Source organism: Streptacidiphilus sp. MAP12-33, assembly GCF_041261265.1.
Classification (GTDB): Bacteria; Actinomycetota; Actinomycetes; order Streptomycetales; family Streptomycetaceae; genus Streptacidiphilus.
The window spans coordinates 1-56,690 of record NZ_JBGCCA010000018.1 but is presented as its reverse complement, the minus strand read 5'-3'; the positions used below and the strand labels follow the sequence as shown (position 1 = coordinate 56,690).

Genomic DNA, 56,690 nt, shown 5'->3' with positions numbered 1-56,690 from the left:
GCGGCCAGGTAGCCGAGCGTGGAGACCGGGTCGTACCAGGTCGCGCCCATCGGCCCGGCCAGGCGGCGCGGGATGGCGACGTGGTCGCAGCAGGCGACGTAGGCGTACCCGAGCCGGTCGGCGGCCTGCGCGACGGCGGCGAGCTCCGCCGGCCCGGCCTGCGTCTCCCAGGGCTCGACGAACATCGTGCTCTGCGCCTGGACGGGCAGCTGGATACCGAACTCAGCCACGGCCGCCCCCCGAGACACCCGGGACACCCGCAGCCCCGGCCCACAGGCCGCCCGGAGTCAGACCCAGGAGCTCGATCGCGTTGCCGCGCACCAACTGCTCGACCACCGGCGCGTCCAGGTGCCCCATCTGCTCCTCGGCGACCTCGCGGCTGCGCGGCCAGGTGGAGTCGGAGTGCGGGTAGTCCGTCTCGTACAGGACGTTGGCGGCGCCGATCGCGTCGAGGTTGCGCAGGCCGTGCGGATCGTCGAAGAAACAGCCGTAGATGTGCCGGGCGAACAGCTCGCTGGGCCGCGTCAGCACCTTGTCGGCGACGCCGCCCCAGGCGCGGTTCTCCTCCCACACCACGTCCGCGCGGGCCAGGATGTAGGGGATCCAGCCGATCTGGCCCTCCGCGTACATGATCCTCAGGCCCGGGAAGCGGTCGAACTTGCCGCTCATCAGCCAGTCGACCATCGAGAAGCAGCAGTTGGCGAAGGTGATCGTCGATCCGACCGCGGGCGGCGCGTCCGCCGAGGTCGACGGCATCCGCGAGGAGCTGCCGATGTGCATGGCGATGACCGTGCCGGTCTCCTCGCAGGCGCGCAGGAACGGGTCCCAGGCGTCGGTGTGGATGCTGGGCAGGCCCAGGTGCGGCGGGATCTCGCTGAAGCAGACGGCCCGCACGCCGCGTTCGGCGTTGCGCCGCACCTCGGCGGCGGCCAGCTCCGCGTCCCACAGCGGCACGATGGCGAGCGGGATCATCCGGCCGTGGGCGGCGGGACCGCACCACTCCTCGACCATCCAGTCGTTGTAGGCGCGGATGCAGAGCAGGCCCAGCTCGTGGTCCTTGGCCTCGGTGAAGGTCTGGCCGCAGAAGCGGGGGAAGGTCGGGAAGCAGAGCGCGGACTGGACATGGTTGATGTCCATGTCGGCGAGCCGCTCGGGTATGGAGAACGAGCCTGGGCGCATCTGCTCGTAGGTGATCGCCTCCAGCCGCACCTCCTCGCGCGGGTAGCCGACGGCGGTGTCGAGGCGGGTGAGCGGGCGGCGCAGGTCCTCGTAGACCCACCAGTCGGCGATCGGGCCCTCGCTGCCCGGCTCGCCCATCCTGGGCGCGAACCGCCCACCGACGAAGGTCATCTCGGCGAGCGGTGCCCGGACGATGCGGGGGCCGATCTCGCGGTACCGGGCAGGCAGCCGGTCCTGCCACACGTGCGGCGGCTCGACGGTGTGGTCGTCCACCGAAACGATCCAGGGGAAGCTCTCCATGCCGGTCAGGCTACGCGTAATCTGACGATCCGTCAGGACCCGTGTCAGGTCACGACTGCACAGCCTGGACCGGCCCGGTGGAGCGAGGCGCTACTGGAGCGTCCCCAGGGTCACGTTGGCCGTCTTGGTCGCGCCGTCGCGCAGGTAGGTGACCGGCACCTGCTGGCCCGGCTTGTCCGCGGCCAGTGCCTCCGAGAGCGCCTGGACGCTGTCGACCGTGGTGCCGCCGAGCTTGGTGATCACGTCGCCGGCCTTGAGTCCGGCCTTGTCCGCAGGGCCGCCACTGGTCACCGAGACGACGCCGGCGCCGGTGGTCTGACTGCCGTCACCACCCTGCGCGATCACCGTCCGAGTGGTGATGCCGAGCGCGGCCCGGCCGGAGTCGGTGACCTTGCCGTACTTGATCATCTGGTCGGCCAGGTTGGTCACCGTCGAGGCCGGGATCGCGAAGCCGATGCCGGGCGCCTGGGCGTTGCCCTCGTTGTTGTCCAGCGCCGCGAGCGTGTTGACGCCGATCACCTGGTTGGAGAGGTTGACCAGCGCGCCGCCGCTGTTCCCCGGGTTGATCGCGGCACTCGTCTGCACCATGTTCGGAATCGTGGCACCCTGCGGGTTCTCCTGGCTCTTGCCCTCGCTGACGGTGCGCCCGACGGCGGAGACGATGCCCTGCGTCACGCTGGAGGAGAGCCCCAGCGGGTTGCCCATCGCGAGCACGATCTGCCCGATCTCCACCTTGGAGCTGTCGCCGAAGGTGGCCGGCTTCAGCCCGGAGGGCGGGTTCGTCAGCTTGACCACGGCCAGGTCGTTCGCCGGGAAGCTGGCGACCAGGGTCGCGTTCAGCGGCTTGGACTGGTCCGAGAGCAGCACCTGGAAGGTGGTGGAGCTGCCGACCACGTGGGCGTTGGTGACGATGTCGCCCTTGGTGTCGTAGACGATGCCGGTGCCGAGGCTGTTCGACGCGTTGATCTGCACGATCGAGGGCAGCACGGCCTTGACGGTGTTCTCGTAGGCGGTCTGCAGGTCGTTGCTGACACTCGGCGCGGGAGCGGCGCTCCCCTGGTCCGAGGACTTCGAACTCCCACCGCCGCCGCTGCCACTGCTGGTGCACGCGGTGAGCGCGAGCAGGGCCGCAGCGGCGGCGGCGACGGCGGGGATCAGGCGACGGGCCGGGAACTCCATGACTGCGACCTTCACTGTGGACGACGATGATGATCTGTCCTTATTGTCGCGTTTGTCATCAAAGATTCCCGGAAGGCGCGCACGAAGTGCTAGCTCTTGGCCTTCGTCAGGTCATAGACCGTCACCCCGTCGACGGTCGTGGAGCTGTAGTTCTTGGCCACCCACGAGGAGATCCGCGACGAGTCGCTCGATCCGCCGGTGCTGCTCCCGCCCATGCCGCCCATGGTCAGCGCACCGCCGAGGAAGTAGTGGACCTTTCCGGCCCGGACCAGGCTCTCGAACTCGGCGAGGGTCGGCGCGGGGTCAGTGCCGTTGAAGCCCCCGATCGCCATCACCGGCGCGTCGCTCGCCAGCTGGTAGCCGGCCGCGTTCTGCGAGCCGACGGCCGCGGCCACCCAGGTGTAGCTGGAGACGCCCTGCTTGAGCAGCGCGGTCAGCGCGGTGCCCGGCTTGCTGCCGTCCAGCAGCCCGCCGGCGCCGCCGCCGCCCGTACCGCCGCCCGTACCGCCCCGCGTGGCGCCGCCCGCAACGCTGCCACCGGGGAAGCCGCCACCTTGGAAGCCGCCGAAGCCACCCGCGCGGCCGGTGCCACCTCCGCTCGACGTGCCGCCGGTGCCCCCGCCGGGGAAGCCGCCCTGCCCGCCCTGACCGCCCTGACCGCCCTGACCGCCCTGGCCGCCGGTGCCGCCGGTGCCCCCGCCCGGGAAGGCTCCGCGCGTCGCGCCTCCCGCCCGCATGCCACCGCCGAAGCCACGACCGGAACCGCCACCGAAGCCGCCGCCCTGCACGGCCGGACCCGCCGAGGGCAGCGAGCCACTGTGCGCGGTGCCCGCCGTCTCGACGCTGTACGCCGCCGGTCCCACCAGCGAGGCCAGCACCGCCGCAGCCGCGGCCGCCGCCCACAGCCGACGGCCGATCAGCGGGCCGAAGGCCAGCACCAGCGCCGCCGCCAGGGCGAGCAGCAGCACCGTCCAGCGCAGCCACGGCAGCCAGTCCGCGCTGCGGTCCAGCAGCACGTAGGCCCACACGCCCGTCACCGCGACGACCATCGCCGCGACGCCGGACGCCGCCCACCGCCCGCGCCGCTCCCACACCAGTTCGGCGCCGAGGCCGACCACCACCGCCAGGTACGGGGCCAGCGCCACGTTGTAGTACGGGTGGAAGATGCCCGCCATGAAGCTGAAGACCAGGAACGTGGTCACCAGCACGCCGCCCCACAGCAGCAGCGACGCCCGCAGCGCGTCCGTCCGCGCCGCCCGCCGGGTCCACCACAGGCCCGCCGCGAGCAGCAGGAACGCCGCCGGGAGCAGCCAGGCGATCTGACCGCCCATGTCGGAGCCGAACAACCGGGTGATGCCGGTCGCCCCCCACATCCCGGTACCGCCGCCACCGCCCCCGCCGCCGACGCTGCCGGTCTCCGAACCGGTGATCCGGCCGAAGCCGTTGTAGCCGAAGGTCAGCTCCAGGAAGTCGTTGTGCTGGCTGCCGCCGATGTACGGCCGGTACTGGGCCGGCGTCAGTTCCACGACCGCCACCCACCAGCCGGAGGAGACCACCAGCACCACCAGCGCGAGCAGCAGCTGCCGCACCCGCCGCCACAGCCCGGTCGGTGCGAACAGCAGGTAGACCGAGCCGAACGCGGGGAGCACCAGGAACGCCTGGAGCGTCTTGGTCAGGAAGGCGAGACCGATCAGCGCCGACGCCAGCACCAGCCAGCGTGTCCGCGCCTGCTCCTGGGCCCGCTGCACGGCGTAGCCGGCCAGCGCGAGGAGCAGCGCGAGCAGCGCGTCGGGGTTGTCGAAGCGGAACATCAACGCCGCGACGGGCGTCAGCGCGAGCGCCGCTCCCGCGATCAGCGCGGGCCCGGCCGAGAGGCGGCGCTTGACCGCCGCGTACACCACGGCGACGGCGGCGACCCCCTCGAGTGCCTGCGGCACCAGGACGGACCAGGAGTTGAGGCCGAAGATCCGGGCGGAGAGCTCCATCACCCACAGCGAGGCCGGGGGCTTGTCGACGGTGATGAAGTTCGCCGAGTCGGAGGAGCCGAAGAACATCGCCTTCCAACTGTGCGTGCCCGCCTGCACGGCGGCCGCGTAGAACTGGTTGGCCCAGCCGGACGCGCCCAGGTCCCACAGGTAGAGCAGCGCGGTCAGGGCGAGCAGTCCGAGGAAGGCCGGGCGCGCCCAGCGCGGGTCGCGGGGCCGTCGCTCCTCGGACGGAGGGGGGCCCGGCTGGTCGACGGTCGGTTCGGGGAGCGTAGCGGTCATGGCCTCACGCTCCCCGAGCACACTGTCGGGCGGGTGTGCCGTTCCTGTGCCCCCGCCGTCAGGCCGTCGCCAGGACGGAGGCGAGCGGCAGCCGCACGCTGAACACCGTCTCGCCCGGCTCGCTGGTCACCCAGACCTGCCCGCCGTGCGAGGCCACGACGGCGGCGACGATGGCCAGACCCAGCCCGGTACTGCCCGCCTTGCGCGAGCGTGACCCGTCGCCGCGCGCGAAGCGCTCGAAGACGGTGGGCAGCAGCTCCTGCGGAATGCCCGGCCCGTCGTCGGCGACGGCGAGGACGGCCGTGCCCGCGTCGACCGTGAGCGAGGCGGTGACGGTGGTCCCGGGCGGGGTGTGCTTGCCCGCGTTGGCCAGCAAGTTGACCAGCACCTGGTGCAGGCGGTTCTCGTCGCCGAGCACCTCCGGCGCGAGCTCGCCCTCGGGCAGCCGCACCTCCCACCGGTGGTCGGGCACGGCCGCGTGCGCGTCGCGCACCGCGTCCACGACGAGCGGCACGAGGTCCACGGGCTCCCGCTCCAGCGGACGCCCGGCGTCCAGCCGGGCGAGCAGCAGCAGGTCCTCGACGAGCGCGGTCATCCGCGTCGCCTCGGACTCGACGCGCCCCAGCGCGTAGGCCGCGTCCGGCGGCACGGTCTCCCGGCTGCGCCGGGTCAGCTCGGCGTAGCCCTTGATCGAGGCGAGGGGGGTACGCAGCTCGTGACTCGCGTCGGCGACGAACTGTCGCACCCGCGTCTCACTCGCGTGCCGCGCTTCGAGCGCGGCGGAGACGTGGTCGATCATCCGGTTCAGCGAGGCCCCGACGAGCCCGGACTCGGTCCGGGGATCGGTGTCGTCGGCGGGCACCCGCGTCAGCCTCCCGACCTCGCCCTCGTGCAGCGGCTGCATCGAGATCCGCGCGGCGGTCGCCGCCACGCGGTCCAGCGGCCGCAGCGAGACCCGGATCAGCCCGAACCCGACGAAGCCGACCAGTATCACGCCCGCGACCCCGAGCACCGCCTCGGTCGCGATGAGGCTGCCCATGGTGTCGTCGACCCCGGAGGCCGACACGCCCACGGTGATCGGACCGGCGTTCGCGGCCTGTCCCGGCGGCCCGCCAGGGCCGAACGCCGGGTCGGACTCGACCAGGTAGGTGCCGCGCCCCGGCAGGTCCACCGTGTGGGTGTTGCCGTCCGCGGGGACCGCGCTCAGTGCGTCGATCTGCGCCTGCGTCAGGCTCGCTCCGCGCTCGTTGACCCCGCTGAGCGTGACGTTGCCCTGGCGGTCCTTCGCCAGGCCCACGGCGTCACGCTGCATGCCCGGGCCCTGCATGAAGTTGAACCCGTGGTCGTCGCCTGCGCCCTGCTTGGCCAGGCCGAAGCGGGCGCCCTGGGCCGTGCTGGCCAGCTCGTCGCGGAGCGAGCCCTCCAGGTGGCCGCGCAGCTGGAGCGTCGTCAGCGCGGCCATGGCTGTGAACACAGTGGCCAGCAGCATGGTGACCACGACGACCAGCCGCACCCGCAGGGGCCAGGTCGACCAGCGGCGGATCATGACGCGGTGGCGGCGCTCTCCGCCACGGCGGGCTTGAGGACGTAGCCCGCGCCGCGCATGGTGTGGATCATCGGGGCGCGGCCGGCATCGATCTTGCGGCGCAGGTAGGAGATGTACAGCTCGACGACGTTGCCCTGGCCGCCGAAGTCGTAGTTCCAGACCCGGTCCAGGATCTGCGGCTTGCTCAGCACCCGGCGCGGGTTGCGCATCAGGAAGCGCAGCAGCTCGAACTCGGTCGCCGTCAGGCGGATGGAGGAGCCCGCGCGGTGGACCTCGCGGCTGTCCTCGTCCAGCGTCAGATCGCCGACGACCAGCAGCGACTCGCTGCGCGCCGCCGCCGCGCCGCTGCGGCGCAGCAGGCCGCGCAGGCGGGCGACGACCTCTTCGAGGCTGAACGGCTTGGTGACGTAGTCGTCGCCACCGGCCGTCAGTCCGGCGATGCGGTCCTCGACGGCGTCCTTGGCGGTCAGGAAGAGCACGGGGACGTCATGGCGCTCGGCGCGCAGCCGGCGCATGACCTCCAGCCCGTTCAGGTCGGGCAGCATCACGTCGAGGATCACCGCGTCGGGGCGGAAGTCGCGGGCGGCGCGGATCGCGGCCGCGCCGTCGCCGGCGGTGGTGGTCTGCCAGCCCTCGTAGCGCAGCGCCATGGAGAGCAGGTCGGCGAGAGGAGCCTCGTCGTCGACGACGAGCACCCGCACGGGGGTGCCGTCGGGACGGCGGAGCTCGGAGGAGGCATCGGCCGGAGTCGTGGTCATGTCGGACACGGTGCCGATGTTGAATGAGAAATCGATGAGGTATCGCTACGTCGGCCCTGTGAGTTCCCTGGGAGTTTTTCTCAGCGGGCCCACCGACAGCTCATGGACGGCTCATGGATGCCTCACAGCAGGCCGAGGTCGCCCAACTCCTTGTGCAGGTCCGAGCGCTCGCCCGCGGTGACGGGACCGGGCAGCGGACCGGACGCCGGACCGGGCACCGCGGGCACGCCCCCGGACGGTCCGGCCGCCACGGGGGTGACCGCCTTGGGCCGCCGGTCACGCAGCAGCCAGGCGCCCGCCATGCCGCCGACCAGGCCGCCGAGATGGGCCAGCCAGCTCACCCCCGGCGTGCCCGGCACGGCGATGGTGACCAGGTAGGCGAACGAGGCCGCCATGACCAACCCGATCAGGGTGTCGATCAGGTGCCGGTCGAAGATCCCGCGCAGCACCACGTAGCCGAAGTACCCGAAGATGACGCCGCTGGCGCCCACGCCCACCGTGTCGGTGCCCTGGAAGAACCAGACCGCGAGCCCACTGGTCAGCGTGACCAGCAGGGTCAGCCACAGGAACCGGCCGACGCCCCGGTACGCGGCCAGGAAGCCGAAGACGAACAGCGGGCCGGAGTTGGACTCGATGTGCTCCCAGCTGAAGTGCAGGAACGGCGCCGCGAAGACGTCCGGCAGCCGGCCCACGTCCCAGGGGCGGATGCCGTACTCCAGCGAGAGGTCCTGGTGGTCGACCCAGTTGACGATCTGCAGCGCCCAGATCACCACCATGAAGCCGAACATCACGAAGAACGCCTTGCGTGCCTCCGCGAGCATCAGCTCCGGGGTGTCCAGCTCCTTCGGCGCCCACAGAGATCGCTCGGCCATCGGACCCTCCCCCTCACGTGCCGTCGGGATCACTGTAGGGCGGGAGGGTCCGTCGGCGAGAGGCGTCAGAGCGCGCTGATACCGAATCGGTGCGCGACCCGCGCGCCCGGCTCGATCGCCAGCACGTCCTCGCCGGTCGCGAAGGCGTTCGGCGGGCAGCTCATCGGCTCCACCGCGATGCCCGCCCGGCGGTAGCCGCCGGGGAGGGTGTCACCCGTGTAGAGCTGCACCCAGTCCAGGCCCGCGCCCAGCCACAGCTCCACGCCGCGGCCGCTCTCCGGGTCGGTGAGCCGGACCCGGGCCAGCCCGTCGGCGTCGCGGGTCAGTCCGGTGCAGGCGGTGTCCAGCTCGGTCGCGCCCAGGACGCGCGGCTTGCGGAAGTCGTACGGCGTGCCGTCCACGGACTCGCGCGCGCCGGTGGGGATCTTGCGGTCGTCGACCGGCAGCCAGATGTCGGCCGGGACCTCCAGCCGCGCCTCGCCGACGCTGCCGGGGCCGCGGCCCAGCGTCAGGTACGGGTGGGCGCCGAGGCCGTAGGGGGCGACCTTGTCGCCGACGTTGCGGGCCGCGATCTCGACCGTCAGGCCGGCCTCGCTGAGCTCGTAGTGGGCGGTCAGTTCCAGGATGTGGGGGTAGCCGTGCATCGGGTAGAGCCGCAGCCCGTAGCGGACGTAGGCGGAGCCCTGCCCGGCGTCCTCGGCGACCACGCGCCAGGGCAGCCAGCGGGTGAAGCCGTGACTGGCGTTGCCGGTGGCCGGCTCGCTCAGGTCCAGCTGCCGGTCCTCGCCGTCGAAGCGGTAGCGCCCGTCGCGGACCCGGTTGGGCCAGGGGATCAGCAGTTGCCCGGCGCCGCCCGGCGGCTGGACCTCCTCCGGGTACTTGACCACCAGCGGACGCCCGCGGTGGCTCAGTCCGCGCAGGCCGGCGCCCACACCGCTGATCACCGCACGGTAGTCGCCGGCCTCGATCACCTGCTGCGGCCCGTTGGGGGAGAGATGCGCGTCAGCCATGCGGCCATCCTCGCATCCGCGCCGCCCGGCCGTCGGCCCGGTGGACCTCCGGTCTCACCCCCCGGACGGGACCTCTGGCCCGCCAGTGCTAACCTCACGCTCACTTGCGACCGATATTCCTCACGGACCATCAGGCACCCCCCGTACGGCGGTACGGGCAGACAGCAGAGGCACGCGTTGACGGCTCGACACGTCCGCAGACGGTCACGGCGCTGGATCGGCATGGGTGTGGTGCTCGCGGCCGGGGCGCTGGTGGTCGGCGCCGTCGCCGAGGCAGCCCCCAACCGGGGTCAGGCCAGGCAGGCGACCCCCACCGCCGCGCCCGCGTCCGGCTCGCTGGCCTGGCCGAGCGTCCCGGCGCAGCCCGCGACCACCCTTCAGCACGACTTCGACGCGGCGGCGGCCGAGTTCCACGTCCCGGCCCCGGTGCTGCTCGCCGTCTCCTACGAGGAGACGCAGTGGGAGTCCCACGGCGGCCGTCCGAGCGTGACCGGCAACTACAACGTGATGGGCCTGACCGAGGTCAACAGGGGCAACCTGACCGCGCAGGGGGGCTCCGGCATCCGCGGCTCCGCGGACGAGACCGCCTCGCACACCGCCTCCGCGCGGGCGCTCGCGGAACTGCACCGCGTCGACACCGCCTCGCCCGCTCTGCACACCCTGCAGACCGCCGCAGCCCTGGCCGGGGTCTCCGCCAAGCGGCTGCGGACCGACATGCGCCAGAGCGTGCGCGGCGGCGCCGCGCTGCTCGCCTCCTACGAGTCGCGGGTGCAGGCGACGCCCGGGGCGCTGCCCGCCGACGCGGCCCAGTGGTGGCCCGCGGTCGTCGCGTACGCGCAGGCCGAGACCCCGGAGGCGGGCCGGCAGTTCGCCGCCCGCGTCTACGCCCTGATCCAGGGGGGCGCGTCCCGGCTGACCGACGACAACCAGCAGGTCACCCTGGCCGCCTCACCCTCGGTTCGCCCGCCGCAGCTGGCCGGCGCGCTCGCCTCGCTCGCCTCCCCCGCCGGGAACACCGAGTGCCCCTCCGGCCTGGCCTGCACCTTCACGCCCGCCGCCTACCAGCGGGACACCACGCAGGACACCACCAAGGGCGCCACCCGGGACGCCGCCGAGGACGGCGGCTACGGGGACTACGCGAAGGCCGACCGTCCCACCGACGGCGACGGCGTCTCCTCGCTGGTACTGCACGAAACCGAGGGCTCGCGCGACGGCGCCCTCGCCTTCCTCCAGGACCCCACCTCCTACGCGAGCGTCCACTACCTGATCGGCCGCGACGGCTCGGTGACGCAGCTGGTCCCGACCCAGGACGTCGCCTGGCACGCGGGCAACACCAGCGTCGACGCGCACTCGATCGGCATCGCCCACGAGGGCTACGCGCTGCGGACCGGGAGCTGGTACACCGAGGCGGAGTACGAGTCCTCGGCCGCGCTGATCCGGTACCTGGCGGCCCGCTTCTCCGTCCCGCTGGACCGCGAGCACCTGCTCGGCGGCGACGACGTCCCCACGCAGGCCCCGGCCGCGGCCGAGGCCCCGGAGCCCTACTGGGACTGGAGCCACCTGCTGGACCTCGTCGGCGCGCCGCTGACCGGCCTGCGCACGCAGCCGGTGGTCGGCGCCACGGTCACCGTCGCCCCGCCGTACGACCGCACCACCCAGCCCCAGCTGACCGGCTGCGGCGCGACCGGCCAGGCCTGCCCCTCCCACCCGGCGAACTTCGTCTACCTGCGCGAGCTCCCGTCCGCGGACGCGCCCCTGCTCGGCGGCGGCACCACGGAGGCCAGCAACACGACGGCCAAGGCCGTCTACGGCCAGACCTTCGTCGTCGCGGGCCTCTCCGGCGACTGGGTCGGTGTCTGGTACGGCGGCCGTGAGGCCTGGTTCGAGGACCCGTCCTGGCGCGACACCCTCGTCCCCGATCCGGCGTCCGGCGCCGCGCTGACGCTGGTGGCCCCGATCGGCGACCAGCCGATCCCCGTGTACGGGCGCGCCTACCCGGAGTCCTCGGCGTATCCCGCGTCCCTGTCCGCGCTGGCCTCCTCGCCGGCCCAGCAGCTCACCCCGCTGGCGGACACCATCACCCCGGACCAGGCGTACCTGGCCGGAGCGCAGCTGAGCGGCGACTTCTACGCCGCGAGCTACGGCTGCGCGGGCCCGGCGGGCTGCACGGTGGTGATCGGGTCGACGCAGTACTACCCCATCCGGTTCGACCACCGGCTCGCCTACGTCCGCGCCTCGGACGTCCAGCTGATCACCCCGGCCCCGCTGCCGTCGCCGTCAGCCAGCTCTTCGTCGCACTGAGCGCTCGTTCAGTCCCGGTCGCGCCACAATGCGCGGCCGGGACTTCGGCATGCGCCCGATCTCTCCAAATAGCGTGCAGCCTCACATGGGGGCACTCTGGACAGAAGAGCTACTGCCGATTAACTTAACGTTCGTTCGACAAGCTTTCCAGGAGAGGAGCGCCGTCGTGCGCCGCACCGTTTTCACCGAGGACCACGAGGCGTTCCGGGAGACCATCCGCGACTTCATCGCCAAGGAGGTCGTCCCGGTCTACCCGGAGTGGGAGAAGGACGGGCACGCCCCCAAGGACTTCTACCTGAAGCTCGGCGAGCTGGGCGTCTTCGGCATCGAGGTGCCCGAGGAGTTCGGCGGCGCGGGCATGACCGGCTTCAAGTACCAGGCGATCGTGACCGAGGAGTGCGCCCGCGCGGGCGTCAGCTTCGGCTCCGCCGGGGTCCACACCGGCCTCTGCCTCCCGTACATCATGGAGTACGCCAACGAGGAGCAGAAGAAGCGCTGGCTCCCCAAGTTCGTCTCCGGCGAGATGATGACGGCCATCGCCATGACCGAGCCGGGCACCGGCTCCGACCTGGCCGGCATGACCACCACCGCCAAGCTCTCCGAGGACGGCACCCACTTCGTCCTCAACGGCGCCAAGACCTTCATCACCGGCGGCGTCCAGGCCGACCTGATGCTCGTCGTCTGCCGCACCTCCCCGGCCACGCCGGAGGACCGCCGCGGCGGCCTCTCCATCCTCTGCGTCGACACGACCCTTCCGGGCTACTCGGTCGGCCGCAAGCTCGACAAGATCGGCCTGCGGACCTCCGACACCGGCGAGCTCTCTTTCGTCGACGTCAAGGTCCCGGTCGAGGACCTGCTGGGCGAGGAGGGCAAGGCCTTCTCGTACCTGGCCCACAACCTCGTCCAGGAGCGCCTCGCCATCGCGGTCGGCGCGTACGCCGCGGCCCGCGCGGCGGTGGACCTGGCGGTCGCCTACACCAAGGACCGCAAGGTCTTCGGCCAGTCGGTGGCGTCCTTCCAGAACACCAAGTTCGAGCTGGCGGCCTGCGAGGCCGAGGTCGACGCGGCGCAGGCGGTCGTGGACCGCGCGCTGGAGTCCTTCGAGACCGGCGAGCTGACCCCGGCGGACGTCGCCAAGGCCAAGCTGTTCACGACGGAGGTCTGCAGCCGCGTCGTCGACCGCTGCCTCCAGCTGCACGGCGGTTACGGCTACATCCTCGAGTACCCGATCGCGCGGCTCTACGCCGACAACCGGGTGTTCCGCATCTACGGTGGCACCAGCGAGGTCATGAAGATGGTCATCGCCAAGTCGCTGGGCCTGTAAGGGGCAGCTGCACCATCCAGGGGCGCGGGGCTCTGCTCGCAGTTCATCGAGCAGAGCCCCGCGCCCCTCAGCGTGAGGTGCCTACTCGACGTCGCCGACCGCGGCGGCGATGTTGTCCGGGCCTCCCGCCCTGCGCGCCAGCGCGACCAGCTCACGCACCGCCGTCTCCGGGCTGTCCGCCGCGGCGAGCGCGGCGCGGATCTCCGGCTCCGGGACCACGGCCGAGAGACCGTCCGTGCAGAGCAGGTAGCGGTCCCCCGCCTGGACCTGACGCGTGATCGTGTCCACCCCGCTCTCCTCCCGCCCGTCCAGCGCGCGGGTGAGGAGGGAACGCTGGGGGTGGGCCACCGCCTCGTCCTCCGTCAGGCGGCCCTCCTCGACGAGGGTGCTGACGAGCGAGTGGTCCGTCGTCAGCCGGAACAGCTCGCCGCCGCGCAGCAGGTAGGCGCGCGAGTCGCCGACGTGGACCAGCGTGGCCGCCGAACCCGTCAACCGCAGCGCGGTGAGCGTCGTGCCCGAGTCGTCCAGTTCCGCGATCCGGCGGTTGATCTCGGTGAACGCCGCGTCCGCAGCGTCCGGCGGGCCCGTCCGGGACGTCGGGGACATCGGGGACGTCAGCGCGTCGACCGCCAGGGCGCTCGCCCTCGCTCCGTCCGGGCCGAAGCCGTCGGCGACGGCGAGGAGGCCGGGAGCGGCGAGGGCGGTGTCCTGGTTCGTGTCCCGGGCCAGGCCGGAATCGCTCGCCGAGGCGGAGCGCAGGGTGAACGTCGTGTCGGTCATCGTGGCGGGGCCTCTCCCGTTGAGGTGCTCCGCGAGGAGGCGGGCCAGCCGACGCCGGGACTCGGTGTCGTGCTCGACCTGGGCCCAGTACGCGTCGATCTCCGCCGCCGCGGTGGCCGGCGGCAGTCCGCAGACCACGCCGATCCGCGCCAGCGGCATGCCGAGCAGCCGCAGCCGGGCGACCAGCCAGGCCTGCTCCAACTGCTCGGCGGCGTAGTACCGGTAGCCGGACGCCGGGTCGACGTGGACCGGACACAGCAGGCCGAGCTCGTCGTAGAGCCGCAGCGCCTTGGGTGTCAGCTCCGCCCGGCGCGCGAACGCGCCGATCGTCAGCAGCTCCCCCATGGTCCGTCCTCCTCGCACCGGATCCCCTGTGGACCCGGTGCTCCCGATGCTGTGGCTTGTCCCAAGGGGAAGGTCAACCCGCGTCCGGGACGGGTTCCAGCAGCGTCTCGCGCAGCCGCTCGACGAACCCGGCGTCCAGCCCGAGCCGCTGCTCGGCGTAGCCCCGCACGGATCCGTAGTCGGCGGCGAGGCCGGCCAGGAAGCGCTCCAGCACCTCGGCCGGGGCGGTCCCGTAGTCGGGCCAGCTCGGCTCGCTGCCGTGGCGGGCGACGTGCGCGGCACGGAAGTACGCGGTGGCCCGGTTGGTGAGTTCGAAGTCCGCGAGGATGTCGGTCTCGGCGACGCCGAGCAGTGCGAGGATCGTCGCCGCCAGCTGGCCGGTGCGGTCCTTGCCCCCGGCGCAGTGGAAGACCAGCGGGCCGGACTCCGGGTCGGCGATGACCTCCAGGGCCCGGCGGATCTCCACCACACCGTCCTCGGCGACCTCGCGGAACCGCTCGGCCAGGTAGGGGCCGGCCTTGGTCTCGGGACCGAGCGCCTCCTGGTCGTACCAGCGGTGCTCGATGCTGAGGTGGTGCCAGTCCACGCCCGTCTGCTCGGGGATGCGGCCGCGCGCCTCGATCTCGAAGCCGTAGCGCAGGTCGATGACCGTGCGGACGCCGAGCCCGGCGAAGGCCGCCAGGTCGGCCTCGCTCGTGAGCTTGCCGAGCGAGTCGGAGCGGTACAGCCGCCCCCACCGCAGCGTCCGCCCGTCGGCGGCCCGATAGCCGCCCAGGTCACGAAAGTTGCAGAGGTCCTCAAACGCGATGTGCCGCGTGGGTGTCACCATGCCGCCCACCCTAGCGATCACCTCCACGCGTCAGCGCGGCATGTGCCGCGCCGCCTCGGTCAACGGCAGCCACTGCTCGTGCTGGGCGAGCGCGAGACAGATCCAGTCCTTCATCGGCCGCCCGCCCATCGGGTCGAAGAGGTGGCTGCCGGGGAGGGCGAGCGCGGCGGCGTGCTCGGGGGTGTCGCGGTTCAGCCGGACCACCAGCTCCTCGCCGTGCAGGCCCACGAAGGCCTTGCCGTTCGGATCCTTGAGGCAGGCCATGCCGAACATCTGCCCGCGCTTTGCACCCTGCGGCGCGAGCTCCTCCGCCAGCTCCCCGAAGAGCGCCTCCGCGGACGCCGGCATCAGCCGCGCCGCCCGGTGAAGGCGAGCAACCGCTCCAGCGCGGAGGCGTCGGGCGCGGCGGGCAGCTCCGGGCCGAACGCCCCACCGCCGCGCGCGCCCTCGCCGATCCGTGCGGCGACGGCGGCGGCCGTGGCCACCACGTCGTCCTCGGCCTTGAAGATCTGGCCGGTGGCGCGCGCGAGGTCCCAGCCGTGGACGGTCAGCTCCATGATGGTGATCGTTCCCACGAAGTGCGCCGGGTGAACCCGGCCCGCGAACGGCGCGTCGCCCTCCCACGCCTCGGGCTTGGACCAGGCGGCGACCAACCGGTCGACGACGGGCGGGTAGGCCCGCCAGGGGGCGTCCGTCAGCGTCACCGGAGCGTCCGGCGGCATCGGCTTCTTCGCGGCCGCGTAGGCGCCGGCGACCATCGTGCCGAGCAGGTGCTCGCACAGCTGGTGGACGTTGAACTCGGCGCAGGGGGTGCGCAGCTCGCGCTTGCCGGCGAGGTCCCGCTCGGTGGTGTGGGCCAGCAGGTTGCGGGCGGCGCGGGTGAGCTGGTCGGCCAGCTCGACGGGGGCGGGGGCGGTCATGGCGTTCGGCCTTCCTGGCTCGGGGAACGGGTCCTACTCGAAGAACGGGGCGGCCTCGCCGGTCTCGGCGTAGCCCTTCAGGGCGGCGAGCTTCGTCGCCCAGCCGTAGGTGAAGTTGCGGTAGGCGTCGTCCTGCGCGGGGAACCCGGCGTGGGTGAAGACCAGGGTGACCCCTGCCTCGCCCTCGGTCTGGCGCAGTTCGTAGGTCTGGGTGGTGCCGGTCCACGGGCCGTTCTGCCCCGCGAGGACCAGGCGGCGCGGCCCGGACTCGACGACGGTCAGCCGCCAGGGCTCCGGCACGTCGGGGAAGCCGAGGACGTGCTCGGCCCCGGCACCCTCACCCACCGTGGCGTCTGCCGTGAACCAGCCGCGCACGCCCGCCTCGGTGGCGACGGCGGCGCGCACGGTCTCGGCGTCGGCCTGGATGGTCAGCTGCATCGCGATGTCGGCCATCGGATGTCCCTTCTGGTGCGTGGTTCAGTCTGTCCGGATTGCTCCGGATCCGCTTGCTTTAGTCGACACTAAAATAAGACCCCTCGCGGCGCAAGCTACAGCGGTGACTAAAATAAGGAGGGTGGACCAGGTGAAGGCGATCAGTGAGCCCAGGCGCCGCGCGATACTGCGGCTGATCTGGGAGGACGAGATGTCCGCGGGAGAGATCGCGGACAGCTTCGAGGTCACCTTCGGGGCGGTCTCCCAGCACCTGAAGGTGCTGCGGGACGCCGGGCTGGTCGTCGTCCGAAAGGACGGCACCAAGCGGTACTACCGGGCGAACCGTGCTGGGATGGGAGCGCTGGCCTCCTACCTCGAGTCGATGTGGGTCTCCTCGCTGGACACCCTCGCCGTGCTCGCCGAGCAAGCCGAACGTGAGAAGGAGCGGGAGCCGTGACGATCACCCCCGAGGGCGCCGTCGTCGTCCGACGGCGGATCAAGGCCACACCCGAGACGATCTGGACCTTCTTCACCGACCACGACCGGTGGCTCTCCTGGCAGGGCGTCGAGGGCTTCTTCGACCCTCGCCCGGGCGGCCAGTACCGGATGCGGGTGGTCGGTGACGCCGTCGCCGCCGGTGCCTTCACCGACCTGCAGCCCTACCGGCGGATCGTCTTCACCTGGGGCTGGGAGAACGAGGGCGACCCGGTGCCGCCCGGCAGCAGCCGCGTGCAGATCGACCTCGCCCGCGAGGCCGACGGCACCACCCTCACCCTCACGCACACCCAGTTGCCCGATCCGGCCCGCGAGCCGCACCAGGCCGGCTGGGAGCACTACCTGGCCCGGCTCTCCGTCCGCGCCGAGGGTGGCGACCCCGGCCCCGACCTGTGGATGCAGGAGGCCGACGAGGCCGAGGAGAGCGACTAATTCGCTCGCGCACCACTCGCGCCTTCGCGGACACTTCGGGCATGGCCTCTCACTCGCAGACCTTCAGCGCGCAGTTCGACGCCCGCGGCTACCCCGTCGTGGACGTCCGCACCGGCTATGCCGGCTGGGTGGACCGGTACGAGGAGACCGTCGAGGACCTGATGGACGTGGACGTCCTCGCCTCACTGGCCGTCCCGCGCTGGAGCGAGGCGGCGAGCGCCGCCGACCTGGGCTGCGGCACCGGCCGCACCGGCGCCTGGCTGCGGGCCCAAGGCGTGGGCGCGGTGGACGGGGTGGACCTGACGCCCGAGATGCTGGAGCGGGCCCGTACCCGCGGCGCGCACGCGCGGCTCGTCGAGGCGGACCTGGCCCACACCGGCCTCCAGGGCGGCGCCTATCCGCTGGTGGTGACCTCGCTGGTGGACGAGCACCTGCCGGACCTGCGCCCGCTGTACCGGGAGGCGTTCCGGCTGGCCGCGCCGGACGGGCTGTTCGTGCTGGTCGGACTGCACCCGCAGTTCATCATGACCGCCGGGATGCCCACCCACTACACCGCCGCCGACGGCACCGAGACGGCCATCTCCACCCACCTGCACTACGTCAGCGACCATGCCGCGGCGGGTCTCTCCACGGGCTGGACGCTGGCCGAGCTGCGCGAGGTACCGGTCGGGGACGCCTGGGTGGCGCGCAAGCCCAAGTGGGAGCGGTTCCGCGGGGTCCCGGTCTCCGCGGCCTATGTCTGGCGCAAGATCAACTGACCGACCTGTTCGATCAAGCTGCGCGCACTTGTCTAATCAAGCCGCACGCACTTGTCTAATCAAGTTCGCCCCGCATTCTTCCGACCGACAACGGCAGCCTGTACTTATGTCCCGTCCATGATGCACAGCCAGCACCACCTCACGACGGGACGAGGTACACCATGCGACTGCGCCGAAGCGGCCTTGCCGGGCTGCTCACCCTCCTCGGCACAATGATCGTCGCCATCCCCGCCCCCGCCCAGGCGGCGGGGACCAGCGGCAACCTGATCGTCAACGGAGACGCGGAGGCCGGCGGCTTCTGCACCAGCGACTGGAGCGCGGCCACCACCGTGCCCGGCTGGACCACCCAGGCCGGTGGTGTCGACGTGATGTGCCAGTCCGTCGGCTCCTTCGGTTACCCGAGCGACGGCAACACCCCGGGCAAGGCCTTCTTCGGCCCCGGCAACTTCGGCGACGGCTCGATGAGCCAGACCGTCGACGTCTCCTCGGCGTCCACCGCGATCGACGGCGGCGGCGTGCACTACAACCTGGCCGGCTGGCTCGGCGGCTGGACCACCTACGGCGGCTACGTCGCGGTGAGCCTGCACTTCCACGACGCGAACGGCAACGTCGTCGGCTCCGCCGCCAAGCTGCCGACGGTCTCCGCCACCGACCGCGGGCTGCTCACCAAGTTCCTCTCCCGCAGCGCCACCGGCTCGGTCCCGGCCGGCACCCGGTCCATCCAGGTCGAGGTGCAGTTCCTCTCCACCACCAGCGAGACCGGCTACCTGGACAACCTGTCGCTGACCCTGGACACCCCCGTCACCGCCCCCGCCCCGGTGGCCCCGCCCGTCTCCAAGGTGCCCGGCTACGACCACGTGTTCACCGTGATGATGGAGAACACGGACTACTCCGAGGTCATGAACGACCCGACGGACACGCCGTTCATCCACAGCCTGATGGCGCAGGGCGCGACGCTGACGGACTCCCACGCCGTCTACCACCCCAGCGACGAGAACTACCTGGCCATCGCGGGCGGCGACACCTACACCAAGGGCGCCACCTACTGGCCCAACATCAACTCGCCCGAGAAGAACCTGGGCGACACCATCGAGGCCGCCGGCAAGACCTGGAAGGCCTACGAGCAGGGCATGGTCACGCCCTGCAACGCCAGCAAGGGTGGTAGCGACAGCTACTACGAGCCGGACGACGCGCCGTTCATCAACTACAGCGACATCGCGGGCAACCAGTCGCGCTGCGCGGCCCACCTGTTCGACACCACGCAGCTGACCACCGACCTCAAGTCGGCCGCGACCACCCCGAACTTCTCCTGGATCGCCGCCGACGACTACTACGACGGCGAGTCCTCCGGCAACGGCAGCTCCACCAGCCTGAAGACCCAGGACGGCTGGCTCCAGCAGACCCTCGCGCCGATCATGTCGTCCCCGGCCTGGACGCAGCAGCGCTCGCTGATCCTGCTGACCTGGGACGAGAGCGAGAACGAGAGCTACGACCACGTGGCCACCGTCGCGGTCGGCTCGCAGGGCACGGTCCAGGCCGGCACCAGCAGCCCGAGCCACTACGACCACTACAGCGTCGGCCGCACCATCGAGGCCGCGCTCGGCCTGCCGGGCCTGACGGCGAACGACACCTACGCGGCCCCGCTGAACGACGCCTTCGCGCCGTCCACCGCCACCTCGCCCACCCTGACCGGCGACCTGAACGCGGTGTCCAACGGCGGCAACGTGACCTTCCGGTACGCGCTGCCGAACACCTCCCAGGTCAGCGCGAAGAACTGGATCGGCATCTACCCGGCGGGCGTGAAGCCGGGCGCGCAGTCCGCGCTCACCTGGGCGTACACCCCCAACCAGAGCGGGGCGGCCACCTTCTCCACGAGCAAGCTCAGCGGGGCCGGCAGCTACGACGTGTACTACCTGGCCAACGACGGCTACGGCGTCCTGGCGGGCCCGTTCCGTCTGACCGTCGGCTGACCCACCGCCGGGAGCGGCGCTGATACTGCGTCAACTCTTGACGGCGCCATGTGGAGCCTGTGAAATGCCGGTGCGTTGAACTTCGTTTGGTCCTGTTGGCTTATGTCACGGAGGACGCACGATGCACCGGAGGGTCCGCACCTTACTGACCGGCACGGCCGTCATGGCATCGGCGCTGCTGGGACTCGTTCCCGGCAGCGCCGGCGCGGCGCATGCCGAGGCGAACGGCGTCGCGCTCACGCCGCCCATGGGATGGAGCAGTTGGAGCTTCATCCGGAAGAACCCCACCGAATCCAACATCGAGGCCCAGGCGCTGGCCCTGAAGAACAGCGGCCTGCTGTCCCACGGCTACCAGTACGTCAACGTGGACGACTTCTGGTACCTCGACCCGGCCACCACCGTGGACTCCTACGGCCGCTGGGCGACCGACCCGAGCCACTTCCCCGACGGCATGGGCGCGGTGGGCACCTACGTGCACAACCTCGGTGAGAAGTTCGGGATGTACCTCACCCCGGGCATCCCCGTCGCCGCGTACAACCAGAACACGCCGATCGCGGGCACCAGTTGGCACGCCCGCGACATCGTCTCCAACACCTCGTCGTACGAGACCAACTACAACTTCGGCTCCGGCTCGATGTACTACATCGACTACGCCAAGAACCCGGCCGCCGCGCAGGCGTTCCTCGACTCCTGGGCGGACCAGCTCGCCTCCTACGGCGTCGACTACCTGAAGATCGACGGCGTCGGCGACTGGGACAGCGCCGACATCCAGCACTGGTCCCAGGCCCTGAACCAGGCGGGCCGGCCGATCCACCTGGAGCTCTCCAACAACCTCGACCCGGCGAACGCCGCCACCTGGCGCCAGTACGCCAACGGCTGGCGGATCGAGGGCGACGTGGAGTGCTACTGCGGCTCCGGCTCCTACCCGCTCACCGACTGGAACAACGTCGCCTCGCGCTTCTCCGACGTGCCCAAGTGGATCCCCTTCGCCGGACCCGGCGGCTGGAACGACCTCGACTCGCTCGAGCTCGGCAACGGGAGCAACGACGGCCTCACCGTGGACGAGCGCCGCACCCAGCTCACCCTGTGGGCGATCGAGGGCGCGCCGCTGCTGCTCGGCACCGACCTGACCAACCTGGACCCGACCGACCTGTCGCTGCTCACCAACGACCGGGTCCTGGCCGTGGACCAGGCCGGCGTCCCCGCGCGCCCGGTGGACCAGGTGGCCCAGCAGCAGGTCTGGAGCGCCGCGAACGCCGACGGCAGCTACACCGTCGCCCTGTTCAACCTCGGCTCCGGCACCGCGACGGCCACCGCGCATTTCGCCGACCTCGGCTTCTCCGGCGCGGCCGACGTCCAGGACCTGTGGGCCGGAACCGACCTCGGCAGCTCCACCGGCTCCTTCTCGGCCTCACTGGCCGGTCACGCCTCGATGCTGCTGAAGATCACGCCCACCACCGGTGACGCGCTGAGCACGTTGCACTACGACGTGGTCAACGCGGCCACCGGCCAGTACCTCGACACCAGCGGCTCCGCCCTGGTCACCGCGGCCGCGAACGGCGGCACCGACCAGCAGTGGCAGCTGCCGCCCACCGGCGACCAGTCCTACCGGATCGCCAACGTCGGCAGCGGCCAGGCGGCCACCCTCGGCGGCAACACGCTGTGGACGTTCACCCCGAACGGCTCCGGCGCCTACACCGTCACCTCGCGCCTGGACGGCCAGGTGCTGGGCGTCAGCGGCTCCTCTGTCGTGGAGCAGTCCGCGAACGGCACGGCCGCGCAGACGTGGAAGCTGGCGCCGGTGCTCGTGCCCGGGCAGCGGTACCGGATCGTCAACGGCGCCACCGGCGGGCGGATCGACGTGAACAACGACTCCACCGCCGACAACGCCGCGATCCTCCAGTGGCAGGACAACGGCCGCACCGACCAGCTCTGGTCCTTCGTCGCGCAGTCCGGCGGGGCCGTCACGATCGTCAACGCGAACAGCGGCAAGCTGCTGAACATCCCCGGGCCGACCACCACCCAGGGCACGCAGCTGATCCAGTACCACGACGACGGCAACAGCAACTCCCGCTGGACCGTCCTGGACGCGGGCCCGAACCTGGTCTCGTTCCGCAGCTCCTACGACGGGCAGCTGATCGACCTGAACAACAGCGGCCGCTCGAACGGCACCTCGGTCCTGCAGTGGCCGTCCGACGGTGGCACCAACCAGACCTGGAGCCTGCTCGCACCCGAATAGGCCGCTCCAGGTGATTGCATGGGGGCCGTGACGATCGACGCCGGCATCCTCGCGGCCCTCCGTGCCCACACCACGCTGACCCTCGCCTACACCGACGCGGACGGCTCGCAGGCCTGCGCGGTCCTCTACGCCGTCACCGGCGGGGGCTCGCTGGTCTTCGTCACGGCCGCCACCACCCGCCACGGCCGCGCCCTGGCGGGTGACCCCCGGGCCGCCTTCACCGCACAGGCCGACGGCCAGCGGTGGACCGAACTCACCGGCGTCCAGGGCCGCGGCCTGGTCCACCGGCTGCCGCAGGGCGGCGAGGCCCGGCAGACCGCGTGGACCGCCTACACGGAGCGTTTCCCCTTCGTCACACAGGACGACCGCCTCGGCGCGGCCCTGGCCGCGACCGACCTGTGGGAGCTGCGGCCCAGCTGGCTGCGGCTGGTCGACAACGCCCGCGGCTTCGGCACCAAGATCGAGTGGCCGACTCCGCCCAAGGGTTGAATCCCGGGCCGCAGGGCACGACGATGGAAGCGGATGCGGTCGGGTGCCCCCGGTGTCCCCGGCTGCACGAGGACGCAGCGGTTGGGAGGCGGTGGGATGGCCACACCGTCGGTCGCACCACAACCCTCGGCGCCGGTACCGCGCCGCGGCAACCCCCTGCACCGACGCAGTGACTCACTGCGTTTCTGGGTGCGGGTGGTCTTCGCCGCGGCCCTCGCGGTCGCCGCCGCGCTGACGGTCCTGCTCGGCCTCCACCTCTACGCCGACGGCCGCGCCGAGGCCGCCCGGCAGGCCTCCGGACTGGAGCGGGTCGACGCCGTCGACGCCACCGCGCCCGTCGCGGCCGGGGTGGACACCTGGGTGGCGACACTCACCTGGCACGACGCCTCCGGCTCGCACCGCGCCCAGGCTCCCGTCCCACCGGCGACCGCTCCCGGCGACCACGTGCCGCTCTACGTGGACGCCAAGGGGATCCCGCAGCCGGACCCGATCCCCGCCGTGCAGAGCGCGGGCAGCGCCGCCACCTACTCGCTGGCGATCTTCTCGGGCGCGGTGCTGTTGCTCTCCGGCGGCTACGCCTTCAGCCGACACCGCATCGACGCCTCGGCCTGGAAGTCGTGGGAGAGCGAGTGGGCCAAGGTCGAACCGGAGTGGACCCACCGGCGCTGACCTCCATCGCGCGCCCCTACCCGAAGCGCCCGTTCACGTAGTCGGCGGTGCGCTGGTCCCTCGGAGCGCCGAAAACCTCCTGGGTCGGCCCCGCCTCCACGACCCGCCCGGGGGTGTCGTGCGTCGCGAGGAAGAACGCGCAGCGCTGCGAGACGCGCTGCGCCTGCTGCATGTTGTGGGTGACGATGACGATCGTCAGACGTCCGCGCAGCAGCTCGATGGTCTCCTCGACGCGGCGCGTCGACGTCGGGTCCAGCGCCGAGCAGGGCTCGTCCATCAGCAGCACGTCCGGGGAGACCGCGAGCGAGCGGGCGATGCACAGACGCTGCTGCTGACCGCCGGAGAGCGCCCCGCCGGGCGCCTTGAGCCGGTCGCGGACCTCCGTCCACAGCCCCGCCCGGATCAGGCTGGTCTCCACCAGCTCGTCGCGCTCCTGGTGGGTCACCCTGATCCCGGCGAGCTTGAGCCCGCTGGCGACGTTGTCGTAGACCGACATGGCGGGAAACGGGTTGGGCCGCTGGAAGACCATGCCGATCCGGCGCCGCACCGCGGCCGGCAGCCGGCCGGGCGCGTAGACGTCCTCGCCGTCCAGCAGCACCTCCCCCGCCAGGCCCGCGCCGCGGACCATCTCGTGCATCCGGTTGAGCAGCCGCAGGTACGTCGACTTGCCGCAGCCCGAGGGTCCGATCAGGGCGGTGACCTGCCCGGCGGGCATGGTCAGCGAGACCTTGTCGAGCACCTTGCGGGCGCCGAACCAGGCCGAGACGTCCCGCGTCTCCAGTCCGTGCGTGGTGGTCACGGGCGCCACGGGCATCTGGACCGTCTCGACGAGATCGGCGTCGGTCATCACAGCTCCTTCGTCGGTCAGTACAGGTTGGGCAGCAGCGCGGCGGCGTTCTCGTAGACCGCCCAGAGCAGTGCGAGCAGCACCGGGGTCAGCGACAGCCACGCGGCCGAGCGGCGCCAGCGGAAGGTGGCCACCACGGTCAGCACCACGGCCCCGCACAGCGTCAGCGTCCACAGCTGGAGCGGCGCGACCGCGTCCGGCTGGCCGGCCAGCGCCTTGTCGGCCGGGACGACGGCCGGGCGCCCGCCGGGGTTCGGCACGGGCGTGCCGTCCAGGTGGGCGCTGACCAGCACGGTGTCCGTGGGAATCCAGGACGCGTCCGCCGTGGCGAGCACCAGCAGGTTCGTCGACGCGTCCCGGTACGGGTGGCTGCCGGTGCCGAGACCGTCGACGACGTAGACGAAGCGGCCCTGCCCGGTCGCGACCTGGACGTGGTCGCCGGGCCGCAGCGCGTCGATGTGCGCGAACGGCCCGCCGAAGGTGGTGCGCCGCCCGAACAGCACGGCCGCGCCCGTCTGGCCGGGCAGCGCGGAGTCCCGGCGGTGGCCGGGGCCGCGCATCAGGTCGCGGGCGGTGGTGCCCTCGACCACGATCGCGTCGCGCAGGCCGATCGCGGGGATGTCCAGCACCGCGACCGGGTCACCGTCCGGGGCGCTGCCGGTGGGCGCGGTGGCCTGGCCGAGGTCGTAGGCGAAGGAGCGGTGCACGGTGGACTGGTAGTGCTCCTCCTGGAAGGCGCTGAGCGTGAACAGGAACGCGCCGAAGCCCAGCAGCAGCGTGCCGAGCAGGCTGGCGCCGTAGGCGACGCCGAGCGTGGTCCGCCGCCCGCGCGAGGAGCGCCGCGGCGGCGCGGGCGCGGCGGGTGCGGCGGGCGCGGGACGGGGCGGTGGCAGGGCCTCCGGCCGCTTCTCGCCGACCGCGGCCGGCCCCGACCCGGCCGCCGCGGACTCGCCCGCCGACTCCGTCGTCACCGCGCTCATCGGGCACCGCCCGAACCGCCCGAACCACCCGAGTCGGCAGCACCGTCCGTACGGCGCCGGCGCCGCAGCCACCCGCCCAGCAGCGGCGGCACGGCCACCACCGCGAGCAGCTCGACGGCCGTCAACGAAGTGAGTGTCCAGTCGTCCTGGCGGCCCGCCAGCTCGACGACCGTGCTCGCCCTCCATCAGCGCGAGGAAGACCCCGAGCGCCTTGCGGCAGGTCGCGTACCGCTCGTACGCACGCGGGGAGCGGGCCAGGGTGCGGCCCTCCCCCTTGGTGACCGCCCAGACCCAGCCGACGCCCTCGTGCACGTGTGCGATGCGGGCGTGCCGGCCCACCTCCTCGCCCGATAAGCGACGGCAGGCCGCCAGCGCGGCCTCCTCCGTCCCGTACTGGGCCGGGGAGACGCCGACCACCCGCCCGTTGACGGCCTTCAGCCGCCAGCCGTAGAGGCCGTTGGCCGCTCTGCCGGCCGTGCAACGTCCCTTGCCGACCAGCAGTTCCGCCACTGCCGGCACCCCCCTCAGTGTGCTTCGGCTGACCCGCCTGCCGGTCCAGTGTGTGGTGGGAGGAACCCTTCCTGTTCGTGCGCGAGCCGTTGTTCGCCCGGCGGTGGCGCCTCGTTCAGCCCAGAACGCTCACAAACGGACAGAAGCCCTCAGCGTCCTTGCTCAACCGAACCGTCGCTCACGTCGAACCGTCGAACCGCGCGCGATAGCCCGGCAGCCCCTCCCCACCCAGATCCGCCAGATGCGCGGAGCGGCCCGTCATCGTCATCACCAGCGCGAGCATGGGCCCGCGGACCTCCGGGCCCTCGCCGTGCGACCAGTCGACATCGTCGGCCTTGAGCCGCAGTCCGGCGATCCGGTTCTTCGCCCCGATCAGCAGGTTCGAGCCCTTGAAGAAGTCCGCGGTGCGCACCAGCGCCTCCTCCGGGTAGACCCGCCGCAGGCCCAGCGGCCGCCGGATGTCCTCGGGGTGCACCACCGCCTCCCCGAGCATCGCCTCGACCGGCCCGGGCGGCGCCGTCGTCCGGGCCTGCACGGCCCGGAACGCGGCGATGGTCTCCTGCGGTGTCCCCTTGGTCCACGCCGCCACTCCGGCCTCGGCGAACCTCGGGAACCTGAAGCCGGCCTTCGCCATCTCCATGAGGAACCGGGGCGGCGTCATCATCGCGGTCGACAGCATGTGCCCGAGCACCTGGTGCACGTCCCAGGCTGTGCAGAGCGACGTGGTCCCCCACACGCCGGGCGTCAGCCCGACCCCCTCCAGGTCGTCCAGCAGCGCCTTGCGCTCCGCGTGGATCAGCGGCCACGGACTTCCGGCTGCACCCATGACGATCACCCCATCCGGGCCGGCCACGGTGTTCATCCCAGAAGTAGCACCGCACGGCCCCCCTCGCGAGTCGGACCGTCCGGATGGTGGGAAACGCCGTTGGCAGGCCGCTCCCCGCGCCCTAGGGTCGGCGGCGACAGAAGACGATCTTCGCCGGTTCGGCGCTTCGGCACTTCGCCGCTTCAGTGCTTCGGCACTTCGGCACTTCGGCACTTCGGCACTTCGGCACTTCGACGGGAGCAGGCCCATGACCGGACGGACGACCGTCCCCCGCACCGGCCTGGTAGACGGCCTGCTGCTGCTCGTCGCGGTCGTCTGGGGCTCCACCTACCTCGCGGCCAAGCACCTGGTCACCGGGCACACGGTGGTCGCGGTGCTGGGGCTGCGGTTCCTGATCACCTCCGTCGTGCTGGCGCCGGTCTGCGCAGGAAGGCTGCGGCGCGCGACGCGTGCGGAGATCGGCACCGGCCTGCTGCTGGGCGTGATCCTGGCGACGATCATGACGCTGGAGACCTACGGCATCGCCGGCACCTCCGCCACCAACGCGGGCCTGATCATCAGCCTGACCATCGTGATGACCCCGCTGCTGGAGAACCTGGTGGCCCGCTCGTGGCTGCCGCCGGCCTTCTTCGCCGCCGCGACCGTCGCGGTCGTCGGCGTGGCCCTGCTCGCGACGGGCTCCTCCCTCCGGTCCCCGTCGCTCGGCGACCTCCTCGTCCTGGCCGCCGCCGCGGTCCGCGCGGTGCACGTCACCGTGATGCACCGCCGTTCGGCGGGACGGCAGTTCGACTCCCTCACCCTCACCTGGCTGCAACTGAGCGTCGGCGCGGTCGTCTTCTGTGCGGCGGCCCCTCTCACCGGCGCCTCCGCCATCGCGGTGGCCGCGCATCTGGACGCGGCCCAATGGGCCGATCTCCTCTACCTGGCACTCGTCTGCACGGTCTTCGCGTTCTTCGTGCAGATGTGGGCGGTGCGGACCACCTCCCCCTCCAGGGTCAGCCTCCTGCTCGGCACGGAACCGCTCTGGGCCCTCGCCGTCGGCGTCCTCCTCGGCGGCGACCACATCGGGCTCACCGGCCTCCTCGGCGCTGCGCTCGTCCTCGCGGGCACCAACTGGGGCCGCCGCACCGAACGCACCCACCGCGAACGGGCCGCCGCGCGTCGTGCGACACTCTCCTCCCGCCGATCGGCGGTCCGCGCAGGAGGAGTGAGCGAGTGAGTCGCTGGGACGGTGTCTCCCTCAGAGGCGGCCGCGCCGACGGAACGGTGGAACGGATCCGCTTCCGGGTCGGGCCACTCCAGAGCCTGCAGTTCGGTGCGGCGTTCGCGATCCCGTTCTGGGGCGGCTTCGTCGTCTCGCACCTGAGCCTGGGCGACCCGTACCCGCACGGCCTCTGGACGGCGGCGATCTTCTACGCACTGTTCATGTCCCTGCTGCAGACGGACAACAGCGTCGAACTCACCGAACCGTGCCTGGTGCTGCGCAACGGCCTGGGCCGGCGCGAGGCCCCCTGGACGGCGATCCGCGCGATGGAGACCCGCTCCCTCCTCGGAACCCGCTCGGTGAGAGTCCACCTCACCAACGGCGAGAGGCTCCGCCTCCGCACACCACTCACCGGCTTCCCCTACGACCCGGACTTCGACCGCAAGGTCGCCACCCTCCAGGTCTGGTGGGCCATCCGCCGGGGCTGGTGAGCAGACAGCGCCTGCTGCCGTGCAACCGAATGGCTCCCGGCTGCATGAGGGCGCGTGAAAGGAGGTGACCGTGAGACAGACGGACACCGACGCCGACGCCGAGTTCGCCGCGTCGCGGGCGCCGTGGCTGCGCCGGACCGCCTACGTCACGGAGAACGTGCCGCCCGGCTCGGGCTTGACCGCGGTCGTCGGCTTCAGTGTGCACGGCTACGAGGTCGACCTCAGTGCGGATACCTACAGCCGGTCGACGGACGCGCTGCTGCGTAAGCCCGACCCTTCCGTGAGCACGGCGTGCACCGTCACCGACGGCATCGAGGCCTGCCTCCAGCACGAAGGACGGGACGAACCGCCCGCCGCCCTCACGGCGGTCGGCGGCTTGAAGGGCCTGCTGAAGCACGTCCACGTGTACGGACTCGACCCCGCGAACTGGACGACCGACGTGCTGCCCTGAGCGAAGCTGCACACGAGAGGCCGTTGCCGTCACCCACTACCGTCGAACGCCCCGGACCGTGATCGGTCCGGGGCGTTCGCGCTCGTGCCCCATGCAGGATTCGAACCTGCGACACCGGCTTTAGGAGAGCCGTGCTCTATCCCCTGAGCTAATGAGGCATCGTGGCCACGCAGGGGCTTGGAGCCCCCGGCCACCGGCTCAGTGTACCGGGTCTGTGGATCAGCGAGAGGGCTTCGGCGATTGCCCGCCGCACGCCAGGGTACGGGCGAGGGCGGCGTGAGGGGGGATGGACGTCGTGGTGCCGCACTGGATGTCGCCGTCGCGCGGAAGGTCCCAGGTCGTCACGGTGCCGTAGGCCGTGATCGCCGGGCTCGGGCCGCAGGTGCGGCTGAACTGGGCCGTGAAGACGTCAGCCGCCCGGTACAGGGCGTAGGTGCCAGGGGCGGACGGGGAGACGACCTGGTCCTGGGCCGGCGGCACGGCGGTGTCCACCGCCGGGGTGTCCGTTCCGCCCAGCTGCCTGACGAAGACCGCGTACGCCCGGTCCGCGTCCGCCGTGCCGGAGCTGGAGGAGGCGCTCGAGACGACCTTTCCCACCGGGACCATGTCCTCGGGGAGCGCCGCGCCGCCCGTCGCGACCGTGTGAGGGGGCGACAGGAAGGCGAGGACCGTCGTGCGCGCCGTCGGTGTGAAGTGGTAGACGGCTCCCGCGCAGGAGTCGGCCGTGGCCACCGACGCGGAGGCGGACGGCTTGGCGGTGGGCTTCGGCTGCTGCGCCGAGCAGGCGGCGGTGAGGCTGCTCGCCGCGAGGAGGAGGGCGGCGGTGCCGACGGCGTGGCGGTGCATGGGGTTCCTTGCGGGCGAGGTGCGGAGCGGCCGGGTCGGCACATCCCCGCGGTAGGCATCAGCGCAGGTCAGCGCAGCGCACTGGGCACGCACGCTAGGCCGCCCACGGGCCTCGGACAAGAGCTGCCACGAAGAGCAGCCGATTGACGGGGGTGGCTTTGCGGACAATCGACCGAGCCTGGCCGGAAGGCGACACTCCTACCCCGAACAGCCCAAACAGCGCGGATCAGTGGGTGGCGCCCAGGTCGGCGAGCTTGGCTTCCAGGGTGGCGGCCAGGGGGTTGTCGCGGCCCGTGAGGGCGGTGAGGGCCTCGGACCAGGCGGCGTGGGCGGCGGCCGGGCGGGAGGCGGTGGCGTGGAGGTCGCCGAGGCGGTCGAGGGTGGCGGCCTGGCCGTCGAGGTCGTGGAGGGAGGCGCGGAGGGTCGCCGCCTGGCGGAAGGCGAGCGCGGCCTCGGCCGTACGGCCCAGGCGCAGGCGGGTCTGCGCGAGGCTGTCCAGGACGGCGGCCTCGACGTACGGGACGGGGTCCGGCGCGGAGCGCAGGACGTCGAGGGCGGCGGCGTAGCAGCCCGCCGCGTCCTCGTAGCGTTCCAGGGCGTGGAAGGCGAAACCGCGGTTGTTGAGCGTGGCCGCGTGCAGGCCCGGCTTCTCGGTCATGCGGCCGTCCGCCACGGCCAGGCCGTGCCAGTGCGCCGCCTCCTCGTAGCGCTTCAGGTGGTGCATCACCAGGCCGACGTGGGACATGGTCGAGGTCTGCGCGTTCCGGTCGCCCGACAGCCGGGCCTGCTCCAGTGCCTCCTGCGCTCGGCGCTCGGCGAGCACCAGATCGCCGAAGCCGATGTAGGAGATGCTGAGGCCGAGCAGCATCCAGGCCTGGCCGAGCGGGTCGTGCAACCGTCGCGCCGAGGCGAGGCCGACCAGGTTGACCGAGCGGATGGACTGCCAGTTGCCGCTCTGCACCGCGAAGATGTGCATCGCCATGGCCAGCCGCCAGGTCACCGGCGTCGGTTCGCCCTGGGCGCTGAGCAGCACCGCCTCCGTCAGGTTGGCCCGCTCGTCCTGGTACCAGGCGAGCGCCGTGACGCGGTCGGTGAAGCCGGGCAGGCCGCCCGGGCAGGGGCCGGTCTCCGGGCGGCACAGCAGCGTGCGCTCACGCTGCAGCAGCTTGGCGGCGTGGTCGGTCGCGTGCGCGTACCAGGCCGCCAACCGCTCGGCGGCCGGGGCGCGCTCGGCGGCGAAGAGGTCGCGGGCGCACTCCTCGGCGTAGACGCGGACCAGGTCGTGGTACGCGTAGCGTTCGTCGCCGCGTGCCTCGACGAGATGGGTGCGGGCGAGCGCCTCCAGCAGTCGGCGCGCCTCGGCGAGCGGCACCCGCAGCATCGCGGCGGCGGAGTCGGGCGTGAAGTCCGGGCCGTTCCACGCGCTGAGCAGCGCGAAGGCGCGGGCCTCGGCCGGGTCGAGGGCGTCGTAGCCGACGGCGAAGCAGCCGCGCACGGCGCGGTCCTCGACGTGGAGCTCGTCCAGACGGCCGTCCTGGCCGCGAAGCCGGGCGGCGAGGGTGGCGATCTTCCAGCCCGGCTGGCAGGCGAGGCGGCTGGCGGCGATGCGGATCGCCAACGGCAGTCCCGCGCACAGGCGGGTCACCTCGACGACCGCCTCCGGCTCGGCGGCGACGAGCGCGGGCTCGACGATCCGGCCGAACAGCCGGGCCGCCTCATCGTCGGGCAGGAGGCCGACCGTGAACCGCCGGGCGCCGTCCAGGCCGGGGAGGGTGCTGCGACTGGTGACCAGGACCGCGCAGCCGCCGGTGGCGGGCAGCAGCGGGCGGACCTGGGCTGCGTCGCGCGCGTTGTCGAGCAGCACCAGGATCCGGCGACCGGCCAGGGTGCTGCGGTAGAGCGACTCGCGCTCCTCCAGGTCCTCGGGGATGCGCTGCTGGGGGACGCCCAGGCCGCGCAGGAAGCGGGCCAGGACCTCGCCGGGCTCGGCCGCCGTGCCACCGAAGCCGTGGAGGTCGGCCTGGAGCTGCCCGTCGGGGAAGCGGTCGACCGCCTGGTGGGCGACGTGCAGCGCGAGTGAGGTCTTGCCGGCGCCGCCCGCCCCGGCGAGGACCGCGACGGTGGCCACGCCGCTGTGCTCGTCCCGGTCGGCCAGCGCCTCGCGCAGCCGCGCCAGGAGCAGTTGGCGGCCGGTGAAGTCCCGCAGGTCCGGCCGGAGCTGACGCGGGATAAAGACGTCGGCGGCGGAAGGGACGGTGGAAGGCGCCTTGGAAGCGGCAGCGGCAGCGGAAGAAGCGGCCCCGGCGGCGCCGGGAGACGCGGCGGCCGGCGCCGGGCCCGGCCGCGGGGCGGCGAGCGCCGGGGAGGCGTCGAGCAGGCCCTGGTGGACGGCGCGCAGCGCGGGCGCCGGGTCGACGCCGAGCTCCTCGACGAGCAGCCGCCGCACCCGGTGGTACACCTCCAGCGCCTCGCCGCGACGCCCACAGCGGTACAGGGCCAGCAGGCGCAGCTCCGCGACGCGTTCGTCGAGCGGCTGCTCCGCGTGCAGCGACGCCAGCTCCTCGACCACGTCCTGGTGGCGGCCGAGGGCGAGCTCACCCTCGAGGCACTGCTTGTGGACGGCGACGCGCAGCGCGTCCAGCCGGGCCGCCTCGGCCCGCAGGGTGCGGCCGGTGAGCCCGCCGAGCGCGGGGCCGCGCCAACAGGCGAGGGCCCGGCGCAGCGCCGGGACGGCGCGCGCCGGATCGTCGCCCGCCCGACGGGCCTGCTCCCGCGCCTGTTCGAAGGCGAGCAGGTCGAACTGGTCCACCGTCAGCTCCAGCCGATAGCCGCCGGATCGGGTGGCCACCAGGCCGAGGGCGCCCGCGGCGCCCAGCGCCCGGCGCAGCCCGGAGACGGCGTCCTGCACCTGCCGCACGGCGGTGGTGGGACCGCCGTCGTCCCACATCACGTCGACCAGCCGGTCCATCGGGACGGTGCGGCCCGCGTCGAGCAGCAGTGCGGCCAGCACCCTGGCGACGCGCGGACCGCCGAGCGCCACCTCCCGGCCGTCGAGCTCCGCGCGCAGGGGCCCGAGGACACCCATGGCGATGTCCGGCTGTCTCGTGCCCACCACTGGTACTCGTTGCCCCTTCCGTGGCGCCGTGACGGCGCAGGACGAACCTAGGACGGATGCAGGACCGATGTCCATATCGTCATGGTTACAGGCCTGAGCCGGGTGGAACGGGGGATCACCCAGCTCAGGCCCTTCGCGTGCGTCCCACGCGCTGCGGCCTTCCCGGCGCACCATGGACACATGAGCGACATGAGCGAAGAGACCGCGGCCGGTTTCGAGGGGCTGCCGCCGAGCGACCGAGCGAAGGTCTACGCGGCCCCCGGCGTCCAGGTGCGCTTCGACGCGGCGCGGTGCCGGCACAGCGAGCGCTGCGTCCACGGCGCGCCGGAGGTGTTCGACGCGAGTGCGCGGCCCTGGATCCAGCCCGGCAACGCCGATCCCGAGCACGTCGCCGAGGTCGTCCGGCGCTGCCCGACGGGTGCGCTGCACTACCTGCTGACGCAGGGCCCGGCCGAGGAGCCGGAGCGGCCCACCACGGTCACACCGCTGCCCGACGGCCCGCTGGCGATCCGGGGCGACCTGCGCCTCACGGGCCCCTGGGGCACCGCGCGGGAGACGCGCGCCGAGCTGTGCCGGTGCGGCGCCAGTGCCAACAAGCCGTTCTGCGACGGATCGCACGAACGCCTCGGATGGCACGACGGCTCTCCCGGAGAGCCCCTCGCTTAAATATGCATCTTGGGTGCATGTTAACTTGGTCCGGTCGGGCCGGGACGTCATCGGGGCGCCCGCGGCCGAGCACCGAGCCAGGAGTCACCCATGCTCTCCGAGAAGTCGACCCCCGTCGTCCGCGCCACCCTGCCCGTCGTGGGCGCGGCCATCGGCGAGATCACCGAACTCTTCTACGCGAAGCTGTTCGAGGCCCATCCGGAGCTGCTGCGGGACCTGTTCAACCGGGGCAACCAGGCCGCCGGCGCCCAGCGCCAGGCCCTGGCCGGCTCGATCGCCGCCTTCGCGACCCGTCTGGTGGAGCAGCCCGGCACCCGCCCCGACGCCATGCTCCGCCGCATCGCCCACAAGCACGCCTCCCTCGGCGTCGCGCCCGCCCAGTACGACGTCGTGCACCGGCACCTGTTCGCCGCCATCGTCGACGTGCTCGGCGAGGCGGTCACCCCCGAGGTCGCCGCCGCCTGGGACGAGGTCTACTGGCTGATGGCCAACGCACTGATCGCGATCGAGCAGGGCCTCTACGCCGAGCAGGGCTGCCTGAGCGGCGGGACCTGGCGCGACTGGGAGGTCGTCGGCCGCACCGAGGAGACGGCGGACGTCGTCTCCCTGCTGCTGCGACCGGTCGGCGAGGGCGCGCGGCCGCTGCCGTTCCGCGCCGGTCAGTACGTCTCGGTACAGGTGGAGCTCGCCGACGGCGCACGCCAGATCCGCCAGTACAGCCTGGTCGGCGCGGCCGACGCCACGGTCCGGCAGATCGGCGTCAAGCGCGAGCGCGCCGGGGCGACCACCCCGGCGGGCGAGGTCTCGAACCACCTGCACGACCACGTCCGGGTCGGCGACACGCTGCGCGTCTCCGCGCCCTTCGGGGACCTGACCCTCGCCGAGGACCCGGCGGACCGCCCGATGCTGCTGGCCTCCGCCGGGATCGGTGTCACCCCGATGCTGTCGCTGCTGCACGAGCTGGTCGCCCGCGGCCACCGGCAGCCCGTGCTGGCCGTCCACGGCGACCGCTCCCCCGCCGACCACGCGCTCCGTGCCGAGCAGGACACCCTCACCGGCAAGCTCACCGCCGGGGCCACCGCCTTCTGGTACGAGCGGGACGCCACGAGCGGGGACCGGACCGGCCTGGTCGACCTCGGCGAGATCGAGGTGCCGGCCGGCACCGTCGCCTACCTGTGCGGCCCGCTGCCGTTCATGCGCGCCGTCCGCGCCCAACTGCTGGCCAAGGGCGTGGCCGCCGCCGACGTCCACTACGAGGTCTTCGGCCCCGACCTGTGGATCGCGGGCTGACCCTGCCCCTCACGCCGCGTCGCCGGGCCGCCTGCTGATCGCCAGCAGCAGCGGCCCGGTCGGCGCGGCGACCACGTCCGTCACCGAGACGCCGTCGAGCGAGGCGTAGAACGCCTCCTGCGCCTGCCGCAGCGCCCCACGCAACCGGCACGCCGCGTTGAGCGGACAGGACTCCTCGTCCCCCACGCAGGCAGCCATGTCGCCCGAGCCCTCGAAGGTGCGCACGACCGCGCCGACCGAGGCCGCCCGGCCCGCGAGCGTCAGCTCCAGCCCGCCGCCACGCCCGCGCCGGGCCGTCACCAGGCCGAGGTGCTGCAGCCGGGCGACCACCTTGGCCATGTGCGTGTACGCGGCCCCGAGCGCGTCGGCGACCTCCCGCGTGGTCGGCGCGGGGCCGGGCACCTCGGGCGACTCGACCGCGAGCCGCATCAGCAGCCGCAGGGCGAGGTCGGTGGACTTCATCAGGTGCATGCCCCGAGCCTACGGTGCCCCCGGAGAAAACACGCATCCCCGATGCCTCTTCACCTCGACAGGGGTTCGCGGGCGTGTCCGTTCGCACGAGCACCGTCCACATGAACGAGACTGCTGGAGGGGACGCGAGGGCCGCAGGCGGGCCGGACGAGGAGGCGACGGGCATGAGCACGAGCGAGGCGGAGGTCGCGGTCGCCGACGCGCCGCAGGCGCACCGGTTCGAGGCGCGGATCGAGGGCGAGCTGGTCGGCTTCGCCTCCTACGTCCGCGACGACGAGCGCGTGATCTACCAGCACACCGTCGTCGGTCCCGCCTACGAGGGCCTCGGCATCGGCGGGCTGCTGGCCAGGGCGGCCGTCGAGGACGGCATCGCGCGGGGCATCAAGGTCAAGGCGACCTGCCCGTTCATCAAGGCCTGGCTGACACGACACCCGGAGTACCAGGACAAACTGTCCGGCACTCCGGGTGCGTGAGGAGAGGATCAAGCAGGGCTGCGTCAGCCGATACGGCCGGCGAAGTCCGGGGTGTAGTTGGAGATGGTCTCCCACTTGACGCCCGCGCTCGGGTTGGCGGCCTCGACGAAGCGGCCACCGCCGACGTAGAGGGCGACGTGGTAGGTGCCCGAGGCGCTGCCGTCGTTGGACCAGAACAGCAGGTCGCCCGGCTGGACCTGGTCGACGGAGATGCGGGTGACGCTGGACGCCATCTCCTCGCTGGTGCGCGGGAGCGAGACGCCGGCCTGCGCGTACGCGGCCTGGACCAGACCCGAGCAGTCCCACGAGTTGGGGCCGGTGCCGCCGTAGACGTAGGAGTCGCCCACGTGCGACTCGGCGAAAGCGATCGCCGTGGCGGCCGCGGAGGACGAGGCCTGCGGCGCCGGGGTGGAGGCCGAGGCGTTGGTCGCCGCCGTGGTCGTGGTGGACGCCGAGGAGTCCGACGACGAGGAGGAGCTCGTCGACGCGGACGCGTCCGAGGACGAGCCGGTCGAGGAGGAGGCGGTCGAGGAGGAGGCGCTGCCGCCGAGGACCAGCTGCTGACCCGGGAAGATCAGGTTCGGCCCCTGGGTCAGGGTGGCCTTGTTCAGCTGGTAGAGGCGCTGCCAGCCACCGGAGACCTTCTCCTTCGCCGCGATGCTGGAGAGCCAGTCACCCGACTGCACCGTGTACTTGGCGGAGCCGGCGGTGGTGGACGGCGCCGGGGACGCGGCCGGGGCCGCAGCGGTGGAGCCGGACTCCGAGCCCTCGTCGTCCGAGGACGAGGACGAGGACGAGGCGGAGGAGCTGCTCGCGGCGCTGCTGCTCGACGAGGTCGAGGCGGCGGAGCCGGAGGTGTTCAGGGACGGAGCGCCGCCGCCCTGGGTCAGACCGGCCTGCGGGCCGCAGACGGGCCAGGCGCCGGGGCCCTGGTTGGCCAGGACCTTCTCGGCGGTGGCGATCTGCTGGTCCTTGGTGGCCAGGTCGGCGCGGGAGGCGTACTGCTGACCGCCGTAGGCGTCCCAGGTGGACTGGTCGAACTGCAGGCCGCCGTAGTAGCCGTTGCCGGTGTTGATCGACCAGTCGCCGGTGGACTCGCACTGGGCGACAGCGTCCCAGGTGGAGACGGTGGCGGCGTGGGCACCGGTCGCGGTGACCAGCGGAAGGGCCATGCCGGCGCCGGTCAGGCCGACGGTGGCGACGAGGCGCTTGGAGATGCGTCGGGCGGCGGAGGGCGCGCGGTGGCGACCCGTGCTGTTGGACAGCATTGAGGTGATCCTCTCCCACGCCTGCGAGGTGAGCTGTCGGGTTCGGGCCGGAGTAGCCCGGCCGTGCGGTGGCACGGCTTCACCCCGAGCCGCGGCTCTGACGAGCGCGCGGCGACTTACCTGGGTCCCCCGCTCCTGCCGTGGTGTGCGTCGCGTGACGTCTGACGTCTCCCCGGCGGCAGGACTCGGCGTTCCGGAGATGTCAGTTCCGCTTAAGTGCGGATGGCCGTGACGGTAGGCAGATCGGCCCTCAAACCTCAAGCTGAGGGAGGGGCTTTGAGAGGTCCGTCACGTCCCCGGCGCAGGATTCACAGAAACGCCCTGACCATATGCCCGTTTTGTCACCCAGGGTTGCCAGGGTTCCTACGACTATGTCCGCTTGATACACCTTCGGCAGGACGTAAGAAGCGCGCCCGCCCCGGACGGGACGAGCGCGCTTCCTGCTGAACGGGCGTCAGGTGGTCTCAGGCGGTCCGGGTCAGCTTGGCCCCGAAGCCCGGAGCGGCCAGGTCCGACTGCAGCGCGACCGGCACGGTCCGCGCGGTCGCCCCGCTGCCCACCACCAGCTCGCCGACGACCGTGCCCGCCGTCGCGCTGTGCGGGATCCCCTTGCCGTCCAGCGGCCGCAGCGCGACGTCGACCGACAGCCCGCTCCAGCCGGCCACCTGGACGTCCTGGGTGGCCACCACCGGCACCTTGCCGCCCAGCCCGTCGTCCACGTAGCCGACCACGTCGCCCTTGTGCGCGATCGTGTGCTCCTGAAGCGCGTGCTCGGCGCTGAGGATCAGCTTCTTGCTGTTGGCCAGCACCTGGTCGAGGATGCCCTGCCCCGGCCCCGAGCCCACCGCCGGCTGGCTCAGGGTCACCCCGACGATCAACTGCTTGACGCCGTCGACGCTCTGCTCCGCGGCCCAGACCAGGTTGCCCAGTGCCGCCGTGCTGCTGCCGGTCTTGATGCCGATCACGCCGTTCTTGCCGACCAGCGTGTTGGTGTTCGGCGTCAGCCCGTTGAGCGGCGAGTCGAACTGCTGCGTGCCCACGACCTCACGGAAGACCGGGTCGGCCATCGCCGCGGCCGCCAGCTTCAGCTGGTCGGCGGCAGTGCTGCGGGTCGTCGCGTCCAGACCGCTGGGGTCCGTGTACGTCGACTGCGTCATGCCCAGCTGGCCCGCCGTGGCCTGCATCTTCTGCACGAACGCGGCGTCCGTCCCGGCGTCCCAGCGCCCGAGCAGCCGGGCGATGTTGTTGGCCGAGGGGATCATCAGCATCTGCAGCGCCTGGTACTGCGTGAGCTTCTCGCCCACCGCGACCTTCTGCACCGACTCACCACCCGGCTTGCCGGTGTTGTAGTCGTTGACGGCCTGCTGGTCGACGGTGATGGTCGGGCCGGTCTCGCCCTTCTTCAGCGGGTGGTCGTGCAGCACGATGTAGGCGGTCATCATCTTCGTGACGCTCGCCAGCGGCACCGGATTGCCGCTGCCGCTCTGCCCCATCAGCCCGAGCCCCGGCACCTCGACGGCGGCCTGGCCCTTGACCGGCCAGTCCAGCGCGAGCTTCCCGCCGCCGAAGGAGTAGCCGGTCGCGGCGGACTGCGTCAGCTTCGGCGACGGCAGCGGCCGCAGCACCTGCACGGTGCCGAGCACCAGCACGAGCAGCACCAGCAGCGTTCCCCACAGCCGGACGCGCCGCAGGGCGATCCGCATCGGGGTCATCGGCCTGGCGCTGAGCCCCGCCAGCACCTCCATCGCCTCGACGGTCGTCTCCGGCGACTCGGCGACGGCCGTCGCCCCCGCCGGCACGCCCCGCGCGGGCGCGCTCCCGCCGCCTCCCGGCGCGGGCACCACGCCACCCGGCCGCGGCACGGCCCCGCCGGAGGACGGGGGCAGCGGCGGGAACACGGCCATCGCGCGCGTCTCGGCATCCGCGATGGCGCGGGCCGCCGCGCCACCGTCGTCCGGCTCCTCGTCGTCGTCCGCGTCGGCCTCGTCGTCGGCGGTGGTGGCCTCGGGCTCGTCGGCCTCGGGCTCGTCGGCCTCCGGCTCCTCCTCGTCGTCCGCGTCGGCACTGTCGTCCGCGTCGGCGGTGTCGGCGGCCCCGGCCGAGGCGGGCGCCGCAGATGCCCGCTCCCGCTCGGCCCGGATCGCTTCGCTGTCGGAGGCGTCCGCGGCCTCGTCCTCGGCAGCGGCCGCATCCGCCGGCTCGTCGTCGACGCCCGCCTTCGGCGCGGCGGTCGGTGCGAGAGTGCGCAGCACGCGCGTGGCAGACGCCTCCAGCGCGGGCTCCGCAGCGTCGGCGTCACGCTCGTCCTCGGCCTCGGCCGCCGGGCCCGCCTTCGACGCGGCAGGCGCCGCGTCGGCGTGGCGCTCGGCCGGCTCCGGTGCGTCGCCCGTGGCCGCCGCCTTCGGCGCGGCGGTGGGCGGAAGCGTGCGCAGCACGCGCGTGGCGCTGTCGACCGCAGGCGCGGGCTCCGCCGCGTCCGAGTCGTCGGCGTCCGTCTCGCCCTCGGCCGCAGGGGCCGCCTTCGGCGCGGCAGCCGCCGCGTCGGCGTCACACTCGTCCTCGCCCTCGGCCGCGGGGCCCGCCTTCGGCGCCGCAGGCGCCGCGTCGGCGTGGCGCTCGGCCGGCTCCGGTGCGTCGCCCGTGGCCGCCGCCTTCGGCGCGGCGGTCGGTGCGAGAGTGCGCAGCACGCGCGTGGCGCTGTCGACCGCAGGCGCGGGCTCCGCCGCGTCCGGGCCGTCGGCGTCCGGCTCGCCCTCGGCGTCCGCCTCCGGCACCGCGGGCTTCGCCTGCTCCTTGCGGAGGGTGCGGGTGGGGACGTCCGTCGGGGTCGGCGCGGAGGGCTGCGCAGGCTCGGCCGACGGGGGAGCGTCGACCACCTCCTCCTGCGTGCGTTCCGCGTCCTGCTCCTCCGCTCCCGCGGTCCGGTTCGACCTGTCGGGGGACTCACCCACGTAACCCAGCCTCCTCAAGCCAGCTCTTGCTCGGGCTCCAGTCTCCTGCACCCGAGCGGGTAACTCGCGCGCGCCGGGCCGCTGACCGGCCCCAACCTGGCACTCGACCAGACGTGGCCACCCCGTCGCCCGGTTCCGAAAGATCACGGCGAGGTGTCACATTCGAGGCCCTCTCGACAGCGGGGTGTGGGCTGCGTCACTCTGTTGTGCATCCACGCGGGGAGGCTTGGATGGGCAGGAGCCGCAGAACAATTCCCGAGGAGCTGCTGTTGCTCGCTCTGGACCCGGCCACGGGTACCACCGCGCAACCGCAGACGCTCGACCTCGGACTGGCCGGAGCACAGCTCGTCGAGCTGGCCATGGCCGGACGCATAGTCCCGGACGGAGACCGGATCACCGTGGTGAATCCGCGACCGACCGGCGACCCGACCCTCGATCACGCGCTCGAACTGCTGCGCAGACGTGGCAGTGCGGTGCGCGCCGTACAGTGGATCGGCGGCCCGCGACTGGGGCTGCGCCAGACCTATCTCGCACACCTGGAGCGGTGCGAGATGGTGAAGGCCGTGCCGGGCCAGGTGTGCGGAGTGCTGCCGACGACGAGGTACCAGGCGTCGGACGACTGCACGAACAGCGCCATCAAGGAACGCCTCGACACGGCGATCCGCACCGGGGTGCCCCCGGACCCGCGTACCGCCGCGCTGGCCGCCCTGGCCCACGCGGTGGGACTGGGCAAGCATCTCTACCCGGGTAACGAGGGACGGTCCTGCAGGTCCCGCCTGCGCGACCTGATCCGTTACGACCCACTCGGCGGCATGGTCGCGCACGCGGTCATGGACGTACAGAACGGCATGCCGACCGCGCAGGTGCGCACCCCGGGCGTCCGCCCGGTCGCGCGCCCCGCGGCCCGACCCGCCGTGGTCACCGGGATGGTCCGCGCCGGCATCCGGTAACGGGCCCCGGAGCACCGCACCACTCGCACCACTCGCACCACTCGCACCAGCACGACACCGCACCAGCAGAGCGGGAGCGGCGGCGAACCACCCTTCGCCGCCGCTCTCTCACATTGATGGGCGCAGAATCGTTCCTCCTTCGGACCGATTCGTCAAGAAGCGGGGCGATTGCGCTACATGAGGGCGTGTCGGGATGGCATCCTGGCTGGCTATAGGGGCGTGCCAGACCTTCGATGCCCAGGAGAGACCGTGTCGACCGCCAGCGTCAATCCCACCGTCCGCCGTCGCCGCCTCGGGGCCGAGCTCCGTCGGCTGCGCGAGCAGAAAGGCCTGACCGCGGAGGAGGTCGCGCAGCAGCTGCTGGTCTCCCAGTCGAAGATCAGCCGCCTGGAGAACGGCCGCCGCAGCATCAGCCAGCGCGACGTCCGGGACCTGTGCGAGGTCTACGGGGTCACCGACCCGGCGATGATCGAGGGCCTGATGACCATGGCCCGCGAGTCCCGCCAGCGCGGCTGGTGGCACGCTTTCGGTGACGTCCCGTACAGCGTGTACATCGGCCTGGAGGCCGAGGCCGTCGCGATCCGCACCTACGAGTCGCTGTTCATCCCGGGCCTGCTGCAGACCCGGGAGTACGCGCACGCCGTCGTCGCGGGCATCCAGCCGGAGGCGCAGCCCACCCAGATCGAGAAGCGGACGGACGTCCGCATGGTCCGGCAGGACCTGCTGCGCAAGGGCGACGAGCCGCTGCGCCTGTGGGCGGTCGTGGACGAGGCCGCACTGCACCGGGTCGTGGGCACCGCTCAGACGATGCGGGCACAGCTGGAGTTCCTCATCGAGACCAGCCTGCTGCCGCACGTGACGGTGCAGGTGCTGCCGTTCGAGGTCGGCGCGCACCCGGGAATGACTGCCAACTTCTCCATCCTGGAGTACCAGGACCAGTCGGACGCCACCGTCGTCTACCTGGAGGGCGTGACGAGCGACCTGTACCTGGAGAAGGAGTCGGACGTCCGCGCCTACGCCAACCTCTACGAGCACCTGCGGGCGCAGGCGCTGGGTCCGGAGCAGACGCGCGAACTGGTGGACAAGGTCGCCAAACGGCACACGCATTGACCGTGGACGGACTTGCGGGCGCGGAAGCATACAGCACGGACCGCCGCCCCCAGGGCCCTGATCGCCAATTCCTGTCCTACGAGTGAACACGAAAGGTCGACAGTTCCCAGCAGCCGGACGGTGTGGGCAGACTGGCACCCGTAATCGCGATCAGCGGATCGTCACCCCACCCCGGGAACTGGAGATGGAAATGATCACTGAGGACCACCGCGAGGGCGCCCTCGACTGGCGCAAGTCCAGCTACTCCGGTGCCAACGCCTGCGTCGAGGTCGCCCGCCCCGGCGGCGCCGTCTTCGTGCGCGATTCCAAGGACCTGGCCGGGCCCTCGCTCGGCTTCTCCAAGGAGGCCTGGCAGTCCTTCCTGTCCGAGGTCGCCACCGGGTCGCTCGACCAGGTGTGATGAGGGTGCCCGGCGGGGGCCACGCCCCCTCCGGGCACCGACGACGCCGCGCCGGTCGGCGTCAGCGCCCTTGCCACCGGCGCTCTTGCGGTCAGCGCTGTTACCGTCAGCGCCCTTACTGTCAGCGCTCTTACGGTCAGCGCAGTTCGTCCACATAGGCGTCGGTCCCCGGCAGGGTCGGCAGGAACGGCGCCACCAGCTCCACCCGTGCCCCCGGCACCGCCCCGGCCACCTCCCCGTCCAGGCCGGTGAACGCGTCCCAGCAGGTGCGCGGGTCCTGCTGCAGGAACCAGAGCAGCGTCAGCCGGGTGTCCGTGCCGTCCACCGGCTTCACGTACGACATGCGGTCCACCGGCAGCGGCAGCGGCTCGAAGATCGTGCACATCGCCGCCGGCGAGCCGGTCCGCAGCCGGGACGGCAGGTGCCGGTCCATCAGCCAGTCGCTCAACTGGCGCCGCTGCTCCGGCGTCTCGGTGTCGATGACCTCCAGCACCAGCCCCTGGTAGGGGTGGTCCAGCGCGTGGATGTCGCGCGGGCCCGCGGCGCCGTCCCGGTAGTAGGTGCTGACGTGCTGCTGGAAGGCGGTGAAGACGTGGGTGCGGTCCCGGTAGACGCGGCCGTCCCGGTTGAGCCGCTTGTTGATCTGCACCGTCCAGCGCATGTGCGCGTCGTGGCGGCCCTGGGTGACCCAGTAGACCGACAGGTAGCACCCGGCGGTGATGGGCAGGCCCGCCGCCTCGGCCACCGCCGACTTCTCGGGATAGCGCAGCAGCTGCAGCTCTCGGGTGGCCACGAAGCGGCGCCCGGCGAACATCCAGGGCATGGCCATGGCGCCGGCGTAAAAGTGATCGTCCTCGTACCAGCGGTTGTAGGCGTACTCGTGGCCCGGCAGGGGCTCGACCATGGTGATCAGGGCGCTGCCGATGGCGACGCCGTAGGGGCCGTTCGCGGCCAGCTCCGTGTACTGCTCCAGCTCGTCCGTCATGGAGCTGACGGTAAGTCAGATCATGGCAAGTGCCCAGAGGAAGCTCCAGACCATCCGCCCCGGATCGGCCGCCACCTTGTGTGATAGGTGCCTGGGCGCGCCCGGCTTGTCCGCCTAGCCTCCGCTTCATGCCGAGACGCTCGCACGCCTCCCCCGCCGCCCCGGTGCCTTTCGAGCCGGGAGCGGCCCGTGCCGTGCGCTCGGCACTCGGCCTCAGCCCCGCCATGGTGGCCCGGGCCCTGGCCGACTCCTACGCGATGCCCGTCCCTCCCCAGCAGGTCATCGCCTGGGAGGTCGGCGCCGCCCACCCCTCCGAGCGTGAGCTCATCGCGCTGGCGCGCGTCCTGTGGTGCCTGCCCGGCCAGCTGATGGGCGGACGGGCGGTCTCGCTGCGGGACCACCGCCTCGCCCTCGACCTGCCGCAGGAGGAGGTGGCCCGGCGGATCCGGGTCACCCGGCGCGACTACACGCGGATGGAGGAGCGCTGGGACGGCGACCGCACCCAGACCCGCGACCTGGCCGTGGCGCTCCAGCTTTCCCCGCCCGTCCTGATCCGCGCCTGCGGGCGTGAGGAGCAACTGGAGGAGCTGCTGCGGCGGGCGATCGACGGCCGCTGGCAGGCGCAGGTCCAACCGGTCCGCGACCTGGTGCCGATGCTCGCAGAGGGGCCGGTCACCCACGCGCTCCAGTCGCTGGCGGCGGAGAAGGCCACCTCGGGTGCACTCTGGGGCGGCGGCGGCGCCCCCGCGCCCGCCGAGACACCGGAGGTGGAGCCGCTGGAGCGGTTCTGGGCGCTCATCGGGGAGTGACCCTCGCCCCCAGCCCCGATCCCGGCCTCGCAACCCTGCCCCCCAACCCGGCCTCGCAAACCCGGGCCCCCAACCCCGGCCTCGCAACCCCAGCCCTCCCCAGCTCTGGCACCCTGCGCCCGGACGGCTTACTCTGACGCATCGTCAGATACTCGTCCCGGGAGGATCGCCATGCTGCTCGAAGGACGCACCGTCGTGGTCTCCGGCGTCGGACCGGGCCTCGGGCAGCGGGTCGCGCTGGCCGCCGCCCGGGACGGCGCCAACGTCGTGCTCGGCGCGCGCACCCAGGAGAACCTGGTGAAGGCCGCGGAGCAGACCGAGGCCACCCGCCCCGGCGGCACCGCCTGGCTGCGCACCGACATCGCCGACGCCGACCGCTGCGACGCGCTGGCCGCGCTGGCGGTGGAGCGCTTCGGACGGATCGACGCGGTGATCCACGTCGCCGCCATGGACCAGTCCTTCGGCGGTCTCGCCGACGCCGACTTCGACGAGTGGCGCCGGGTCCTCGACGTGAACCTCATCGGCACGCTGCAGCTGACGCGCTCCTGCCTCCCCGCACTGCGCGCCCGCGGCGGCTCCGTCGTCATCATCGGGACCCAGTCCTCCGTCGCCGCGCCGACCCAGGTCCGCCAGGCCGCCTACGCGGCCTCCAAGGGCGCGCTGACCAGCGCCATGTACAGCCTGGCCCGCGAGCTCGGCCCGGACCGGATCCGGGTCAACACCGTGCAGCCGGGCTGGATGTGGGGCCCGATGGTCGAGGCCTACGTCACCTGGACCGCCGCGACCGAGAACGTCCCGCAGGAGGAGGTCGCCAAGCGGCTCTCGGAGCGGATGGCCCTGCCCGAGCTCGCCACCGACGGCGACGTCGCCGAGGCCGCGGTCTTCCTCGCCTCCGACCGGGCGCGCGCGATCACCGGCCAGTGCCTGCTCGTCAACGCCGGCGAGGTCATGCGCTGACCCGCGCCCGGCACCGACGTCGCCGCCTCGTAAGGTCGTCCCCATGACAACCGATACGGGGACGACCGATACGGGGACGACCAAGACGGGGACCGGCACCACACTCTTCGACGCGCTCCACGCCGACGCCCTCACCACCGTCGACGAGTTGCGCACGCTCTACGCACCGCCGAACGAGGGCGCGGTGCGCAAGGAGATGGACCGCCTGACCGCGCAGACCCGCGCGCTGATCGCCTGCTCCTCCCTGGTCCTGGTCGGCAGCGCCGACGCCGCGGGCCGCGCCGACGTAACGCCGCGCGGCGGCCCGGCCGGGTTCGTCTCGGTCCTGGACGACCGCACCCTGGTGATCCCCGACGCGACCGGCAACAAGCGCCTGGACACGATGCAGAACGTCCTGGCGACCGGCCGGGTCGGGCTGCTCTTCCTGATCCCCGGCCGCCCGACGACGCTGCGCGTCAACGGCCGCGCCTGCGTCTCGGCGCAGCCGGAGCTGCTCACGCAGCTGACCCCCGTCGGCAAGCCTCCGGTCACCGCGCTGGTGGTGGAGGTCGAGGAGGTCTACCCGCACTGCCCCAAGTCGCTGATGCGCGCCCACGCCTGGCAACCCGGGCAGTGGCTGCCCGCCGACGCCCAGCCGACCAGCGCCGAGGTGACGCTGGCCCAGCTGAACCTGCCCGATCTGACCATCGAGCAGGTCGAGGCGTACGAGCAGGAGTCGCTGCGGCTGCGCTTCGAGTAGCCGCGGCGCACGGACCGGCGCCGGCGGCCGGGGGCGCCGCGGTCCGCTACTCCAGCACCGGCAGCAGTTCGGGCAGGTGCCCGTCCGAGGCCAGCCCCGCGGCACGGCGCTCCGCCGGGACGGGCCCGTACAGCGTGGTGCGCTGCGCGGCCGGACGCCCGGCCGCGGCGGCCACGGCCTCCAGGTCGCGGATGGACTTGTAGCTGCCGTAGGCGGAGCCGGCCATCCGGGAGATGGTCTCCTCCATCAGCGTGCCACCCAGGTCGTTGGCGCCGCCGCGCAGCATCTCCGCGGCGCCCTCGGTGCCGAGCTTGACCCAGCTGGTCTGGATGTTGGGGATGCGGCCGTGCAGCAGCAGCCGGGCCATGGCGGTGACCGCCCGGTTGTCGCGCATGGTCGGGCCGGGCCGGGAGATGCCGGCCAGGTAGACGGGCGCGTTGGTGTGCACGAACGGCAGCGTCACGAACTCGGTGAAACCGCCCCGGCCGGCCTCCAGCGAGCGGTCCTGGATCTCGGCGAGCAGCCGCAGGTGGCCGAGCCAGTGCCGGGGCTGGTCGACGTGCCCGTACATCATCGTGGACGAGGAGCGGATGCCCAGCTCGTGCGCGGCGGTGACCACCTCGACCCAGGTGGCCGCGGGCAGCTTGCCCTTGGTGAGCACCCAGCGGACCTCGTCGTCGAGGATCTCGGCGGCGGTGCCGGGGATGGTGTCGAGCCCGGCCTCCTGTGCCCGCGCCAGCCAGTCCTTGATCGAGAGCCCGGTCCGCGTCGCGCCGTTGACGACCTCCATCGGCGAGAAGGCGTGCACGTGCATGCCGGGCACCCGCTCCTTCACCGCACGGGCGATGTCGAAGTAGGCGGTGCCGGGCAGGTCCGGGTGGATGCCGCCCTGCATGCAGACCTCGGTCGCCCCCACCGCCCAGGCCTGCTCGGCGCGGTCGGCGACCTGCGCCAGGGAGAGCGTGTAGGCGTCGGCGTCGGTACGGCGCTGCGCGAACGCACAGAAGCGGCAGCCGGTGTAGCAGACGTTGGTGAAGTTGATGTTCCGCGTCACGCAGTAGGTGACGGTGTCGCCGACCGTGTCGCGGCGCACCGCGTCCGCGACCGAGCAGAGCGCGTCGAGCGCGGGGCCGTCGGCGTGGAACAGCGCCAGCGCCTGGGCGTCCGTCAGCCGGCGCGGGTCGTCGGCGGCCACGGCGAGCGCCTCGCGCACGTCGCCGTCCAGCCGCGGTCCGCTCGAACGGTCCGGCGCACCGGTGACGGCCGCGACCTCGCGCAGCGCCTCCCAGTCCCCGTACACCTCGTCGAAGTCGCCGCGCCGGTCCTCGCTGCGCCCGCCGCCCGGTCCGGCGGCGTCGATCTCGGTGTGCAGCTCGGTGCGCCCGCTCGCGGTGAACACCTCCTCCGGCTCCTGCCACGGCAGGCCGACCGGGAGGGCGTCCTGGCGGGCCAGGCCCGTCTCCGGGTCGGCCAGCGCCCGCACGTGCGGCAGCACCCGCGGGTCGAGCCACGGCTCGCCCTGCCGGACGTACTCGGGGTAGACGGTGAGACGCTCGCGCAGCGTGAAGCCGGACTCGGCGGTGCGCGCCGCCAGGTCCTCGATGTGCGGCCAGGGCGCCTCGGGGTTGACGTGGTCGGGTGTGAGCGGCGAGACGCCACCCCAGTCGTCGATGCCCGCGCCGATGACCAGCGCGTACTCGGCCGCGACCAGGTTCGGCGGTGCCTGGATCCGGGCGGCGGGGCCGAGCACCAGGCGGGCGACGGCGATGGTCGCGGCCAGCTCCTCCAGCTCGGCGTCGGGCATGGCCCGCATCGCGGTGTCGGGCTTGGCCCGGAAGTTCTGCACGATCACCTCCTGGAGGCCGTGGTACTGCCGGGCCACCCGGCGCAGCGCGAACAGCGCGTCGGCGCGCTCCTCGAAGTCCTCCCCGATGCCGATCAGGACGCCGCTGGTGAACGGGACGGCGGAGCGGCCCGCGTCCTCCAGCACCCGCAGCCGGACGGCCGGCTCCTTGTCCGGGGAGCCGTGGTGGGGACCACCGGGCTCGGACCACAGGCGGGTCGCGGTGGTCTCCAGCATCATCCCCATGGACGGCGCGACGGGCTTGAGCCGCTGGAAGTCGGTCCACGACAGCACACCGGGGTTGAGGTGCGGCAGCAGGCCGGTCTCCTCCAGCACGCGGATCGACATGGCCCGGACGTAGGCGAGGGTGTCGTCGTAGCCGTGCGCGTCGAGCCACTCGCGGGCCTCCGGCCAGCGGTCCTCGGGGCGGTCGCCGAGGGTGAACAGCGCCTCCTTGCAGCCGAGCGCCGCGCCCTGACGGGCGATCGCCAGCACCTCGTCGGGCGAGAGGTAGAGGCCGTGGCCCTCGCGGCGCAGCTTGCCGGGGACGGTGACGAAGGTGCAGTAGTGGCAGCGGTCCCGGCACAGCCGGGTCAGCGGGACGAACACCTTCTTCGAGTAGGTGATCACGCCGGGCCGCCCCGCCTCGGCGAGGCCGGCGTCGCGCAACCGGGCCGCGACCGCGCACAGTTCGCGCAGGTCATCGCCGCGGGCCTGGAGCAGGACGGCGGCCTCCGCGGTGTCCAGGGCGACGCCCTGTCGCGCCCGGTGCAGGGCGCGGCGCATGGCGGTGGCGGTCGGAGAATCGTTCATGGGGTGAACCATACGCGGGGACGCGTGACACCCCCAGAGCCAACCCTGAGATCGTCTCAGGGTTCGTAGTCCGACGGGTGGAAGCGGGTTTGCGCCCGTGGGCCGATGCCGCACCGGGAGGTGGAGGCGTTGAATGGCACCGTGGGAGAGACGACGGAGGGACGAACGATGTCGACCAACAAGACGAGCCGCAAGCGGCTGCTCCTGGTCTCGGCGGCGGTGGCTGCCGTCGCGGGCTCGGTGGCGGCGGGTACGGCGCTCGCGGCGGGGCCCGCGCTGCCGGCGGTGTCGGCCGAGAGCCTGCTGGCCCGTGCGCTCAACAGCCACACGCAGACGTTCACGGGCACGGTCCAGTCCACGGTCGACCTGGGCCTGCCCTCGCAGCTGGTCTCCCAGCTGCCCTCGGCGCTGGCCTCGGCCGGTGGCAAGGGCGGCCCGGCCGGGAGTGCCGCCGCCGACCCGCAGTCGCAGCAGGCGGAGCAGCAGTTGCTGTCGCTGCTCTCGGGTACGCACAGCTTCGACCTCGCCGTGGACGGCCAGAACCGGCAGTCCTTCAGCTCCTCGGACACCGGCCGCACGGTGCGCTTCGTCCACAACGGCACCGAGGCCTGGACGTACGACAGCCAGACCAACCAGGCGGTGCAGTACACGAACATCTCGCCGGACGAGGCGAAGACCCAGCCGAGTGCCCCCGCGATGACCACGCCGGCCGACGCGGCGCGGCTGCTGCAGCAGATCGCCCCGTTCAGCTCGGTCCGGGTCGACGGCGACTCGATGGTGGCCGGTCGCCAGGTCTACGTCCTGGTGGTCTCCCCCAAGGGCAACGGCTCGACGGTCGGGGACGTCCGGCTGTCGGTCGACGCGAAGACCTTCATGCCGCTCGGCGTGCAGGTGGACCCGTCCGACGGCGGCAGCCCGATCGCGGACGTCCGGTTCACGAGCGTCAGCTACGCGCCTCCGGCCGCGAGCACCTTCGACTTCACGCTGCCGCAGGGCGCCAAGCTGACCACCAGGTCGGTGGCGGACCTCGGGCACGGCACCGCCGGCAAGCCCGGCAAGCCCGCCGAGTCGAAGGCCCCGCAGGGCGGGCAGCACCCGAACGCGAACGACGTGCAGTTGCTCGGCTCGGGCTGGACCACGGTGTACAAGCTCAGCCCCGCCGCGGGGGCCAAGGGCGGCAAGAGCGGCAGCCCGCTGAGCGAGCTCGGCGCCCTCCAGGACCTCGGCCATGCGGTGCCCGGCGGCACGCTGTTCACCACCAAGGCGTTCAACGTCCTGGTCACGAGCAACGGCACCGTCTACGCCGGCGCGGTCACCCCGGCCTACCTGGAGAACCTCGCCAAGTAAGCAAGCTTGCCAAGCTGTCTGGACAAGTGAGGCGCCGCGTCAAGAAGTAGTCCGGACAAGTCATCGGCCGACCGATTCTTCGGTCGGCCGATCGCATCTGCTCATGCATCGTTCTTCCAGTCTTACCCCTCGGTAGCTAGCGTGCAGTCCTGTCATGCACCGGCCCGCACCGCCCGCATCCTCCGAGGAGCTCCCCGTGCGCAAGCGCGCTCTGCTCGCCGCCACTGTCGCCGCCGCCTCCGCCGTCCTCACCGGCGTGACCGCGGCCCCCGCCGCCCACGCGGCCAGTGGCAACTCCCTCTCCGTCTTCGCCTGGAACGTCGACCTGGCCACCTCCGTGGTCGACAGCACCGAGAACGAGAACGCCGCAGGACGCACCCCCACCGTCGAGGCGATCGTCAAGCAGCACAACTCCGACGTGGTGATCCTCGACGAGCTGTTCAACCACAGCTCCACCAGCAGCATCGAGAGCGCGCTGGCCGCCCAGTACCCGTACCACACCCCCGTGGTGGGCCAGGTCTGCTCCGGCGGCGGCTGGAACGGCATCAGCGGCGACTGCTCGAACTCGTGGTTCGTCATCAACGGCGGAACCATGATCTTCTCGAAGTACCCGATCACCGCCCAGTACGCGCACATCTTCTCCAACTCGACCTCCGGCACCTGGGACTACAACGCCAACAAGGGCGCCGCGCTGGCCGAGATCGACAAGAACGGCGTGAACACCTGGGTCGTCGGCACCCATCTGCAGGCCGACCAGTCCGGCACCTCGACCGACACCACCGAGAACACCCGCCTCGCCCAGCTCGGCGAGATCCAGAGCTGGGTCAACGGCATCGTCGGCTCCTCGGCCCCGGTCCTCATCGGCGGTGACCTGAACGTCGAGTACTCCCACGGCGCCTCGCGCGGGGACTACACCAACGCGCAGAACGCGGTGGGCGGCGTGCTCGGCACCCCCGCCACCGACCCGTCCCAGCTGACCACCATGGACTGCCCGGTCTCGGCCTGGTGCCAGTACATGGGTGGCGTCGAGACCTTCCCGACGAACTACCAGGACAGCCTGGACTACCTCGGCTACCTGAACGCCCCCGGCCGCCCGACCCCGCTCGCGCTGCCGTCCGTGGCCACCGACTTCGACCCGCAGTCCGGCTGGACCGCCGGCCAGCTCGACACCCGCTCGCCCAGCGACCACTACCCGGTCCAGGCCACCTTCCAGCTGCCGTAGTCGTCACGATCGCGACCACGACCGACTGACCGACACCCCGCCGAGTGGCGCCGTGGACCAACTGGTCCACACCACTCGACGGGGTGTCACTTTTGCTGCCCCGCACCGTCTCACCTGCTGAAAGGCACCTTGACGCACCACAGTTCAGACGGATGCCATGGACCGTCCATCACGCGCCCAGTGCGGGGGCGCCGCCGGTTCGATCCAGAAAGCCTCACGTATGAGCATCAGCCGCCGCGCCTTCCTCGCCACCGCCGGATCCCTGGGCCTCGGAGCGGGAACGGCGCTGCTGAGCGGCTGCGCGAGCAGCAGCACGAACGTCACCGGACCGTCCGGCACGCCGAGCTCCCTGGAGGTCTTCTCCTGGTGGACCGAGGGCGGCGAGAAGGCGGCCCTGAGCTCCCTGGTCAGCGAGTTCCATGTGCACAACCCGCACATCGACTTCGTCAACCGGGCGGTCGCCGGCGGCGCCGGCACCAACGCCAAGGCGGAGCTGGCCCGCCGGCTCCAGGCCGGCAACCCCCCGGACACCTTCCAGGGCCAGGCCGGCGCGATGCTCGACGACTACGTCGACGCGGGACAGTTGGAGGACCTCGGCTTCCTCTACCAGCAGCAGGGCTGGGACCGTTCGCTCAACTCGACGCTGCTGGCCCTGACCAAGCGCGGCGGCAAGCACTGGTCGGTCCCGCTGGACATCCACCACATCAACGTGATCTGGGCCAACAAGCGCGTCTGCGACCACGCCAAGGCGCCCGTCGCCCCGGACAACGTCCCGGACTTCGTCACGGCGCTCCACAGGGTCGCGGCCACCGGTAAGAACCCCCTGGCCATCTCCGCCACCACCGCGGAGATCTGGCAGGTCAAGCACGTGATGGAGTGCCTGCTGGTGGCCGAGCTCGGCCCGACGGGCTGGCCCGCCCTGTGGCAGGCGGGCGGCAACTGGGACTCCCAGCAGGTCGCGTCGGCGCTCGACGCGCTGCGCCAGATCCTCGCCCTGGCGGTCAACCCGACGGCCGAGCTCTCCTGGGACCAGGCGAGCGCGGCGGTCGGCCGCGGCGAGGCGGCGTACCAGATCATGGGCGACTGGACCGAGGCCAGCTTCACCCTGGCGGGCCTGGTCCCCCAGCACGACTACGACTGGGCGCCGGCCCCCGGCACCAGCGGCACCTTCGTCTTCGCCTCCGACTGCTTCACCCTGCCCAAGGGGGCGAAGGACCGCGAGGCGGCCATCGCCTGGCTGGTCGAGTGCGGCAGCCAGTCCGGCCAGGACTCCTTCACCACCGTCAAGGGCGCGATCCCGCCCCGCGCGGTGATCGGCTCGACCGAGCGCGGACTGTTCGACGCGTACTCGCTCTGGTCCATGGAGCAGTGGACCGGCACGCAGATCGTCGGCTCGCTCACCCACGGCGTGGTGGCGCGGGCCGCGTGGAACAGCGCGATCGACACCGCGCTGGTCGCCTTCGTCGCGAACCGCGACCCGGTCCGGCTCCAGACGGCACTGGCGGCTGCCGCCAAGGAGTTTGCCGCGTAGCCGTAAGGGGCGCGGGGAACTGCGCGACAAGCCACCCACGACGGTCAGCTCCCGAGCGGACAGGGCCGTCCGCCTGCGGTGGGTTGCTCGCGCCCACGCAGGGGGGCACCTCCCGGCCGAGGGCTGGCGGCGGCTCCGCCGATCGGCAGGGCCCCGCGCCCTGACGTGCCGCAACCTAGCCGCCTGCCACCAACACCCGTCCCACCACCGATTGAGCCGTCTCCCGCGCGTCCTGCGGCAGCGACGCGTCCGTGACCAGCACGTCCACCGACGACAGTGGCGCGTACGAGGACAGGCTCACCACTCCCCACTTGCTGTGGTCCGCCAGGACCACCACCCGGCTCGCGCACGCGACGAGCGCGCGGTTGGTCTCCGCCTCGGCGAGGTTGGGGGTGGTCAGGCCCGCCTCCGGGTCGACGCCGTAGCAGCCGAGGAAGAGCTGGTCCACGTGGAGGTCGTGGAGCGCCAGGGAGGCCATGGGGCCGACCAGCGCGTCGCTGGGCGTGCGGACGCCGCCGGTGAGGACCACCGTGGGCCCGGGCCGGCCGGGCCGGCGGGCCTCGGCGAAGACCTCCGCGACGCGGACCGAGTTGGTGACCACCGTGAGCCGCTCGACCCGCAGCAGGTGGCGGGCGAAGGCCCGGGTGGTGGTGCCCGCCGAGACGGCGATCGCCGTGCCGGGGCGGACCAGGCGCGCGGCGACCTGGGCGATCTCGTCCTTGGCCTGCGGCTCCCATTCCGTCTTGGTGTCGAAGCCCGGCTCGACCCCGCTCGCGCCGTCGGCGTGCAGCGCACCGCCGTGCACCTTCAGGGCCAGGCCCAGCCGGGCCAGTTCGGCGAGGTCGCGGCGGATCGTCATGTCGGAGACGCCGAACCGCGCCGACAGCTCCCCCACCCGGACGCTGCCGTTCCGGCGGATCTCCGCGAGGATCACGGACTGGCGCCGCTTCGCCAGCATGTCGCTCCTCACAGAGTCGGACGCCCCTGAACGCAATCAAACAGGATCGCGCATATCACATGCCCCGGGCCGTACTGGTGTCAAGGGGTCGCGCCCGCTCGGTCGACGGATCGTCAGTTCGCCGTCGTGCCGCCCGCAGACCGTCCACGGTCAGCATCAACAGCGCCACCCACACCAGGCCGAAGCCCACCCAGCGCTCCGTCGGCATGTGCTCGTGGAAGACGGCGACGCCGAGCAGGAACTGGAAGACCGGCGCGAGGTACTGCAGCAGCCCCATGGTGGTCAGCGGCACCCGCACCGCCGCCGCACCAAAGGCGACCAGCGGAACGGCCGTCACCAGCCCGCACAGGGCCAGCAGCGCCGCGTGGCCGGGGCCGTGGCCGGTGAAGGTGGACCGGCCGGTGGCGCTCAGCCAGACCAGGTAGCCGAGGGCGGGCGGGAACAGGAACGCGGTCTCCACGGCGAAGCCCTCCAGCCCGCCGAGAGCGACCTTCTTCTTCAGCAGCCCGTAGGTGGCGAAGGAGAACGCCAGGGTGAGCGCGATCCACGGCAGCCGCCCGTAGCCGAGGGTCAGCACCACCACCGCGGCCGCGCCCGTCCCGACCGCCACCCACTGCGCCGGCCGAAGGCGCTCCCGGAGCAGCAGCACGCCGAAGGTGATGGTGACGAGCGGGTTGATGAAGTAGCCGAGCGAGGTCTCCACGACGTGACCGCTGTTGACGCCCCAGATGTACATGCCCCAGTTGACGCTGATCACCACCGCGGCCAGCCCGATCAGCGCGAGCCGCCTGCGCTGCCGCAGCAGCGGGCGGATCCACGCCAGCGCGTCCGGGCGCCGCAGCCGGCCGAGCGCCAGCAGGACGAGCGCCGCCACGGCCGACCACACCATCCGGTCGGCGAGGATCTCCCACGCCCCGGCCGGCTTCAGCAGCGGCCAGTACAGCGGGAAGAAGCCCCAGATCGCGTAGGCGGCGAAGCCCAGCCACAAACCCTTGCTTTGCTCATTACCTCTCACCCCGCGACGGTAAGCGACAGCGCCCCCGCCCAGGAAGTCCCGGGCGGGGGCGTGCGCGACGGTGCGGGTGCGTCAGTGCTGCTCGTCCGCGTGGTCCGAGCCCTCGATCGTGTGGTCGAGGTGGTCCAGCCTCTCCACCTTGGCCCCGGACGCGGTGGCGTCCTCGAGCTCGTCGTGGGCGCTGACCACGTCGAACGGGACGATCGTGGTGACCACGTTGGGCAGCTTGCCGACCGCGCGGGCGATCTGGTCCGGCGTGCGGCGGTGCAGCAGGCGGCCCAGGACCGGCGAGTAGTTGCGCTCCGGGATCAGCAGCGTGATCTGGCTCTTCTCGCGCTTGGCGGTACGGGCGATCAGCTCGACCAGGGCGCGGGTGATCCGGCGGTCCGGGCACTCGACGATCTCCAGCGACAGGTCGCCGACCTCGACGTTGCTCCACTGAAGGCGCAGGCGCTCGGCGTCGCGGTCGTCCGTCATGAAGTGCACGGCGCGGATCTCGGCGGGCCGCATCGAGCGCGCGTACCGGATCGCCTTGAGGACGGCCAGGTCGACCCGGTCGACCAGGATGTACATCACCTGGCGGCGCGGGATCGGCTTGGTCGCGTCGACCGGGGCCATGGCCAGCGCCTCGGCCTCCTCGCGGTAGCGCTTGTTGACCTTGATCAGCGACCAGACGCCGATCGGGAAGATCACCACGACGACCCAGGCGCCCTCGGTGAACTTGGTGACCGCGAAGATCCCGACGACCAGGGCGGCGCAGACGGCGGCCGCGCCGTTGATCGCGACCTTGAGCTTCCACTTGCCCTGGCGGCTGTCCAGGTGGTGCTTGACCATGCCGGCGCCGGCCATGGTGAAGCCGGTGAAGACGCCGATCGCGTAAAGGCTGACCAGCTGGGTCAGGTTGCCGTCGGTGACGATCAGCAGCACCAAAGAGATCACCGTCAGCACGATGATGCCGCTGGAGAAGGCGAGGCGGTGACCGCGGCGGGTCAGCTGGCGCGGCAGGAAGGAGTCCTCGGCCACGAAGCTGGCCAGGAACGGGAAGCCGCTGAAGGAGGTGTTGGCGCCGGTGTAGAGGATGAGCGCGGTGGACAACTGGACGAAGACCAGCGCCGCGTTGCCGAACCAACTGTTGCCGAAGGCCCAGCTGGCCTCCTGCGAGACCACGGTCGGGATGCCGGCGTTGAACGGCACCGCGTGGGTGATGTAGGCCAGGATCGAGACACCCAGGACACCCGTGCCCAGGATGGTGGACATGATGACCATGGTCTTGCGGGCGTTCGGGCCCTGGGGGTTGCGGAATGCGCTGACGCCGTTGGAGATGGCCTCCAGACCGGTGAGCGAGGAACCGCCGTTGGCGAAGGCCCGCAGCATGGTCAGCAGCGCGGCGCCGTAGAAGAAGCCGTGCTCGCCGGGGCCGAGCGTCATCATGCCCGGCTGGTGGACGTCGAGGTGGGTGTGGTCGCCGAACAGGAAGCGACCGATACCGACCACGATCAGGAGTCCCATGGCGGCGAAGAACAGGTACGCCGGGAGGGCGAAGGCCCGACCGGCCTCACGGATGCCGCGCAGGTTGCCGTACATGAGCAGCAGGACGACGGCCACCGTGAGGTAGATCTTGTGGTCGGAGACCAGTGATATGAACCCGCCGTTGCCCCACAGGTACTGCGCGAGCGAGACGAGCGCGTCCGTACCGGCCGCCGCCTGGACGGCGACGGTGACGATGTAGTCGATCAGCAGCGCGACGGCTGCGATCTGGGCCACCCGCGGCCCGAAGTTCTCCCGGGCGACCACGTAGGAACCGCCGGCCCGGGTGTAGACCATGACGACCTCGCGGTACGAGAGCGTCAGCAGGACCAGCACCCCGAGGATGACGAACGTCAGCGGAATCAGGGCGCTGAACGCGGCCAGGCCGATGGCCGGAATGAGGATCACCAGCATCTGCTCGGAGCCGTAGGCCGTGGACGAGATGCAGTCCGAGGCCATGACGCCGAGTGCGACGGAGTTGGAGAGCTTCTCGTGACCGAGCTGCTCGGTGACGAGGGGCTTACCGAGCAAACGTTTCTTCACGCGGTAGCCGAGACTCTCCGGGAGCTCGACCTCGCCAGAGGGGCTGATGGTGCCGGCCATGATGGATTTCCGATCCGGGCGGGAGTGGACACCACATGCATACTCCCGCCCGTTAGGACAATTCGGACATCCCTTAGCGCGAAGGCCGATCTTAGCGGCTCCCTAACGGAGCCTCCTTCGTTTCCAAGATCAGTACAGCGTCACCGAACCATCCATGTATCGGAACCGCTAAGAAGCGTTGACAGGTCCCCCTGGCCGCGCTCGTCGACGGCCTGCTTCACCTGTGCGTTGAGCTGGTGGTCGTACGCCGGCCGCTCGACGGCGCGCAGGACGCCGATGGGGGTGGGTTCGTTCAGCCGGGACAGGGCGAAGGCGCGGGTGGGGTCGGGGTCGGTGACGTCGTGGACGATCTCGGGGCCGTCGGCGGTGAGGCGGTAGGGCCGGCCGTGTTCCAGGCG

General features: G+C 72.3%; 50 protein-coding genes, 1 tRNA gene, 1 pseudogene and 1 riboswitch (1 of these 53 running past the window's edge). Of the genes and pseudogenes, 24 read left to right on the top strand and 28 right to left on the bottom strand.

Features of this window, described 5'->3' with window-relative positions:
* From ABH931_RS19010 to ABH931_RS18975, 8 genes are all read right to left on the bottom strand, one after another.
* A protein-coding gene (locus tag ABH931_RS19010) for a TIGR03619 family F420-dependent LLM class oxidoreductase (RefSeq protein ID WP_370114768.1) crosses the window boundary here: on the bottom strand, positions 1-230 show its 5' end (the start). It extends 685 nt beyond the left edge of the window; the window shows 230 of its 915 coding nt (coding positions 1-230); the start codon lies at positions 228-230; the stop codon falls past the left edge of the window.
* Positions 223-1,479 (bottom strand): amidohydrolase family protein, encoded by a 1,257-nt coding sequence (locus ABH931_RS19005; protein ID WP_370114766.1) that lies wholly within the window; start codon positions 1,477-1,479, stop codon positions 223-225. Before ABH931_RS19005 ends, ABH931_RS19010 begins: the two co-directional genes overlap by 8 nt.
* A gap of 90 nt (positions 1,480-1,569) precedes the next feature.
* Positions 1,570-2,658, bottom strand: coding sequence for a S1C family serine protease (locus tag ABH931_RS19000; RefSeq protein ID WP_370114764.1), 1,089 nt, complete (start codon positions 2,656-2,658; stop codon positions 1,570-1,572).
* A gap of 89 nt (positions 2,659-2,747) precedes the next feature.
* Positions 2,748-4,925, bottom strand: coding sequence for a glycosyltransferase family 39 protein (locus ABH931_RS18995; protein ID WP_370114763.1), 2,178 nt, complete (start codon positions 4,923-4,925; stop codon positions 2,748-2,750).
* Positions 4,926-4,983: 58 nt separating this feature from the next.
* Positions 4,984-6,471, bottom strand: coding sequence for an ATP-binding protein (locus ABH931_RS18990; protein WP_370114761.1), 1,488 nt, complete (start codon positions 6,469-6,471; stop codon positions 4,984-4,986).
* The gene (locus ABH931_RS18985; protein WP_370114759.1) at positions 6,468-7,229 is read right to left on the bottom strand and encodes a response regulator transcription factor; all 762 of its coding nucleotides are present in this window, start codon (positions 7,227-7,229) and stop codon (positions 6,468-6,470) included. The genes ABH931_RS18990 and ABH931_RS18985 overlap by 4 nt, the downstream gene beginning before the upstream one ends.
* 122 nt (positions 7,230-7,351) lie before the next feature.
* Positions 7,352-8,101, bottom strand: coding sequence for a rhomboid family intramembrane serine protease (locus ABH931_RS18980; protein WP_370114757.1), 750 nt, complete (start codon positions 8,099-8,101; stop codon positions 7,352-7,354).
* Between the two features lie 65 nt (positions 8,102-8,166).
* Entirely contained in the window at positions 8,167-9,111 is a 945-nt protein-coding gene (locus ABH931_RS18975; RefSeq protein ID WP_370114755.1) for an aldose 1-epimerase family protein, read from the bottom strand.
* A 222-nt stretch (positions 9,112-9,333) separates the two neighbouring features.
* On the opposite strand from ABH931_RS18975, the gene ABH931_RS18970 reads away from it, so the two are divergent.
* Together ABH931_RS18970 and ABH931_RS18965 are read left to right on the top strand one after the other, a co-directional pair.
* Entirely contained in the window at positions 9,334-11,412 is a 2,079-nt protein-coding gene (locus ABH931_RS18970) for an N-acetylmuramoyl-L-alanine amidase (protein ID WP_370114753.1), read from the top strand.
* A 166-nt stretch (positions 11,413-11,578) separates the two neighbouring features.
* A complete protein-coding gene (locus tag ABH931_RS18965) occupies positions 11,579-12,736 on the top strand; it encodes an acyl-CoA dehydrogenase family protein (RefSeq protein ID WP_370114751.1) in 1,158 nt (385 codons plus the stop codon).
* A gap of 81 nt (positions 12,737-12,817) precedes the next feature.
* Here ABH931_RS18965 and ABH931_RS18960 read toward each other — a convergent pair whose 3' ends face one another.
* The 5 genes from ABH931_RS18960 to ABH931_RS18940 form a co-directional block, all read right to left on the bottom strand.
* Complete coding sequence (locus ABH931_RS18960; protein ID WP_370114749.1) at positions 12,818-13,861, bottom strand: MerR family transcriptional regulator; 1,044 nt, start codon at positions 13,859-13,861, stop codon at positions 12,818-12,820.
* Positions 13,862-13,934: 73 nt separating this feature from the next.
* Positions 13,935-14,690 carry a tyrosine-protein phosphatase gene (locus ABH931_RS18955; protein WP_370114747.1) on the bottom strand — a complete coding sequence of 252 codons (756 nt, stop codon included), beginning with the start codon at positions 14,688-14,690 and terminating at the stop codon, positions 13,935-13,937.
* Between the two features lie 30 nt (positions 14,691-14,720).
* Complete coding sequence (locus tag ABH931_RS18950; protein WP_370114745.1) at positions 14,721-15,038, bottom strand: hypothetical protein; 318 nt, start codon at positions 15,036-15,038, stop codon at positions 14,721-14,723.
* Positions 15,038-15,610: a TIGR03086 family metal-binding protein gene (locus tag ABH931_RS18945; RefSeq protein WP_370114743.1), complete on the bottom strand. Its 573-nt coding sequence runs from the start codon at positions 15,608-15,610 to the stop codon at positions 15,038-15,040. The genes ABH931_RS18950 and ABH931_RS18945 overlap by 1 nt, the downstream gene beginning before the upstream one ends.
* A 33-nt stretch (positions 15,611-15,643) precedes the next feature.
* Positions 15,644-16,063: an SRPBCC domain-containing protein gene (locus tag ABH931_RS18940; RefSeq protein ID WP_370114741.1), complete on the bottom strand. Its 420-nt coding sequence runs from the start codon at positions 16,061-16,063 to the stop codon at positions 15,644-15,646.
* Positions 16,064-16,184: 121 nt separating this feature from the next.
* On the opposite strand from ABH931_RS18940, the gene ABH931_RS18935 reads away from it, so the two are divergent.
* The 7 genes from ABH931_RS18935 to ABH931_RS18905 all read left to right on the top strand — a co-directional run bounded on the left by ABH931_RS18935 (position 16,185) and on the right by ABH931_RS18905 (position 23,094).
* A complete protein-coding gene (locus ABH931_RS18935) occupies positions 16,185-16,499 on the top strand; it encodes an ArsR/SmtB family transcription factor (protein ID WP_370114739.1) in 315 nt (104 codons plus the stop codon).
* The gene (locus ABH931_RS18930) at positions 16,496-16,969 is read left to right on the top strand and encodes an SRPBCC domain-containing protein (protein WP_370114737.1); all 474 of its coding nucleotides are present in this window, start codon (positions 16,496-16,498) and stop codon (positions 16,967-16,969) included. Before ABH931_RS18935 ends, ABH931_RS18930 begins: the two co-directional genes overlap by 4 nt.
* A gap of 41 nt (positions 16,970-17,010) precedes the next feature.
* Positions 17,011-17,727, top strand: a complete 717-nt coding sequence (locus ABH931_RS18925; protein WP_370114735.1) for a class I SAM-dependent methyltransferase — start codon at positions 17,011-17,013, stop codon at positions 17,725-17,727.
* A gap of 161 nt (positions 17,728-17,888) precedes the next feature.
* The gene (locus ABH931_RS18920) at positions 17,889-19,697 is read left to right on the top strand and encodes an alkaline phosphatase family protein (protein WP_370114733.1); all 1,809 of its coding nucleotides are present in this window, start codon (positions 17,889-17,891) and stop codon (positions 19,695-19,697) included.
* A gap of 121 nt (positions 19,698-19,818) precedes the next feature.
* Complete coding sequence (locus tag ABH931_RS18915) at positions 19,819-21,936, top strand: RICIN domain-containing protein (protein ID WP_370114732.1); 2,118 nt, start codon at positions 19,819-19,821, stop codon at positions 21,934-21,936.
* 18 nt (positions 21,937-21,954) lie between these two features.
* Entirely contained in the window at positions 21,955-22,425 is a 471-nt protein-coding gene (locus ABH931_RS18910; RefSeq protein ID WP_370114730.1) for a pyridoxamine 5'-phosphate oxidase family protein, read from the top strand.
* Positions 22,426-22,521: 96 nt separating this feature from the next.
* Positions 22,522-23,094 carry a hypothetical protein gene (locus tag ABH931_RS18905; RefSeq protein WP_370114729.1) on the top strand — a complete coding sequence of 191 codons (573 nt, stop codon included), beginning with the start codon at positions 22,522-22,524 and terminating at the stop codon, positions 23,092-23,094.
* A gap of 16 nt (positions 23,095-23,110) precedes the next feature.
* Here the strand turns inward: ABH931_RS18905 and ABH931_RS18900 are convergent, their stop codons facing one another.
* The 3 genes from ABH931_RS18900 to ABH931_RS18890 all read right to left on the bottom strand — a co-directional run bounded on the left by ABH931_RS18900 (position 23,111) and on the right by ABH931_RS18890 (position 26,257).
* The gene (locus ABH931_RS18900) at positions 23,111-23,908 is read right to left on the bottom strand and encodes a phosphate ABC transporter ATP-binding protein (RefSeq protein WP_370114919.1); all 798 of its coding nucleotides are present in this window, start codon (positions 23,906-23,908) and stop codon (positions 23,111-23,113) included.
* A gap of 50 nt (positions 23,909-23,958) precedes the next feature.
* Positions 23,959-25,440 (bottom strand): sortase domain-bontaining protein, encoded by a 1,482-nt coding sequence (locus ABH931_RS18895; RefSeq protein WP_370114727.1) that lies wholly within the window; start codon positions 25,438-25,440, stop codon positions 23,959-23,961.
* A 169-nt stretch (positions 25,441-25,609) separates the two neighbouring features.
* Positions 25,610-26,257, bottom strand: coding sequence for a maleylpyruvate isomerase family mycothiol-dependent enzyme (locus ABH931_RS18890; RefSeq protein ID WP_370114725.1), 648 nt, complete (start codon positions 26,255-26,257; stop codon positions 25,610-25,612).
* 247 nt (positions 26,258-26,504) lie between these two features.
* Here ABH931_RS18890 and ABH931_RS18885 point away from each other — a divergent pair, with 247 nt between their 5' ends.
* From ABH931_RS18885 to ABH931_RS18875, 3 genes are all read left to right on the top strand, one after another.
* Entirely contained in the window at positions 26,505-27,476 is a 972-nt protein-coding gene (locus ABH931_RS18885) for a DMT family transporter (RefSeq protein WP_370114724.1), read from the top strand.
* On the top strand, positions 27,473-27,952 hold the full coding sequence (locus ABH931_RS18880; protein ID WP_370114722.1) for a hypothetical protein: 480 nt from the start codon (positions 27,473-27,475) through the stop codon (positions 27,950-27,952). The genes ABH931_RS18885 and ABH931_RS18880 overlap by 4 nt, the downstream gene beginning before the upstream one ends.
* A gap of 70 nt (positions 27,953-28,022) precedes the next feature.
* Positions 28,023-28,403 (top strand): hypothetical protein, encoded by a 381-nt coding sequence (locus ABH931_RS18875; protein ID WP_370114720.1) that lies wholly within the window; start codon positions 28,023-28,025, stop codon positions 28,401-28,403.
* 85 nt (positions 28,404-28,488) lie between these two features.
* On the opposite strand, the gene ABH931_RS18870 is transcribed toward ABH931_RS18875, so the two are convergent.
* The 3 genes from ABH931_RS18870 to ABH931_RS18860 form a co-directional block, all read right to left on the bottom strand.
* Positions 28,489-28,561 (bottom strand) — tRNA-Arg (locus tag ABH931_RS18870).
* Positions 28,562-28,622: 61 nt separating this feature from the next.
* On the bottom strand, positions 28,623-29,249 hold the full coding sequence (locus tag ABH931_RS18865; RefSeq protein ID WP_370114718.1) for a hypothetical protein: 627 nt from the start codon (positions 29,247-29,249) through the stop codon (positions 28,623-28,625).
* Between the two features lie 226 nt (positions 29,250-29,475).
* On the bottom strand, positions 29,476-32,361 hold the full coding sequence (locus tag ABH931_RS18860; protein WP_370114716.1) for a BTAD domain-containing putative transcriptional regulator: 2,886 nt from the start codon (positions 32,359-32,361) through the stop codon (positions 29,476-29,478).
* A 183-nt stretch (positions 32,362-32,544) separates the two neighbouring features.
* On the opposite strand from ABH931_RS18860, the gene ABH931_RS18855 reads away from it, so the two are divergent.
* Both ABH931_RS18855 and ABH931_RS18850 read left to right on the top strand, forming a co-directional pair.
* Positions 32,545-33,030: a (4Fe-4S)-binding protein gene (locus tag ABH931_RS18855; protein WP_370114715.1), complete on the top strand. Its 486-nt coding sequence runs from the start codon at positions 32,545-32,547 to the stop codon at positions 33,028-33,030.
* Between the two features lie 90 nt (positions 33,031-33,120).
* Positions 33,121-34,320, top strand: coding sequence for a globin domain-containing protein (locus ABH931_RS18850; RefSeq protein ID WP_370114713.1), 1,200 nt, complete (start codon positions 33,121-33,123; stop codon positions 34,318-34,320).
* 9 nt (positions 34,321-34,329) lie between these two features.
* Here ABH931_RS18850 and ABH931_RS18845 read toward each other — a convergent pair whose 3' ends face one another.
* Complete coding sequence (locus ABH931_RS18845; RefSeq protein WP_370114711.1) at positions 34,330-34,791, bottom strand: Rrf2 family transcriptional regulator; 462 nt, start codon at positions 34,789-34,791, stop codon at positions 34,330-34,332.
* A 164-nt stretch (positions 34,792-34,955) separates the two neighbouring features.
* Here ABH931_RS18845 and ABH931_RS18840 point away from each other — a divergent pair, with 164 nt between their 5' ends.
* Positions 34,956-35,264 (top strand): GNAT family N-acetyltransferase, encoded by a 309-nt coding sequence (locus ABH931_RS18840; RefSeq protein WP_370114709.1) that lies wholly within the window; start codon positions 34,956-34,958, stop codon positions 35,262-35,264.
* A gap of 23 nt (positions 35,265-35,287) precedes the next feature.
* Here the strand turns inward: ABH931_RS18840 and ABH931_RS18835 are convergent, their stop codons facing one another.
* A complete protein-coding gene (locus ABH931_RS18835; protein ID WP_370114707.1) occupies positions 35,288-36,532 on the bottom strand; it encodes a transglycosylase family protein in 1,245 nt (414 codons plus the stop codon).
* A gap of 5 nt (positions 36,533-36,537) precedes the next feature.
* Positions 36,538-36,695: riboswitch (cyclic di-AMP (ydaO/yuaA leader) on the bottom strand.
* Between the two features lie 301 nt (positions 36,696-36,996).
* Positions 36,997-39,483, bottom strand: a complete 2,487-nt coding sequence (locus ABH931_RS18830) for a D-alanyl-D-alanine carboxypeptidase (protein ID WP_370114705.1) — start codon at positions 39,481-39,483, stop codon at positions 36,997-36,999.
* Positions 39,484-39,713: 230 nt separating this feature from the next.
* Between ABH931_RS18830 and ABH931_RS18825 the strand changes: the two genes are divergently transcribed.
* The 3 genes from ABH931_RS18825 (at position 39,714) to ABH931_RS18815 (ending at position 41,943) form a co-directional block, all read left to right on the top strand.
* Positions 39,714-40,433: a GPP34 family phosphoprotein gene (locus ABH931_RS18825; RefSeq protein ID WP_370114703.1), complete on the top strand. Its 720-nt coding sequence runs from the start codon at positions 39,714-39,716 to the stop codon at positions 40,431-40,433.
* Positions 40,434-40,682: 249 nt separating this feature from the next.
* Positions 40,683-41,543, top strand: coding sequence for a helix-turn-helix domain-containing protein (locus tag ABH931_RS18820; protein ID WP_370114700.1), 861 nt, complete (start codon positions 40,683-40,685; stop codon positions 41,541-41,543).
* A gap of 190 nt (positions 41,544-41,733) precedes the next feature.
* Positions 41,734-41,943, top strand: coding sequence for a DUF397 domain-containing protein (locus ABH931_RS18815; protein ID WP_370114698.1), 210 nt, complete (start codon positions 41,734-41,736; stop codon positions 41,941-41,943).
* Positions 41,944-42,079: 136 nt separating this feature from the next.
* Here ABH931_RS18815 and ABH931_RS18810 read toward each other — a convergent pair whose 3' ends face one another.
* Entirely contained in the window at positions 42,080-42,928 is an 849-nt protein-coding gene (locus ABH931_RS18810; RefSeq protein ID WP_370114696.1) for a hypothetical protein, read from the bottom strand.
* A 128-nt stretch (positions 42,929-43,056) separates the two neighbouring features.
* On the opposite strand from ABH931_RS18810, the gene ABH931_RS18805 reads away from it, so the two are divergent.
* The 3 genes from ABH931_RS18805 to ABH931_RS18795 all read left to right on the top strand — a co-directional run bounded on the left by ABH931_RS18805 (position 43,057) and on the right by ABH931_RS18795 (position 45,433).
* The gene (locus ABH931_RS18805; protein WP_370114694.1) at positions 43,057-43,737 is read left to right on the top strand and encodes an XRE family transcriptional regulator; all 681 of its coding nucleotides are present in this window, start codon (positions 43,057-43,059) and stop codon (positions 43,735-43,737) included.
* Positions 43,738-43,908: 171 nt separating this feature from the next.
* Positions 43,909-44,694 (top strand): SDR family oxidoreductase, encoded by a 786-nt coding sequence (locus tag ABH931_RS18800; protein WP_370114692.1) that lies wholly within the window; start codon positions 43,909-43,911, stop codon positions 44,692-44,694.
* 43 nt (positions 44,695-44,737) lie between these two features.
* A complete protein-coding gene (locus tag ABH931_RS18795; protein ID WP_370114690.1) occupies positions 44,738-45,433 on the top strand; it encodes an MSMEG_1061 family FMN-dependent PPOX-type flavoprotein in 696 nt (231 codons plus the stop codon).
* 46 nt (positions 45,434-45,479) lie between these two features.
* On the opposite strand, the gene ABH931_RS18790 is transcribed toward ABH931_RS18795, so the two are convergent.
* A complete protein-coding gene (locus tag ABH931_RS18790; RefSeq protein WP_370114688.1) occupies positions 45,480-48,089 on the bottom strand; it encodes a bifunctional FO biosynthesis protein CofGH in 2,610 nt (869 codons plus the stop codon).
* A gap of 168 nt (positions 48,090-48,257) precedes the next feature.
* On the opposite strand from ABH931_RS18790, the gene ABH931_RS18785 reads away from it, so the two are divergent.
* From ABH931_RS18785 to ABH931_RS18775, 3 genes are all read left to right on the top strand, one after another.
* Positions 48,258-49,436 (top strand): outer membrane lipoprotein carrier protein LolA, encoded by a 1,179-nt coding sequence (locus ABH931_RS18785; protein ID WP_370114686.1) that lies wholly within the window; start codon positions 48,258-48,260, stop codon positions 49,434-49,436.
* 196 nt (positions 49,437-49,632) lie between these two features.
* Positions 49,633-50,658 carry a sphingomyelin phosphodiesterase gene (locus ABH931_RS18780; protein ID WP_370114684.1) on the top strand — a complete coding sequence of 342 codons (1,026 nt, stop codon included), beginning with the start codon at positions 49,633-49,635 and terminating at the stop codon, positions 50,656-50,658.
* 220 nt (positions 50,659-50,878) lie between these two features.
* On the top strand, positions 50,879-52,189 hold the full coding sequence (locus tag ABH931_RS18775; RefSeq protein WP_370114682.1) for an ABC transporter substrate-binding protein: 1,311 nt from the start codon (positions 50,879-50,881) through the stop codon (positions 52,187-52,189).
* A gap of 175 nt (positions 52,190-52,364) precedes the next feature.
* Here ABH931_RS18775 and ABH931_RS18770 read toward each other — a convergent pair whose 3' ends face one another.
* From ABH931_RS18770 to ABH931_RS18755, 4 genes and pseudogenes are all read right to left on the bottom strand, one after another.
* The gene (locus ABH931_RS18770) at positions 52,365-53,147 is read right to left on the bottom strand and encodes a DeoR/GlpR family DNA-binding transcription regulator (RefSeq protein ID WP_370114680.1); all 783 of its coding nucleotides are present in this window, start codon (positions 53,145-53,147) and stop codon (positions 52,365-52,367) included.
* A 55-nt stretch (positions 53,148-53,202) separates the two neighbouring features.
* On the bottom strand, positions 53,203-54,162 hold the full coding sequence (gene rarD / locus ABH931_RS18765) for an EamA family transporter RarD (protein WP_370114678.1): 960 nt from the start codon (positions 54,160-54,162) through the stop codon (positions 53,203-53,205).
* A gap of 72 nt (positions 54,163-54,234) precedes the next feature.
* Positions 54,235-56,292, bottom strand: coding sequence for an APC family permease (locus tag ABH931_RS18760; protein WP_370114676.1), 2,058 nt, complete (start codon positions 56,290-56,292; stop codon positions 54,235-54,237).
* Positions 56,293-56,432: 140 nt separating this feature from the next.
* A pseudogene (locus ABH931_RS18755) lies at positions 56,433-56,690 on the bottom strand (2-oxoacid:ferredoxin oxidoreductase subunit beta); the annotation flags it as partial.

Coding starts and splice junctions, on each gene's coding strand:
- ABH931_RS18760 (WP_370114676.1), bottom strand. CDS start 56,292: ATGGCCGGCACCATCAGCCCCTCTGGCGAGGTCGAGCTCCCGGAGAGT.
- ABH931_RS18995 (WP_370114763.1), bottom strand. CDS start 4,925: ATGACCGCTACGCTCCCCGAACCGACCGTCGACCAGCCGGGCCCCCCT.
- ABH931_RS18980 (WP_370114757.1), bottom strand. CDS start 8,101: ATGGCCGAGCGATCTCTGTGGGCGCCGAAGGAGCTGGACACCCCGGAG.
- ABH931_RS18975 (WP_370114755.1), bottom strand. CDS start 9,111: ATGGCTGACGCGCATCTCTCCCCCAACGGGCCGCAGCAGGTGATCGAG.
- ABH931_RS19000 (WP_370114764.1), bottom strand. CDS start 2,658: ATGGAGTTCCCGGCCCGTCGCCTGATCCCCGCCGTCGCCGCCGCCGCT.
- ABH931_RS18900 (WP_370114919.1), bottom strand. CDS start 23,908: ATGCCCGTGGCGCCCGTGACCACCACGCACGGACTGGAGACGCGGGAC.
- ABH931_RS19005 (WP_370114766.1), bottom strand. CDS start 1,479: ATGGAGAGCTTCCCCTGGATCGTTTCGGTGGACGACCACACCGTCGAG.
- ABH931_RS18915 (WP_370114732.1), top strand. CDS start 19,819: ATGCACCGGAGGGTCCGCACCTTACTGACCGGCACGGCCGTCATGGCA.
- ABH931_RS18825 (WP_370114703.1), top strand. CDS start 39,714: ATGGGCAGGAGCCGCAGAACAATTCCCGAGGAGCTGCTGTTGCTCGCT.
- ABH931_RS18905 (WP_370114729.1), top strand. CDS start 22,522: ATGGCCACACCGTCGGTCGCACCACAACCCTCGGCGCCGGTACCGCGC.
- ABH931_RS18920 (WP_370114733.1), top strand. CDS start 17,889: ATGCGACTGCGCCGAAGCGGCCTTGCCGGGCTGCTCACCCTCCTCGGC.
- ABH931_RS18850 (WP_370114713.1), top strand. CDS start 33,121: ATGCTCTCCGAGAAGTCGACCCCCGTCGTCCGCGCCACCCTGCCCGTC.
- ABH931_RS18910 (WP_370114730.1), top strand. CDS start 21,955: ATGGGGGCCGTGACGATCGACGCCGGCATCCTCGCGGCCCTCCGTGCC.
- ABH931_RS18945 (WP_370114743.1), bottom strand. CDS start 15,610: ATGACCGCCCCCGCCCCCGTCGAGCTGGCCGACCAGCTCACCCGCGCC.
- ABH931_RS18770 (WP_370114680.1), bottom strand. CDS start 53,147: ATGCTGGCGAAGCGGCGCCAGTCCGTGATCCTCGCGGAGATCCGCCGG.
- ABH931_RS18785 (WP_370114686.1), top strand. CDS start 48,258: ATGTCGACCAACAAGACGAGCCGCAAGCGGCTGCTCCTGGTCTCGGCG.
- ABH931_RS18890 (WP_370114725.1), bottom strand. CDS start 26,257: ATGGGTGCAGCCGGAAGTCCGTGGCCGCTGATCCACGCGGAGCGCAAG.
- ABH931_RS18940 (WP_370114741.1), bottom strand. CDS start 16,063: ATGGCCGACATCGCGATGCAGCTGACCATCCAGGCCGACGCCGAGACC.
- ABH931_RS18835 (WP_370114707.1), bottom strand. CDS start 36,532: ATGCTGTCCAACAGCACGGGTCGCCACCGCGCGCCCTCCGCCGCCCGA.
- ABH931_RS18775 (WP_370114682.1), top strand. CDS start 50,879: ATGAGCATCAGCCGCCGCGCCTTCCTCGCCACCGCCGGATCCCTGGGC.
- ABH931_RS18990 (WP_370114761.1), bottom strand. CDS start 6,471: ATGATCCGCCGCTGGTCGACCTGGCCCCTGCGGGTGCGGCTGGTCGTC.
- ABH931_RS18865 (WP_370114718.1), bottom strand. CDS start 29,249: ATGCACCGCCACGCCGTCGGCACCGCCGCCCTCCTCCTCGCGGCGAGC.
- ABH931_RS18855 (WP_370114715.1), top strand. CDS start 32,545: ATGAGCGACATGAGCGAAGAGACCGCGGCCGGTTTCGAGGGGCTGCCG.
- ABH931_RS18925 (WP_370114735.1), top strand. CDS start 17,011: ATGGCCTCTCACTCGCAGACCTTCAGCGCGCAGTTCGACGCCCGCGGC.
- ABH931_RS18955 (WP_370114747.1), bottom strand. CDS start 14,690: ATGGTGACACCCACGCGGCACATCGCGTTTGAGGACCTCTGCAACTTT.
- ABH931_RS18950 (WP_370114745.1), bottom strand. CDS start 15,038: ATGCCGGCGTCCGCGGAGGCGCTCTTCGGGGAGCTGGCGGAGGAGCTC.
- ABH931_RS18800 (WP_370114692.1), top strand. CDS start 43,909: ATGCTGCTCGAAGGACGCACCGTCGTGGTCTCCGGCGTCGGACCGGGC.
- ABH931_RS18840 (WP_370114709.1), top strand. CDS start 34,956: ATGAGCACGAGCGAGGCGGAGGTCGCGGTCGCCGACGCGCCGCAGGCG.
- ABH931_RS18805 (WP_370114694.1), top strand. CDS start 43,057: ATGCCGAGACGCTCGCACGCCTCCCCCGCCGCCCCGGTGCCTTTCGAG.
- ABH931_RS18815 (WP_370114698.1), top strand. CDS start 41,734: ATGATCACTGAGGACCACCGCGAGGGCGCCCTCGACTGGCGCAAGTCC.
- ABH931_RS18790 (WP_370114688.1), bottom strand. CDS start 48,089: ATGAACGATTCTCCGACCGCCACCGCCATGCGCCGCGCCCTGCACCGG.
- ABH931_RS18845 (WP_370114711.1), bottom strand. CDS start 34,791: ATGCACCTGATGAAGTCCACCGACCTCGCCCTGCGGCTGCTGATGCGG.
- ABH931_RS18970 (WP_370114753.1), top strand. CDS start 9,334: ATGGGTGTGGTGCTCGCGGCCGGGGCGCTGGTGGTCGGCGCCGTCGCC.
- ABH931_RS18795 (WP_370114690.1), top strand. CDS start 44,738: ATGACAACCGATACGGGGACGACCGATACGGGGACGACCAAGACGGGG.
- ABH931_RS18885 (WP_370114724.1), top strand. CDS start 26,505: ATGACCGGACGGACGACCGTCCCCCGCACCGGCCTGGTAGACGGCCTG.
- ABH931_RS18985 (WP_370114759.1), bottom strand. CDS start 7,229: ATGACCACGACTCCGGCCGATGCCTCCTCCGAGCTCCGCCGTCCCGAC.
- ABH931_RS18960 (WP_370114749.1), bottom strand. CDS start 13,861: ATGGGGGAGCTGCTGACGATCGGCGCGTTCGCGCGCCGGGCGGAGCTG.
- ABH931_RS18810 (WP_370114696.1), bottom strand. CDS start 42,928: ATGACGGACGAGCTGGAGCAGTACACGGAGCTGGCCGCGAACGGCCCC.